Annotated in this window: 59 protein-coding genes (2 of these 59 running past the window's edge); 38 read left to right on the forward strand and 21 right to left on the reverse strand. The window is 56.7% G+C overall.

Annotated features, from left to right (window positions below; all coding sequences use genetic code 11):
- The 3 genes in view from gsiB to gsiD are tightly spaced (at most 5 nt apart) and all read left to right on the forward strand, a layout consistent with a single transcriptional unit that may run on beyond the window.
- Positions 1-948, forward strand: the 3' portion of a protein-coding gene (gene gsiB / locus F0320_RS06500) for a glutathione ABC transporter substrate-binding protein GsiB (RefSeq protein ID WP_126328097.1). It extends 591 nt beyond the left edge of the window; only the last 948 of its 1539 coding nucleotides appear in the window; the start codon falls outside the window, past its left edge; its stop codon occupies positions 946-948.
- Between the two features lie 5 nt (positions 949-953).
- Positions 954-1874: a glutathione ABC transporter permease GsiC gene (gene gsiC, locus F0320_RS06505; protein ID WP_023310911.1), complete on the forward strand. Its 921-nt coding sequence runs from the start codon at positions 954-956 to the stop codon at positions 1872-1874.
- A gap of 1 nt (position 1875) precedes the next feature.
- Positions 1876-2787, forward strand: coding sequence for a glutathione ABC transporter permease GsiD (gene gsiD / locus F0320_RS06510; RefSeq protein ID WP_126328098.1), 912 nt, complete (start codon positions 1876-1878; stop codon positions 2785-2787).
- 63 nt (positions 2788-2850) lie between these two features.
- On the opposite strand, the gene rimO is transcribed toward gsiD, so the two are convergent.
- Entirely contained in the window at positions 2851-4176 is a 1326-nt protein-coding gene (gene rimO, locus F0320_RS06515) for a 30S ribosomal protein S12 methylthiotransferase RimO (RefSeq protein ID WP_047653222.1), read from the reverse strand.
- Between the two features lie 216 nt (positions 4177-4392).
- On the opposite strand from rimO, the gene bssR reads away from it, so the two are divergent.
- Complete coding sequence (bssR, locus tag F0320_RS06520) at positions 4393-4776, forward strand: biofilm formation regulator BssR (RefSeq protein ID WP_047653221.1); 384 nt, start codon at positions 4393-4395, stop codon at positions 4774-4776.
- Between the two features lie 106 nt (positions 4777-4882).
- Complete coding sequence (locus tag F0320_RS06525; RefSeq protein WP_126328099.1) at positions 4883-6001, forward strand: PQQ-dependent sugar dehydrogenase; 1119 nt, start codon at positions 4883-4885, stop codon at positions 5999-6001.
- Here the strand turns inward: F0320_RS06525 and F0320_RS06530 are convergent, their stop codons facing one another.
- Complete coding sequence (locus F0320_RS06530) at positions 6002-6628, reverse strand: glutathione S-transferase family protein (RefSeq protein ID WP_126328100.1); 627 nt, start codon at positions 6626-6628, stop codon at positions 6002-6004. It lies immediately after the preceding gene.
- A gap of 240 nt (positions 6629-6868) precedes the next feature.
- Between F0320_RS06530 and dacC the strand changes: the two genes are divergently transcribed.
- Positions 6869-8074 (forward strand): serine-type D-Ala-D-Ala carboxypeptidase, encoded by a 1206-nt coding sequence (dacC, locus tag F0320_RS06535; protein WP_047653218.1) that lies wholly within the window; start codon positions 6869-6871, stop codon positions 8072-8074.
- Between the two features lie 67 nt (positions 8075-8141).
- On the opposite strand, the gene deoR is transcribed toward dacC, so the two are convergent.
- From deoR to F0320_RS06550, 3 genes are all read right to left on the reverse strand, one after another.
- Positions 8142-8900, reverse strand: coding sequence for a DNA-binding transcriptional repressor DeoR (gene deoR / locus F0320_RS06540; protein ID WP_029739929.1), 759 nt, complete (start codon positions 8898-8900; stop codon positions 8142-8144).
- 67 nt (positions 8901-8967) lie between these two features.
- Entirely contained in the window at positions 8968-9576 is a 609-nt protein-coding gene (ybjG, locus tag F0320_RS06545) for an undecaprenyl-diphosphate phosphatase (protein ID WP_126328101.1), read from the reverse strand.
- A gap of 7 nt (positions 9577-9583) precedes the next feature.
- On the reverse strand, positions 9584-10312 hold the full coding sequence (locus F0320_RS06550; protein WP_039261468.1) for a phosphatase PAP2 family protein: 729 nt from the start codon (positions 10310-10312) through the stop codon (positions 9584-9586).
- Positions 10313-10480: 168 nt separating this feature from the next.
- On the opposite strand from F0320_RS06550, the gene F0320_RS06555 reads away from it, so the two are divergent.
- Positions 10481-11713 (forward strand): MFS transporter, encoded by a 1233-nt coding sequence (locus tag F0320_RS06555; RefSeq protein ID WP_126328102.1) that lies wholly within the window; start codon positions 10481-10483, stop codon positions 11711-11713.
- 90 nt (positions 11714-11803) lie between these two features.
- On the opposite strand, the gene F0320_RS06560 is transcribed toward F0320_RS06555, so the two are convergent.
- Together F0320_RS06560 and F0320_RS06565 are read right to left on the reverse strand one after the other, a co-directional pair.
- Positions 11804-12616, reverse strand: a complete 813-nt coding sequence (locus F0320_RS06560; protein ID WP_126328103.1) for a Cof-type HAD-IIB family hydrolase — start codon at positions 12614-12616, stop codon at positions 11804-11806.
- Positions 12606-13820: an MFS transporter gene (locus F0320_RS06565; protein ID WP_126328104.1), complete on the reverse strand. Its 1215-nt coding sequence runs from the start codon at positions 13818-13820 to the stop codon at positions 12606-12608. The genes F0320_RS06560 and F0320_RS06565 overlap by 11 nt, the downstream gene beginning before the upstream one ends.
- 81 nt (positions 13821-13901) lie before the next feature.
- Here F0320_RS06565 and F0320_RS06570 point away from each other — a divergent pair, with 81 nt between their 5' ends.
- Positions 13902-14453, forward strand: coding sequence for a TetR/AcrR family transcriptional regulator (locus F0320_RS06570; RefSeq protein WP_126328105.1), 552 nt, complete (start codon positions 13902-13904; stop codon positions 14451-14453).
- Between the two features lie 21 nt (positions 14454-14474).
- Here F0320_RS06570 and arsC read toward each other — a convergent pair whose 3' ends face one another.
- The 4 genes from arsC to F0320_RS06590 all read right to left on the reverse strand — a co-directional run bounded on the left by arsC (position 14475) and on the right by F0320_RS06590 (position 18508).
- Entirely contained in the window at positions 14475-14906 is a 432-nt protein-coding gene (arsC, locus tag F0320_RS06575; protein WP_126328106.1) for a glutaredoxin-dependent arsenate reductase, read from the reverse strand.
- A 12-nt stretch (positions 14907-14918) separates the two neighbouring features.
- Positions 14919-16208 (reverse strand): arsenic transporter, encoded by a 1290-nt coding sequence (locus F0320_RS06580; protein ID WP_126328107.1) that lies wholly within the window; start codon positions 16206-16208, stop codon positions 14919-14921.
- A 40-nt stretch (positions 16209-16248) separates the two neighbouring features.
- Entirely contained in the window at positions 16249-16569 is a 321-nt protein-coding gene (locus F0320_RS06585) for a metalloregulator ArsR/SmtB family transcription factor (RefSeq protein WP_126328108.1), read from the reverse strand.
- A 253-nt stretch (positions 16570-16822) separates the two neighbouring features.
- Entirely contained in the window at positions 16823-18508 is a 1686-nt protein-coding gene (locus F0320_RS06590) for an aspartate:alanine antiporter (RefSeq protein ID WP_014169303.1), read from the reverse strand.
- A gap of 273 nt (positions 18509-18781) precedes the next feature.
- Between F0320_RS06590 and F0320_RS06595 the strand changes: the two genes are divergently transcribed.
- Positions 18782-19156, forward strand: a complete 375-nt coding sequence (locus F0320_RS06595) for an inner membrane protein YbjM (protein ID WP_126328109.1) — start codon at positions 18782-18784, stop codon at positions 19154-19156.
- Positions 19157-19185: 29 nt separating this feature from the next.
- On the opposite strand, the gene F0320_RS06600 is transcribed toward F0320_RS06595, so the two are convergent.
- On the reverse strand, positions 19186-19455 hold the full coding sequence (locus tag F0320_RS06600) for a GrxA family glutaredoxin (protein WP_010429050.1): 270 nt from the start codon (positions 19453-19455) through the stop codon (positions 19186-19188).
- A gap of 184 nt (positions 19456-19639) precedes the next feature.
- On the opposite strand from F0320_RS06600, the gene nfsA reads away from it, so the two are divergent.
- The 11 genes from nfsA to F0320_RS06655 all read left to right on the forward strand — a co-directional run bounded on the left by nfsA (position 19640) and on the right by F0320_RS06655 (position 30315).
- The gene (nfsA, locus tag F0320_RS06605) at positions 19640-20362 is read left to right on the forward strand and encodes a nitroreductase NfsA (protein ID WP_047653162.1); all 723 of its coding nucleotides are present in this window, start codon (positions 19640-19642) and stop codon (positions 20360-20362) included.
- Positions 20363-20431: 69 nt separating this feature from the next.
- Positions 20432-21334: a 30S ribosomal protein S6--L-glutamate ligase gene (rimK, locus tag F0320_RS06610; RefSeq protein ID WP_126328110.1), complete on the forward strand. Its 903-nt coding sequence runs from the start codon at positions 20432-20434 to the stop codon at positions 21332-21334.
- Positions 21335-21397: 63 nt separating this feature from the next.
- Positions 21398-21874 (forward strand): YbjN domain-containing protein, encoded by a 477-nt coding sequence (locus F0320_RS06615; protein ID WP_003858385.1) that lies wholly within the window; start codon positions 21398-21400, stop codon positions 21872-21874.
- Positions 21875-22225: 351 nt separating this feature from the next.
- On the forward strand, positions 22226-23338 hold the full coding sequence (gene potF, locus F0320_RS06620) for a spermidine/putrescine ABC transporter substrate-binding protein PotF (protein ID WP_008503444.1): 1113 nt from the start codon (positions 22226-22228) through the stop codon (positions 23336-23338).
- Positions 23339-23435: 97 nt separating this feature from the next.
- Positions 23436-24569, forward strand: a complete 1134-nt coding sequence (potG, locus tag F0320_RS06625; RefSeq protein WP_024907855.1) for a putrescine ABC transporter ATP-binding subunit PotG — start codon at positions 23436-23438, stop codon at positions 24567-24569.
- A gap of 10 nt (positions 24570-24579) precedes the next feature.
- Positions 24580-25533, forward strand: a complete 954-nt coding sequence (potH, locus tag F0320_RS06630; protein ID WP_126328111.1) for a putrescine ABC transporter permease PotH — start codon at positions 24580-24582, stop codon at positions 25531-25533.
- A complete protein-coding gene (potI, locus tag F0320_RS06635; RefSeq protein WP_047653159.1) occupies positions 25530-26375 on the forward strand; it encodes a putrescine ABC transporter permease PotI in 846 nt (281 codons plus the stop codon). The genes potH and potI overlap by 4 nt, the downstream gene beginning before the upstream one ends.
- Positions 26376-26440: 65 nt before the next feature.
- Positions 26441-26914 (forward strand): YbjO family protein, encoded by a 474-nt coding sequence (locus tag F0320_RS06640; protein WP_024907853.1) that lies wholly within the window; start codon positions 26441-26443, stop codon positions 26912-26914.
- A gap of 40 nt (positions 26915-26954) precedes the next feature.
- On the forward strand, positions 26955-28082 hold the full coding sequence (rlmC, locus tag F0320_RS06645; RefSeq protein WP_126328112.1) for a 23S rRNA (uracil(747)-C(5))-methyltransferase RlmC: 1128 nt from the start codon (positions 26955-26957) through the stop codon (positions 28080-28082).
- 72 nt (positions 28083-28154) lie between these two features.
- On the forward strand, positions 28155-28862 hold the full coding sequence (locus tag F0320_RS06650; RefSeq protein WP_033145045.1) for a response regulator transcription factor: 708 nt from the start codon (positions 28155-28157) through the stop codon (positions 28860-28862).
- Positions 28846-30315 (forward strand): sensor histidine kinase, encoded by a 1470-nt coding sequence (locus tag F0320_RS06655; RefSeq protein ID WP_149323885.1) that lies wholly within the window; start codon positions 28846-28848, stop codon positions 30313-30315. Before F0320_RS06650 ends, F0320_RS06655 begins: the two co-directional genes overlap by 17 nt.
- A 67-nt stretch (positions 30316-30382) precedes the next feature.
- Here F0320_RS06655 and artJ read toward each other — a convergent pair whose 3' ends face one another.
- The 6 genes from artJ to F0320_RS06685 all read right to left on the reverse strand — a co-directional run bounded on the left by artJ (position 30383) and on the right by F0320_RS06685 (position 34903).
- On the reverse strand, positions 30383-31114 hold the full coding sequence (gene artJ / locus F0320_RS06660) for an arginine ABC transporter substrate-binding protein ArtJ (RefSeq protein ID WP_047653154.1): 732 nt from the start codon (positions 31112-31114) through the stop codon (positions 30383-30385).
- Positions 31115-31287: 173 nt separating this feature from the next.
- Positions 31288-31956: an arginine ABC transporter permease ArtM gene (gene artM / locus F0320_RS06665; RefSeq protein WP_023310940.1), complete on the reverse strand. Its 669-nt coding sequence runs from the start codon at positions 31954-31956 to the stop codon at positions 31288-31290.
- On the reverse strand, positions 31956-32672 hold the full coding sequence (gene artQ / locus F0320_RS06670) for an arginine ABC transporter permease ArtQ (protein WP_126328114.1): 717 nt from the start codon (positions 32670-32672) through the stop codon (positions 31956-31958). The genes artM and artQ overlap by 1 nt, the downstream gene beginning before the upstream one ends.
- Before the next feature lie 6 nt (positions 32673-32678).
- A complete protein-coding gene (gene artI / locus F0320_RS06675) occupies positions 32679-33410 on the reverse strand; it encodes an arginine ABC transporter substrate-binding protein ArtI (protein ID WP_033145049.1) in 732 nt (243 codons plus the stop codon).
- A gap of 19 nt (positions 33411-33429) precedes the next feature.
- Positions 33430-34158, reverse strand: a complete 729-nt coding sequence (gene artP, locus F0320_RS06680) for an arginine ABC transporter ATP-binding protein ArtP (protein ID WP_047061479.1) — start codon at positions 34156-34158, stop codon at positions 33430-33432.
- Between the two features lie 226 nt (positions 34159-34384).
- Positions 34385-34903: a lipoprotein gene (locus F0320_RS06685; RefSeq protein WP_047653153.1), complete on the reverse strand. Its 519-nt coding sequence runs from the start codon at positions 34901-34903 to the stop codon at positions 34385-34387.
- A 97-nt stretch (positions 34904-35000) separates the two neighbouring features.
- Here F0320_RS06685 and F0320_RS06690 point away from each other — a divergent pair, with 97 nt between their 5' ends.
- The 3 genes from F0320_RS06690 (at position 35001) to F0320_RS06700 (ending at position 37032) form a co-directional block, all read left to right on the forward strand.
- Complete coding sequence (locus F0320_RS06690) at positions 35001-35324, forward strand: heavy metal-binding domain-containing protein (RefSeq protein WP_023310944.1); 324 nt, start codon at positions 35001-35003, stop codon at positions 35322-35324.
- Positions 35321-36151: an N-acetylmuramoyl-L-alanine amidase gene (locus tag F0320_RS06695; protein ID WP_126328115.1), complete on the forward strand. Its 831-nt coding sequence runs from the start codon at positions 35321-35323 to the stop codon at positions 36149-36151. The genes F0320_RS06690 and F0320_RS06695 overlap by 4 nt, the downstream gene beginning before the upstream one ends.
- Before the next feature lie 257 nt (positions 36152-36408).
- Positions 36409-37032: a helix-turn-helix domain-containing protein gene (locus tag F0320_RS06700; RefSeq protein ID WP_047653151.1), complete on the forward strand. Its 624-nt coding sequence runs from the start codon at positions 36409-36411 to the stop codon at positions 37030-37032.
- Between the two features lie 18 nt (positions 37033-37050).
- On the opposite strand, the gene F0320_RS06705 is transcribed toward F0320_RS06700, so the two are convergent.
- Positions 37051-37635, reverse strand: coding sequence for a hypothetical protein (locus F0320_RS06705; protein WP_126328116.1), 585 nt, complete (start codon positions 37633-37635; stop codon positions 37051-37053).
- Complete coding sequence (locus tag F0320_RS06710; RefSeq protein WP_126328117.1) at positions 37635-39209, reverse strand: ExeA family protein; 1575 nt, start codon at positions 39207-39209, stop codon at positions 37635-37637. The genes F0320_RS06705 and F0320_RS06710 overlap by 1 nt, the downstream gene beginning before the upstream one ends.
- Positions 39210-39508: 299 nt before the next feature.
- On the opposite strand from F0320_RS06710, the gene gspC reads away from it, so the two are divergent.
- The 15 genes from gspC to F0320_RS06785 all read left to right on the forward strand — a co-directional run bounded on the left by gspC (position 39509) and on the right by F0320_RS06785 (position 55902).
- Positions 39509-40240 (forward strand): type II secretion system protein GspC, encoded by a 732-nt coding sequence (gene gspC, locus F0320_RS06715; RefSeq protein ID WP_126328782.1) that lies wholly within the window; start codon positions 39509-39511, stop codon positions 40238-40240.
- A 13-nt stretch (positions 40241-40253) separates the two neighbouring features.
- The gene (gspD, locus tag F0320_RS06720) at positions 40254-42179 is read left to right on the forward strand and encodes a type II secretion system secretin GspD (protein ID WP_047653146.1); all 1926 of its coding nucleotides are present in this window, start codon (positions 40254-40256) and stop codon (positions 42177-42179) included.
- 12 nt (positions 42180-42191) lie between these two features.
- Entirely contained in the window at positions 42192-43670 is a 1479-nt protein-coding gene (gene gspE / locus F0320_RS06725) for a type II secretion system ATPase GspE (RefSeq protein ID WP_126328118.1), read from the forward strand.
- Positions 43670-44878 carry a type II secretion system inner membrane protein GspF gene (gene gspF, locus F0320_RS06730; protein WP_126328119.1) on the forward strand — a complete coding sequence of 403 codons (1209 nt, stop codon included), beginning with the start codon at positions 43670-43672 and terminating at the stop codon, positions 44876-44878. The genes gspE and gspF overlap by 1 nt, the downstream gene beginning before the upstream one ends.
- Before the next feature lie 2 nt (positions 44879-44880).
- Positions 44881-45330 (forward strand): type II secretion system major pseudopilin GspG, encoded by a 450-nt coding sequence (gspG, locus tag F0320_RS06735; protein ID WP_126328120.1) that lies wholly within the window; start codon positions 44881-44883, stop codon positions 45328-45330.
- Complete coding sequence (gene gspH / locus F0320_RS06740; protein ID WP_126328121.1) at positions 45330-45815, forward strand: type II secretion system minor pseudopilin GspH; 486 nt, start codon at positions 45330-45332, stop codon at positions 45813-45815. The genes gspG and gspH overlap by 1 nt, the downstream gene beginning before the upstream one ends.
- Positions 45808-46191, forward strand: coding sequence for a type II secretion system minor pseudopilin GspI (gene gspI / locus F0320_RS06745; RefSeq protein ID WP_126328122.1), 384 nt, complete (start codon positions 45808-45810; stop codon positions 46189-46191). The genes gspH and gspI overlap by 8 nt, the downstream gene beginning before the upstream one ends.
- Positions 46184-46864, forward strand: a complete 681-nt coding sequence (gene gspJ / locus F0320_RS06750; RefSeq protein ID WP_126328123.1) for a type II secretion system minor pseudopilin GspJ — start codon at positions 46184-46186, stop codon at positions 46862-46864. The genes gspI and gspJ overlap by 8 nt, the downstream gene beginning before the upstream one ends.
- Positions 46861-47880 (forward strand): type II secretion system minor pseudopilin GspK, encoded by a 1020-nt coding sequence (gene gspK / locus F0320_RS06755; protein ID WP_126328124.1) that lies wholly within the window; start codon positions 46861-46863, stop codon positions 47878-47880. The genes gspJ and gspK overlap by 4 nt, the downstream gene beginning before the upstream one ends.
- Positions 47881-47895: 15 nt before the next feature.
- Complete coding sequence (gspL, locus tag F0320_RS06760; protein ID WP_047653140.1) at positions 47896-49041, forward strand: type II secretion system protein GspL; 1146 nt, start codon at positions 47896-47898, stop codon at positions 49039-49041.
- On the forward strand, positions 49038-49523 hold the full coding sequence (gene gspM, locus F0320_RS06765) for a type II secretion system protein GspM (RefSeq protein ID WP_047653139.1): 486 nt from the start codon (positions 49038-49040) through the stop codon (positions 49521-49523). The genes gspL and gspM overlap by 4 nt, the downstream gene beginning before the upstream one ends.
- A complete protein-coding gene (locus tag F0320_RS06770) occupies positions 49520-50317 on the forward strand; it encodes a prepilin peptidase (protein ID WP_047653138.1) in 798 nt (265 codons plus the stop codon). Before gspM ends, F0320_RS06770 begins: the two co-directional genes overlap by 4 nt.
- 259 nt (positions 50318-50576) lie before the next feature.
- On the forward strand, positions 50577-53345 hold the full coding sequence (locus tag F0320_RS06775) for a glycosyl hydrolase family 18 protein (protein WP_047653137.1): 2769 nt from the start codon (positions 50577-50579) through the stop codon (positions 53343-53345).
- A gap of 133 nt (positions 53346-53478) precedes the next feature.
- Positions 53479-53931 (forward strand): type III secretion system invasion protein IagB, encoded by a 453-nt coding sequence (gene iagB / locus F0320_RS06780; protein ID WP_047653136.1) that lies wholly within the window; start codon positions 53479-53481, stop codon positions 53929-53931.
- 141 nt (positions 53932-54072) lie between these two features.
- Positions 54073-55902: a chitinase gene (locus tag F0320_RS06785; RefSeq protein ID WP_047653135.1), complete on the forward strand. Its 1830-nt coding sequence runs from the start codon at positions 54073-54075 to the stop codon at positions 55900-55902.
- A 77-nt stretch (positions 55903-55979) separates the two neighbouring features.
- Here F0320_RS06785 and F0320_RS06790 read toward each other — a convergent pair whose 3' ends face one another.
- A protein-coding gene (locus tag F0320_RS06790) for an NAD-dependent epimerase/dehydratase family protein (RefSeq protein WP_047653249.1) crosses the window boundary here: on the reverse strand, positions 55980-56027 show its 3' end. The gene runs 966 nt beyond the window's last position; only the last 48 of its 1014 coding nucleotides appear in the window; its start codon lies beyond the right edge, outside the window; its stop codon occupies positions 55980-55982.

Raw genomic sequence — 56027 nt, forward strand, 5'->3', positions numbered from 1 at the left:
TTTGTGAAGGTGAAGAAATTCGCCGGATACTGGCAGCAGGGGCTGCCGAAGCTCGACACCATCACCTGGCGCCCGGTGGTGGACAACAACACCCGCGCGGCGATGCTGCAAACCGGCGAGGCGCAGTTTGCCTTCCCGATCCCATATGAGCAGGCCGCCATTTTGCAGAAAAACAGCAAGCTGGAGCTGGTCGCCAGCCCGTCGATCATGCAGCGCTACATCAGCATGAACGTCACGCAAAAGCCGTTTGATAACCCGAAGGTGCGTGAGGCCATCAACTACGCCATTAACCGTCAGGCGCTGGTGAAGGTCGCCTTTGCCGGCTATGCCACCCCGGCGACCGGCGTGCTGCCGCCGGCGATTGCCTATGCGCAAAGCTATCAGCCGTGGCCGTACGATCCGGCCAAAGCGCGCGAGCTGCTGAAAGAGGCGGGCTTCCCGAACGGCTTCAGCACCACGCTGTGGTCCTCGCATAATCACAGCACCGCCCAGAAGGTGCTGCAGTTTACCCAGCAGCAGCTGGCGCAGGTGGGTATCAAGGTGCAGGTCACCGCAATGGATGCCGGACAGCGTGCGGCAGAAGTGGAGGGGAAAGGGCAGAAAGAGAGCGGCGTGCGGATGTTCTACACCGGCTGGACGGCCTCGACCGGTGAAGCCGACTGGGCGCTGTCGCCGCTGTTTGCCTCGCAGAACTGGCCGCCAACCCTGTTCAATACCGCGTTTTACAGCAACCCGCAGGTGGACAAAGACCTTGCCGATGCCCTGAAAACCACCAAACCGGAAGAGAAGGCGCGCCTCTACAAGGACGCGCAGGATATTATCTGGAAAGAGTCACCGTGGGTGCCGCTGGTGGTGGAGAAACTGGTATCAGCCCATAACAAAGCGTTGACCGGGTTCTACATCATGCCGGACACCGGCTTTAGCTTTGACGATGCGGATTTAAAATAAACTTCATGCTGAATTATGTTTGTAAACGCCTGCTGGGGCTTATTCCGACGCTGCTGATTGTGGCGGTCCTGGTGTTTTTGTTTGTCCATATGCTGCCGGGCGATCCGGCGCGTCTGGTCGCCGGGCCTGAAGCGGATGCCACCGTTATTGACCTGGTGCGTAAGCAGCTTGGCCTCGACCAGCCGCTGTATATGCAGTTTATCCATTATATCTGTAACGTTCTGCAGGGCGATTTTGGTATTTCAATGGTGTCGCGCCGTCCGGTGTCGGAGGAGATTGCCAGCCGCTTTATGCCCACGTTCTGGTTAACGATAGCCAGCATGAGCTGGGCGGTGGTGTTTGGGCTTGGCGCCGGGATTATCGCGGCCGTCTGGCGCAACCGCTGGCCGGACAAGCTCGGCATGGCGCTGGCGGTGACCGGTATCTCCTTCCCGGCGTTCGCGCTGGGGATGCTGCTGATGCAGATCTTCTCCGTCGAACTGGGCTGGCTGCCGACCGTCGGGGCCGATACCTGGAAGCATTACATCCTGCCTTCCATGACGCTGGGGGCTGCCGTTTCGGCGGTGATGGCCCGCTTTACCCGCGCCTCGTTCGTTGACGTGCTGAGCGAAGATTATATTCGCACCGCGCGGGCGAAAGGGGTCAGCGAGAAGTGGGTCATTCTCAAGCACGGATTCCGCAATGCGATGATCCCGGTCGTGACGATGATGGGGCTGCAGTTTGGTTTTCTGCTCGGCGGCTCGATCGTCGTGGAAAAGGTCTTCAACTGGCCGGGGCTGGGACGCCTGCTGGTCGATTCCGTCGAGATGCGCGACTACCCGGTGATTCAGGCGGAAGTCCTGCTTTTCTCGCTGGAATTTATTCTTATCAACTTAGTGGTGGACGTGCTCTACGCTGCCATTAACCCGGCCATCAGGTACAAGTAAGATGCGATTGTTGAACTGGCGACGTCAGGCCGTTTTAAACGCGATGCCGGGGCTAAAACCGGACCACGTCCGCACCCCGTGGTCTGAATTCTGGCGGCGTTTTCGCCGTCAGCCGGTCGCGATGACGGCGGGGCTGTTTGTGCTGCTGCTGATTGCGGTGGCGGTGATAGCGCCGTGGGTTGCGCCGTTTGATGCGGAAAACTATTTTGACTACGACCGTCTGAACGACGGACCGTCGATGCTGCACTGGTTCGGCGTGGACTCCCTCGGGCGCGATATCTTTAGCCGCGTGCTGGTCGGGGCGCAAATCTCGCTTGCCGCCGGGGTGTTCGCGGTGCTGATCGGCGCGGCCATCGGTACCGTGCTGGGCCTCGTTGCCGGATATTACGAAGGCTGGTGGGACCGCATCATCATGCGCATCTGCGACGTGCTGTTTGCCTTTCCCGGCATTTTGCTGGCGATTGCCGTGGTGGCGATCATGGGCAGCGGCATGGCGAACGTCATCATTGCGGTCGCGGTGTTTTCGATTCCGGCGTTCGCGCGCCTGGTGCGTGGTAACACGCTGGTGCTGAAACAGCAGACCTTTATCGAGTCCGCCCGCAGCATGGGGGCCAGCGATACCACCATCCTGTTCAGCCATATTCTGCCGGGTACGGTGTCGTCCATCGTGGTCTATTTTACCATGCGTATCGGCGTGTCGATTATCTCGGCGGCCAGCCTGTCGTTTCTGGGGCTAGGGGCGCAGCCTCCGACGCCGGAGTGGGGCGCGATGCTGAACGAGGCGAGGGCGGATATGGTAATTGCACCACACGTGGCGATCTTCCCGAGTCTGGCAATTTTCCTGACCGTGCTGGCGTTTAATCTGCTGGGGGACGGGCTGCGCGACGCGCTGGATCCGAGGATTAAGGGGTAGGGCAGTGAAATGTGCCGGGTGGCGGCGACGCCTTACCCGGCCTACAAAAGCGGAGCGGGGAGATTAAACCCGGCTACCCCACAGGTCATACTCATCCGCGTTTTCAACCTTCACGCGAATAATATCACCCGGCTTAACGCTGGTTTCGCCGTTCAGGTACACCGCGCCGTCGATTTCTGGGGCGTCCGCCATGCTGCGGCCAATTGCGCCTTCTTCGTCCACTTCGTCAACGATGACCATGATCTCGCGGCCCACTTTTTCCTGCAGACGCTCGGCAGAGATTTGCTGCTGCAGCTGCATGAAGCGGTTCCAGCGCTCTTCTTTCACCTCTTCCGGCACCTGGTCCGCCAGCTCGTTGGCGGTTGCGCCTTCTACCGGGCTGTACTTGAAGCAGCCTACGCGGTCCAGACGCGCTTCTTTAAGGAAGTCGAGCAGCATCTGGAAGTCTTCTTCGGTTTCACCCGGGAAGCCGACGATGAAGGTGGAGCGCAGGGTCAGTTCCGGGCAGATTTCACGCCACTGCTTGATGCGCGCCAACTGACGGTCAACGGAGCCAGGACGCTTCATCAGCTTCAGGATTCGCGGGCTAGCGTGCTGCAGCGGGATATCCAGGTACGGCAGAATTTTGCCTTCCGCCATCAGCGGGATCACGTCGTCAACGTGCGGGTACGGATAGACGTAGTGCAGGCGCGTCCAGATACCGAGCTTAGACAGCTGTTCGCACAGGCCGACCATGCTGGTTTTCACCGGCTCGCCGTTGTGGAAACCGGAGCGGTGTTTAACGTCCACGCCGTAGGCCGAGGTGTCCTGGGAGATGACCAGCAGCTCCTTCACGCCGGCGTCGGCCAGACGTTTAGCTTCCGCCAGCACTTCGCCAATCGGACGGCTCACCAGATCGCCGCGCATGGACGGGATGATGCAGAAGGTGCAGCGATGGTTGCAGCCTTCGGAAATTTTTAAGTACGCGTAGTGGCGCGGCGTCAGCTTCACGCCCTGCTCTGGCACCAGGCTCAGGAACGGGTTGTGCTTGGGTTTTGGCACGTAGTGATGAACATGTTGCAGCACCTGCTCGTAGCTGTGCGGGCCGGTGATCTCCAGCACCTTCGGGTGCACTTCGCGGATCTGGTCTTCTTTCGCGCCCAGACAGCCGGTAACAATCACTTTGCCGTTTTCCGTCAGGGCTTCACCGATGGCTTCCAGTGACTCCTGAACCGCGCTGTCGATAAAACCGCAGGTGTTCACGATCACCATATCGGCGTTGTCGTAGCTTGGCACCACGTCATAGCCCTCGGTGCGCAGTTCGGTCAGGATGCGTTCGGAATCCACGAGGTTTTTCGGGCAGCCCAGGGAGACGAAGCCGATTTTCGGCTGGTGCGTAACATTGCTCATAGGTTAAAAATTCATCAATTATGGAGTTATCAGGGCGGGATTTTACAGCGTATCGCGGGGGATTTATACACTCTTTGCAAGGCGGATGCGCCGGGCAGACGTTGTAACATTGTAAATAATGTTAATCAGTTAATAAAAATTGATCCCAGGCATTAAACTGTACAAAAAATGAACTTATCCTGATTATGCACAATGGCTGACAGAGGAGGAAAGAGCATGACCGTTGACAGACTTAAACGCGATCTGCTTAACAAGCTGATCAACGCCCGAATCGACCTGGCCGCGTACCTGCAGTTGAGGAAGGCAAAAGGGTATATGTCAGTCAGCGAAAGCGAACATCTGCGTGATAACCTGTTTGAACTTTGCAATTTCATGCGTGAAAAAGCACCGACCCTGCAGGCGAAATACGGCGAAAGCGAAGAAATCGCGCTGCGCCGCGCTGCCGAAGTGCTCTCCATTGCAGGGGTGTGTCTGATGAACGGACGCCACGACTGCCCGAACTTTATCGCTGTTAACGCGGAGAAGCTTGAAAACTGCCTGACCACGCTTTCTCTATGCATCATGTGCCTGAACGAGCACAAACAGCTTGAACAGCACTGACCCAGGGGGAGGCAACTCCCCCTTCTGATTAAGCTTTTGTAAAAGTGGTAACGCGCCCGGACGCAGTGGCTAATCTTTATGCCATGTGCCGATAAAGGAGCGCGTTATGCCTCGATCCTCGCTAATTTCCCTGCCTGCGCTGTTCATGCCGTTTTCGCTTCTTGCTGCCCCGGAGGCGGTCAAGGTCGAGGTGCTGCAAAACAAACTCGATCATCCCTGGTCTCTGGCGTTTCTGCCGGATAATAACGGGCTGCTGGTGACCCTGAAGGGCGGTCAGCTCAAACGCTGGCAGGCCGGAAAAGGGCTCTCCGATCCAATTGTCGGCGTGCCGAAGGTCTGGGCAAACGGTCAGGGAGGATTGCTGGACGTGGTCCTCGCCCCGGATTTTGAAAAATCACGCCGCATCTGGCTGAGCTTCGCTGAAGCCGGGAGTGACGGCAAAGCCGGAACGGCGGTGGGCTATGGCCGCCTGAGCGACGACTATTCCCGCATCGAGGGATTCCAGGTGGTGTTCCGCCAGATGCCGAAACTCTCCACCGGGAACCATTTTGGCGGGCGGCTGGTGTTCGACGGCAAAGGCTCGCTCTTTATCGGACTTGGCGAGAACAACCAGCGTCCGACGGCGCAGGACCTGGACAAGCTGCAGGGTAAAGTGGTGCGCCTCACCGAAGACGGAAAAGTGCCGCCGGATAACCCGTTTGTGAATACCCCCGGCGCACGACCCGAAATCTGGTCTTACGGCATTCGTAACCCGCAGGGGATGGCGATGAATCCCTGGAGCGACGCGCTGTGGCTGAACGAGCACGGCCCGCGCGGCGGGGATGAGATCAACATCCCGGAGAAAGGAAAGAACTACGGCTGGCCGCTGGCGACGCACGGTATTAACTATAGCGGTCTGAAAATTCCGGAAGCCAAAGGCGAGCACGTTGAGGGAACCGAAAAACCGCTGTTCGTCTGGAAAGTGTCGCCTGCCGTGAGCGGTATGGCCTTTTACAACAGCGACGTCTTCCCGCAGTGGAAAAACAAGCTGTTTATCGGCGCGCTGAAGGAAAAGGACGTTATCGTGCTGAGCGTGGAGGGCAATAAGGTCACGGAGGACGGACGAATTCTGGGCGACCGGGATAAACGTATTCGCGATGTGCGGGTGGGGCCGGACGGCTATTTATATGTGCTGACCGACGAGACGGACGGGCAGCTGTTAAAAGTCAGCCCGTCCGGTGCGTAATCAGGTGACCGGGATCATCACCACGTTACGGTACGCCGGGCGATCGCTCAGCTGTTTTAGCCAGCGCTCAAGATGAGGGCGCGGCGTCCACTTCAGGCCCATGTTGGTCAGGTTCCAGACGAACGGCGCCACGGCGATATCGCCTGTGCCGAACGCCTCGCCGGAGAACCAGGCGTGCTTCGCCAGCTCGTCATCCATCATCGCAAACAGGTTTTCGCAGGTATCCTGCGCGGCGTGAATCGCGGGATAATCGCGTTCGGCTTCCGGCGTGCGGATAAGTCCCATCAGGATCACGCGGTGGGTCGGGGATAGCGTCTGATTCGCCCAGTCCATCCACTTTTCGCCCTGAGCACGACGGGTCGGGCTTTCCACCCACAGGCGGCCCTGACCGTACTGGGCGGCGAGGTAGCGGACAATGGTGTTGGACTCCCAAAGCGTCGCGTCTGTTTCATCATCGCGCAGAAGCGGCACCAGGCCGTTCGGGTTCATGGCCAGATAGTCGGCCTCTTTGTTCACGCCAAACGACATGCCGGCCATGATTTGGTTGTAGGGTAAATCCAGCTCCTCGAGCGTCCAGAGCACTTTCTTAACGTTGGTCGAGTTGTTCCTGCCCCAAAGCGTAATCATATTTACTCCTGATGAGTTGTGAATCCGGGTCAGCGTTCGCCATGGTGAGATAAACCTAACAATTACGCAACAGAAGACAAAAAAATCGTCTGAATCAAAGCGTATATGAATGTTATTGCATAAACTTTAATAACTTTACCCTCGTTGGGTTTCTTTAACCGTTTTAGTGCGCTATTACTCATCGCTTCTTGCGACACGGTGATGTGACGTAATTTTTGAATGGACACTCGGGTGGCATTTATGACGCGTAAAATGACTTCTCTGCGCAGCCTTGCGACAGGCTCTGCGCTCCTTTTCCTGTTTGCACCAACTCTCTATGCAGCTGAACAGGCTGCGCCCGAAGCGCCGCCTGTGGATGCGCGCGCCTGGATCCTGATGGATTATTCCAGCGGTAAAGTGCTGGCGGAAGGGAATGCGGATGAGAAACTCGATCCGGCAAGCCTGACCAAAATCATGACCAGCTACGTGGTCGGCCAGGCGCTGAAAGCGGGCAAGATCAAGCTGGACGATATGGTCACCATCGGGAAAGATGCCTGGGCGACCGGCAACCCGGCGCTGCGGGGCTCTTCGGTGATGTTCCTGAAGCCGGGGGATCAGGTCTCCGTTTCCGATCTGAACAAAGGGGTAATTATTCAGTCGGGAAATGATGCGTGTATCGCGCTGGCCGATTATGTTGCCGGCAGCCAGGATTCTTTCATTGGCTTGATGAATGGCTACGCGCAGAAACTGGGCTTAACCAACACCACGTTCAAAACGGTTCACGGTCTGGATTCGCCGGGACAGTTCAGTACCGCGCGCGACATGGCGCTGCTGGGGAAAGCGCTGATCCACGACGTGCCGGATGAATACGCCATCCATAAAGAGAAAGAGTTTACCTTCAATAAAATCCGCCAGCCGAACCGCAACCGCCTGCTGTGGAGCAGCAATGTTAACGTGGACGGAATGAAAACCGGCACTACGGCGGGCGCGGGCTATAACCTGGTGGCCTCCGCGACCCAGGGCGACATGCGCCTCATTTCTGTGGTGCTGGGCACCAAAACCGACCGCATTCGCTTTAATGAGTCAGAAAAACTGCTGACCTGGGGCTTCCGCTTCTATGAAACCGTGACGCCGATTAAACCGGATGCCACGTTCGTCAGCCAGCGCGTCTGGTTTGGTGACAAGAGCGAAGTGAACCTGGGCGCGGGTGAGGCGGGCTCGGTGACCATTCCGCGCGGTCAGCTGAAAAACCTGAAGGCCAGCTATACCCTGACCGACCCGCAGCTTACGGCTCCGCTGAAAAAAGGCCAGGTGGTCGGGACGATTGATTTCCAGCTAAACGGGAAGTCGATTGAACAGCGTCCGCTGATTGTAATGGAAGCTGTGGAAGAGGGCGGCTTCTTCAGCCGGATGTGGGATTTCGTGATGATGAAATTCCACGGGTGGTTCGGCAGCTGGTTCAGCTAAACCTTTTGGGTTTTCTCCCTCTCCCTGTGGGAGAGGGGCGGGGTGCGGGCATCAGACCGCATCCCTCTTAATACATTAACTTCACCTGCTGCGCCTTCGCGTGGGCCACGATCTCGTCGTCCGGGCGGCAGTCGCTGACGATGGCATCGAACTGCGCCAGCTCGCCCATTCTTGCCGAACGCACCTTGCCAAACTTGCTGTGATCGACCACCAGCACATGGTACTGCGCCGCGCTTAACGCCCAGTGTTTCACCGGCAGCTCTTCCAGGTTAAAGCAGGTCGCACCCTGACGCACGTTGACGCCCGCGGCGGAATAAAACGCGATATCCGGACATAAATTGCTGAGCGTGTCGTGCAGGTTAAGCGGCTTAAAGATGGCGTTGCTGGCGTGAAACTCGCCGCCGCAGAGGATCACCCGGCACTCGGGTTTCTCCTGAAGCGCCAGAAAGGTGTTCAGGGAGTAGCACACGGCGGTAAAAGGGATGCTGCTGTCGATAGCTTCGATAATCCACGGCGTGGTGGTTCCGCAGTCAAAAAACAGCGTCTGGTGCGGCTGTACCAGTGAGGCCGCAAGCCGGGCGGCTTTGCGCTTCTCTTCCACCAGGCGCGTTTTCTGGTCGCTGATCAGATAATGGCTGGCGCTACGCGGCTCAAGCACAATATATCCGCCCAGCAGCACGACGGGCGCGCTTTCGCTGTTCAGATCCCGACGAATGGTCATCTCTGAGACGCCGAGGAGGTTGGCGGCTTCCTTAAGATGCAGCTTATCGCTGCGCTTCAGCGCCTGTAGCAGCTGAGCAATGCGGTCATCGCGACGTGTTTCCATAGTTCCTCGGGATAAAAAAGTGAACCCCCGCAGGGCGGGGGCTCAAGTGTAACCTGTCAGGTTGGGGTTAGTCACGTATCCAGCCTTTGCGGATCGGGATAGCGAAAATGGCGCGATAGAGCGAAGACAGCGTGCGGTAAAGCGCTTCACCGAAGAGGCTCCACAGGATAGCCGCGCTCACGCAGCCGATCAGCCCGACCAGGAAACCGCCCACCATATCCAGCGGCCAGTGAACGCCCAGGTAAACGCGAGACCAGGCGATAGCCAGGGCCGCCACAATCAGGACCGCACCGGACCACAGGCGATGCCAGAACAGGAAAGCCAGCGCGAAGGTAAAGATCACCGTTCCGTGATCGCTCGGGAACGAGTCATCCGGCGCGTGGTGCAGGAAGGTATAGCCGACGCGATCGACAAACGGACGATCGTGCGGGAACGCATGGCCGAGAATGTAGCTGACCAGGACGCTTACCCCGAGCGCCATCGCGACTTTAATCACCAGCTGGCGCTGCGCCTTCACCTGGCTGCGGGGACCCCACAGCCAGAGAATCGCAGCCAGTGCAGGCACGATACCGATCAGATCTTTTGCCAGGAAGGTGGCAAAATCGATCGTCCACTCAGGCGAGGCTGGCGTGGCGTTGATCAGATAAAACAGCTGATAATTCAGATTCTCTAACATAGCGTTATCACTCTTTAGCAAACCGGGTGGAAATAAGTCCGTAGACAACCACCTGAGAAAACCAGACCCACCACCCGGCCCACAGGTTGTGAGAGAAAAAATGCGCCCCGCGCATGACCTGGCCGTAGCCCATCGCCAGACCTAACACCACGCCCAGCGCGACGAAGCACCAGGCGAGACGCGGACGCTCGCGCCAGAAGGCAAAAAACAGGCCCATCACCATAAAGCCGCTGGAGGCATGACCGCCGGGGAAACAACGCCCCGGACCGCTGTCAGCAGGGACGGCGCTGAACAGGGGATAAGACATAGCCTTACCGCCATATTCCACCAGATCCCACGGGCAGCTGTGATGGCTCACGCTTTTCAGCACGCCTACTACCAGCGCGCCAACGCCCATCAGCAGCGCCGCCGTGACAAGCCTTGCGTTGCGCTTGTAGGCACCGTAAAACAGCGCTACAGCACCTAAGCCGATGGCGATGTACTTTGCCAGGCGGTGGTTTAGCAGATCCAGCAGGTGATCCTTCTGCAGCGGAAAGCTCTGCGTGGCCGCGTCATACCAAAAGCCGGTGATCCATCTGTCGAGCGCTTCACTGCGCGATAGCCATGTAAACACCACGGCAAGGGCAATCAGTACGAAAAGCTGATAACCATAAAAGCGGGTCGGTAAGCGGTAAAGTCGTTTTGTCTTATTTGTCTGTAAGTTAGACAATTCTGAACGGCTGGAGGTGAGTGCCATAATTTGGGGTCGTTGACGAGTAATCGCGCTATCATAAAAGTGTCAACTTAAGGAAACCTTAAACGAAGACGATATGTGCTTTATTTCTGTTTATCCTCGATAAATCACTATCTCGGGCTGCGGCATTTCATTAAACTCGTCGCGATTTTGTCATTATAAAGAGATTGCATGTTAAACCGTTCTTCTTCTGGTTCACGTCTGGGTCGTCAGGCGTTGCTTTTCCCTCTGTGTCTGGTGCTCTACGAATTCTCTACCTATATCGGCAACGATATGATCCAGCCCGGGATGCTGGCCGTTGTGGCGCAGTACAACGCGGGTATTGAGTGGGTGCCGACCTCCATGACCGCCTATCTGGCCGGCGGCATGTTTTTACAGTGGCTGTTAGGCCCGCTGTCGGATCGTATTGGCCGTCGTCCGGTGATGCTGACGGGCGTGGTGTGGTTTATCGTCACCTGTCTCGCCACGCTGCTGGCGCAAAACATTGAACAATTTACCCTGCTGCGCTTCCTGCAAGGGGTGAGCCTGTGCTTTATCGGCGCCGTGGGGTATGCCGCCATTCAGGAGTCGTTTGAAGAGGCTGTGTGTATCAAAATTACCGCGCTGATGGCGAACGTGGCGCTGATCGCCCCCTTACTCGGGCCGCTGGTGGGTGCCGCGTGGGTGCACGTTGCGCCGTGGGAAGGGATGTTTGTGCTCTTTGCGCTTCTCGCCGCCTTCGCGTTCTTTGGCCTGCACCGGGCGATGCCGGAAACGGCCACCCGCATCGGCGAGAAACTCTCGCTGAAAGAGCTGGGTCGGGATTACAAAGAAGTGCTGAAGAACGGCCGCTTTGTGGCGGGCGCGCTGGCGACCGGGTTCGTTAGCCTGCCGCTGCTGGCGTGGATCGCGCAGTCGCCGGTCATTATCATCAGCGGTGAAAAACTCAGCAGCTACGAGTATGGCCTGCTGCAGGTGCCGATCTTTGGCGCGCTGATTATCGGGAATCTGGTGCTGGCACGCCTGACGTCACGACGCACCGTGCGTTCACTGATTATCATGGGCGGCTGGCCGATTGCGGCAGGGCTGATTCTGGCTGCGGTGGCGACCGTCGCGTCAACACACGCTTATCTGTGGATGACGGCGGGGCTGAGCATCTACGCCTTCGGGATTGGCGTGGCCAACGCCGGGCTGGTGCGCCTGACGCTGTTTGCCAGCGAGATGAGTAAAGGCACGGTCTCAGCGGCGATGGGGATGCTGCAGATGCTGATTTTTACCGTCGGTATCGAGGTGAGCAAGCATGCCTATGCGATGGGCGGCAACGGGCTGTTCAGCCTGTTTAACCTCGCCAACGGCCTGCTGTGGGTTGGACTGATGGTGGTGTTCCTGAAAGACAAACGCGTCGGGAACGCCCTGCAACCTTAACCTGTTTATTCCCTCTTCCTGTTGGCGAGCACGGAACAGTCCCCTCTCCCTGTGGGAGAGGGCCAGGGTGAGGGCATCAGACCGCACCGGTCAATTAAACGGTGCCTCCCCGTACAACACTTTCTCAATCACGTTTAAAACGCCTTCATCGTTATTATGCGGCGCCTCAAAACGCGCCGCCGCTTTGATGTGCGGTCTGGCATTCGCCATCGCAAAGCTGAACCCGGACTGGCGCAGCATCTCCACGTCGTTGCCGCTGTCGCCGAAGGCCACCACTTCGCTATCGTCAATGCCCCAGCGCTTTTGCAGGATCCGCAGGCCGTTAGCTTTGTGCACGCCGGGGATAATCAGATCGATACTGCCGTGACCGGTGGTGACGGGCACCATGATGTCACTCAGCTTTTCATGCAGCAGCGCCTGAATACGCGGAATTTCATCGTCAGAAACGTTAAGCCCGAACTTGAAGAAAATATCGTTCAGATTGTCGAAATCGCTGACCATTTCGAGGCGGTGGTAATACTTCGCCGCGATATCCTTAAAGCCCTCGTCATAGCATTTCAGCGTGTACGCGCTGCTTTTGCCACAGGCGATAATCTCAATGCCCGGAACCTCGTTTAACACGTTCGCGACGGTAGAGAAATGGGCTTTCGACAGTTCGCCGTTAAAGACATCTTCACCTTCGCTCACCACCCAGCCGCCGTTTTCGGCGACGAACGCAATTTCATGCGCTATCTCCGGGAAAAAGGAGATCAGCTGGTAATACTGGTTGCCGCTGGCGACCACGAAGCGAATGCCTTGCGCCTTCATGCGGGCGTACTGCTCCAGAAAGCGCGGCCGATTGTAGGTTTTGGCATCGCTCAGAAATGTACCATCCATGTCGACGGCGATCAGTTTAACGCTCATATCCCTTCTCCAGTGTCGTTTGATTCGTTTCCGGCTTTGCCACCGCGCGCGCCACCAGCGCCGCGATGATGACCAACCCTAACACCACCAGCATGGCGCTGCGCAGCCCGTAGTGCTCGCCGAGGAAGCCGAGCAGCGGCGGCCCGACCAGGAAGGCGAGATAGCCCGTGGTCGCCACCACGCTGACGCGCGTCGGGGCATCCGGGCCGGTATCGCTGGCGGCTGAAATGGTCAGCGGGAAGCCGAGCGACGCGCCCAGCCCCCAGAGGATCACCGAGACGCCGGCAATCCAGTCCACATCGACAAAGATGATCATCGCAATACCCAGGCCGCCCAGCAGGGCGCTGGCGCGCACCACCGCCACGCGGCTGTAGCGGTCGATAAACCAGCCGCCGGTGAAGCGGCCAACGGTCATCCCCAGCGTAAACCCGGCGTAAATCAGCGAGCCGGAGGTCGGGCTAAAGCCGTGACCGTCCACCATCAGCAGCGGCAGCCAGTCGTTGGCGGAACCTTCCGCGAACGCCATCGCCAGCACCACCACGCCGATCAGCATCAGCTGGAAGTCGCGGTAGAAGGGCTGTCCTTTTTCGGCCGAGTGCTGTTCGTCCGCGGAGTTTTTACCGGTGCCGTCCGGGATGGCCCGGATGCCGGTAAGAATGGGAATGATGCACACCAGCGCCGCCAGCAGGATATGCAGATTCGCGCTCACGCCAGTGGCCGTCAATGCCATCCCCACGCCCGCACCGGCCAGCGTGCCGAGGCTGTAAAAACCGTGCATCATCGGCAGCACGGTTTTATTCATTTCGCGCTCGACCGCCGCCCCTTCCACGTTGATGGCAACTTCAGCCGAACCGAAGCTGCCGCCGAATACCGTCAGGCCCAGGGCGAACAGCACCGGCGAGGCAAACCACAGCGCCACGCTTAATACTCCCATCCCGAACACGGCAAAGCACATGGTGGTGCGGATCACCGCTCGCGTACCAAAGCGCTTTACCAGCCACGCGGAGCAGAGGATGCCGCTCATGGAACCTATCGACAGGCCGAACAGTACGATGCCCATCTCGGCGGTAGAAACGGACAAAATATCGCGAATAGCGGGGGTGCGCGTGGCCCAGGAGGCCATCAGCAGACCGGGAATAAAGAAGAACATAAACAGCGCCCACAGGCGGAGCTGCAGGGCTTTGCGGGGAGAGGTCAGCGTCATCGGGATAGCACCAGAAGTACAACAATAGCGACAACACTAGCAAGTTTGTGTACATTTGTACACAAACCACGTGAGGAATTTATGAGCAGACCACCGAACGATCCACATCGCCGGGAGAAGATCCTGCAGGCAACGCTCGATACCATCGCCGAACACGGCATCCACGCCGTCACGCACCGTAAAATCGCCACCTGCGCGGGCGTGCCGCTGGGGTCGATGACCTACTATTTCGACGGCATGGAGCCGCTGCTGGAGGAGGCCTTCACGTGGTTTACCCGACAGATGTCGCAAGAGTACCGGGATTTCTTTGCTGGCGTCACCGGTCCGGAAATGGCGTGCGAATCCATCACCACCCTGATCCACAGCTCACAGGTAACCACGCCGCACAACATGGCGCTGATGTATCAGCTCTACGCCTTTATGCACCGCAGCGCGGCGCTGAAAACGGTGATGCAGGACTGGATGAAGATGAGCCAGACCACGCTGGAGCAGTGGTTCGACCCGGTTACCACCCGCGCGCTGGACGCGTTTATCGAAGGGATGACGCTGCACTACGTCACCGACCGGGCGCCGTTAACCCGGGAGGAGATTCGGGCGATGGTGGGGAGAATTGCGGGCGAGGGGAACCCTTAGGTAACACTCGCCCTGCCACTTTTACCTGTGATCGATTTTTTTCCCGCTGGCGTCCACGACGGCTTCGCCATCCTCTTTCGTAAATGCCCCTTTCTGCGCGTCCGGCAGAATGTCGAGGACAACTTCAGATGGGCGGCACAGGCGGGTACCCAGCGGCGTTACCACGATCGGACGGTTAATCAGGATCGGGTGCTGCAGCATAAAATTGATAAGCTGGTCGTCGGTGAAGTTATCGTCGGCAAGGCCCAGCTGTTCATAGGGCTCCACGTTTTTACGCAGCAGGTCCCGCACTGAAATGCCCATATCGGCAATCAGGGTGGTCAGCTCATCGCGCGACGGCGGGTTTTCCAGATAGAGGATAATCTCTGGCTCCGTGCCGCTGTTGCGGATCATCTCCAGCGTGTTGCGCGAGGTGCCGCAGGCGGGGTTGTGGTAAATGGTGATGTGGCTCATATCAGTGGCTCATTACAGTGTGAAGGAGAGACGTAGCGCCAGCGCGGCGAGCGTCACAAACAGGACCGGCAGCGTCATAATGATGCCCGTCCGGAAATAGTAGCCCCAGGTAATCGTCATGTTTTTCTGCGCCAGCACGTGGAGCCAGAGCAGGGTGGCGAGGCTGCCGATAGGCGTGATTTTCGGCCCCAGGTCGCAGCCAATCACGTTGGCGTAAATCATCGCCTCCTTAATCAACCCCGTTGCTGTGCTGCCCTCAATGGAGAGCGCGCCAATCAGCACCGTGGGCATATTGTTCATTATGGATGACAGGAAAGCGGTGATGAACCCGGTACCCAGCGTGGTGGCCCACAGCCCGTGCCCGGCCAGGCTATTCAGTACGCCTGAGAGATATTCCGTCAGCCCGGCATTGCGCAGGCCATACACCACCAGATACATCCCCAGCGAGAAGATAACGATCTGCCACGGCGCGCCGCGCAGCACTTTTCCGGTGTTTATCGCATGTCCGCGTTTTGCGACGGCAAATAAAATCAGCGCGCCGACGGTCGCAATGGCACTGACCGGAATGCCGAGAGGTTCAAGCACAAAGAAACCGACGAGCAGAAGGAGCAGGACGATCCAGCCCGTTCTGAAGGTCGGAAGGTCGTGAATGGCCCGCGCGGGCTCCTGAAGTTTCGCCAGGTCATATTCCGGGGGAATTTCCTTGCGGAAGAACAGATGCAGCATGACCAGCGTTGCGGCAATGGCGGCGATATCTACCGGGATCATCACCGAGGCGTATTCGCTGAACCCCAGCTTAAAGAAGTCTGCCGACACGATGTTGACCAGGTTGGAGACAATCAGCGGCAGGCTGGCGGTATCGGCGATAAAACCTGCTGCCATCACAAACGCCAGCGTGGCCTGTTTGCTGAACCCCAGCGCCAGCAGCATGGCGATAACGATAGGGGTCAGGATCAGCGCCGCGCCGTCATTGGCAAATAGCGCCGCCACGGCTGCACCCAGCAGCACGATATACGTAAACAGCAATCGCCCGCGACCGTTCCCCCAGCGGGCGACGTGCAGCGCCGCCCACTCGAAAAAGCCGGACTCATCCAGCAGCAGGCTGATGATAATGACGGCAATGAACGTCGCCGTAGCGTTCCAGACGATATTCCACACCACCGGAATATCGTTAATGTGAATCACGCCGCTAATCAGCGCCAGTACGGCGCCAATGCTGGCGCTCCAGCCAATACTGAGCCCTCTGGGCTGCCAGATGACCAGTACCAGCGTAAACAGAAAAATAGCCCCTGCCAGAAACATCGCTTACTCCGTTATATCTTTTTTTGTGAATGTATTGTTATCAACACGAGCCTGAAAGTCGGTTTTTCAGCTTCATGCGCGTCTCTTCCCGCAGGCAGTTCCAACTGGTGTCGATAACGGCTGCCGCCCATGCAGGCATGTTGGGAGAGAGACGGTAATGGACCCATTTCCCCTCGCGACGATCGATAACCAGCCCGGACTCGCGCAGCAGCGCCATGTGACGGGAGACTTTCGGCTGCGACTCGGCGGTCGCGGAGCAGAGATCGCAGACGCACAACTCGCCCGCTTCACGGAGCAGCATGACGATGGCGAGCCGCGTTTCGTCGGAGAGGGTTTTGAAGAGCTGGAGCGGGTGGAGCATGGGAGTTCCTGCAGGTGTGATTTTCATATGCGTTTAATCATATATGTTTTAACTGCAAGAGAGAAGGTGAGATTTGAGTAAGGGGAATTTCAGGCAACAAAAAACCCATCAACCTTGAACCAAAACGGCGGGGTTGATGGGCTCCACAAATTGGGGACATCAAAGAAAAGCAGTGGCACTAGTTATGACTGCCCCCTGATAAAAAAGTTCTGCGCGTAACAAAAATATTTTCCGCCACGCGCATTCTTAGGAGTTATCCGAGCCCGGGCCAGATGATGATAATCAGCGTACCCGCCAGCGTCAGCAGTACGTTAGCGATGGCGTACGTGCCCGCATAACCGAGCGCCGGGATGTTGCTGCGCGCGGTATCGCTGATGATTTCCATCGCAGGCGCACAGGTACGCGCGCCCATCATTGCCCCGAAGAGCAGGGCGCGGTTCATGCGCAGCACGTAGGCGCCGAACAGGAAGCAGATCACCACCGGCACCAGGCTGACGATAAGTCCGGAAACCAGCATCTGCCAGCCGACGGCGCCCAGGCTGTGGCCGATGCCGCTGCCCGCGCTTAAGCCCACGCCTGCCATAAAGACCATCAGACCGAACTCTTTCACCATGTTCAGCGCGCCCTGCGGAATGTAGCCGAAGGTCGGGTGGTTTGCTCGCAGGAAGCCCAGCATGATCCCGGCAAACAGCAGCCCGGCGGCGTTACCGATGCCGAAGCTAAAGTTGCTGAACTGGAAGGTGATCATCCCGATCATCAGGCCAACAATAAAGAAGGCGCAGAAGGCCAGCAGGTCGGTGACCTGGCTGTGAATGGAGATAAAGCCGATGCGGTCGGCAACGGTTTTCACGCGGCGGGCGTCGCCGCTGACCTGCAGAACGTCGCCTTTGTTGAGCACAACGTTATCGTCGATCGGCATTTCAATCTGGCTGCGGATCACTCGGTTGAGGAAGCAACCGTGGTCGGTCAGCTTCAGCTGGGCCAGGCGGCGGCCCACGGCGTTATGGTTTTTTACCACGATCTCTTCGGTGACGATGCGCATGTCGAGCAGGTCGCGGTCGAACACCTCTTTGCCGTTACGGAAGCTCGGGTCGAGACGGGCGTGGGCGTCCGGGTAACCCACCAGCGCGATGTCGTCGCCCATCTGCAGCACCGCGTCGCCGTCCGGGTTCGCCAGAATGCCGTTGCGGCGGATACGTTCGATATAGCAGCCCGTCTGGCGGTAGATCCCCAGCTCGCGCAGGTTTTTGCCGTCGGCCCATGCCACCAGCTCTGGCCCGACGCGATAGGCGCGAATCACCGGGAGATAGACTTTACGTTTGGAATCGGTATCCAGGCCGCGCTCGCGCGCGATTTGCTGGGCGCTGGTCTGCAGATCCTGGTGCTGAAGTTTTGGCAGGTAGCGCGCGCCGACGATCAGGCTCACCAGACCGATCAGATAGGTCAGGGCATAGCCCAGACTCAGGTGGTCGAGGGCGGTTGAGAGCTGCGCGCCGGCCATGCCGGAATGGCGCAGGGTATCACCGGCACCCACGAGCACGGGGGTGGAGGTCATGGAGCCTGCCAGCATACCGGCCGTTAACCCGATATCCCAGCCAAACAGTTTACCCAGCCCTAACGCGATCAGCAGCGCGCTGCCGACCATCACCAGCGCCAGCATCAGATAATTTTTGCCGTCGCGGAAGAAAATTGAAAAAAAGTTCGGTCCTGCTTCCACGCCAACACAAAAAATAAACAGCATAAAGCCTAAGTTCAGCGCGTCCGTGTTAATGCTGAAGTGCTGCTGGCCTAATAATAAGGAAACCACTAAAACGCCAATGGAATTACCAAGTTGAACTGAACCCAGGCGCAATTTACCCAGGCAAAGGCCCAGCGCCAGTACCACAAATAATAACAGGATGTAATTCCCATTTAACAAGTCTGCGACGTTTATATTCACGGAGGCTAACTTCTTGTTTACCAGTAAGTTGTTGAATGAAAGGACTATTTAGGCTACTGTTTTCTGAGCCAGGGAACGTGTTCAACCCTCCCTGTTACCTAATTTATTCCCTAAAACATTAGCTGGCCGATAGTTTAATCGTATTAGCTACTGACAGCTACCTATTATCGCATCACCCTGTGCGTACTTTGGCATGGATTGCCGCATTGCTTTATCTGACTGGGCGTCTACCCGACGAAGGTGTATTTGATAGAGATAAGTCAGGAGGATAGTTTGAACATTAAACGAAACTGGGCGGGGGTGATCAGCTGCTTTTTGCTGTTTACCGTCGTGTGCATGTCGCTCGCTTTTAATGTGAAAGGGGCATTCAGGGTTGCCGGACACCCGGAGCTGGGGCTGCTCTTTTTTACCCTGCCGGGAGCGGCAGCCAGTTTTCTTTCCCGTAAAGGGGAGGTGGTCAAGCCGCTTATTGGCGCAATGCTGGCGGCACCGCTGTGTTTGCTGCTGATGCGCATGCTGTATGTATCAACGCGAAGTTTCTGGCAGGAGCTGGCGTGGTTGCTGAGCGGCGTCTTCTGGTGCGCCCTCGGCGCGCTGTGCTATTTGTTTGTGTGCAGCCTGATTAAGCATCAACGGCACCACAAATAAAAACGCCCTCAAGGTGAGGGCGTTTCGCATTACTGGGCGGCAAACAGGCCCAGGTTTTCTTTGGCGTAGGCTTCAAAGTCAGTGCAACCGCCGATGTGTTTCTGATCGAGGAAGATCTGCGGTACGGTTTCAACCGGCTTGCCGACGGTTTTTTCGAGATCCGCTTTGGTGATGCCTTCCGCGTGGATGTCCACGTAGCGGAAGTTGAAGTCATCGCGCTCTTCGGTCAGTTTCTCAGCCAGCTCTTTCGCGCGCACACAGTAAGGGCACCCTGGACGACCAAAAATTACTGCAAACATTTCTCTCTCCTCAAAAAACAAGCCTGACGGCGAATAGGACATATAGTGCCCGATAACCTGTCGCCATTAAAGAAGGTTTCGCCTGTCGCTTTGATACAGTAAGGCTATGTTTCGCCAATTACACCGCGCAAATCATTGCCTATACTGGCTGCCATACGGTTTAAGCAAGACAAAGAGAGACAAGATGACGCCAACCATAGACCTGCTCACATCCCACCGTTCCATTCGCCACTTCACCGACGAGCCGATTACCGAGGCGCAGCGCGAAGCGATTATTAACAGCGCCAGAGCGACCTCCAGCTCCAGCTTCCTGCAGTGCAGCTCGATTATCCGCATCACCGACCCGGCCATGCGTGAACAGCTGGTCACGCTGACCGGCGGGCAGAAGCATGTTGCCCAGGCCGCCGAGTTCTGGGTGTTCTGCGCCGACTTTAACCGCCACCTGCAAATTTGCCCTGAAGCGCAGCTGGGGCTGGCCGAGCAGCTGCTGCTGGGCGTGGTGGATACCGCACTGATGGCGCAAAACGCCTTTACGGCGGCGGAGTCGCTGGGTTTGGGCGGCGTCTACATCGGCGGGCTGCGTAACAACATTGAAAGCGTAACCGAGCTGCTGAAGCTGCCAAAACACGTCCTCCCGCTGTTTGGCCTGTGCCTCGGCTGGCCGGCGGATAACCCGGATCTGAAGCCGCGTATTCCTGCCGCCATGCTGGTGCACGAAAACCACTACCAGCCGGTCGATCGGGACGTCCTGAATCAATATGACGAAGAGCTGGCGAACTACTACCTGACGCGCGACAGCAATAACCGTCGTGATACCTGGACTGACCATATTCGTCGCACCATCATTAAAGAAAACCGCCCGTTTATTCTTGATTACCTGCACAAACAGGGCTGGGCGACGCGATAGTCCATTCCGCCTGCGCCTGCCTGCGTATATGATATGCAGGCTTTTTCCATGTCTTCAGAGAGGTGCAGGGTGAAAATTGCCATATTGTCCCGGGATGGAACGCTCTATTCATGTAAGCGCCTGCGAGAAGCGGCGGCGAAACGCGGGCATCAGGTTGAGATCCTCGATCCGATGTCCTGCTATATGAACATTGACCCGGCTGCCTCGTCGATCCACTACAAAGGCCGCAAGCTGCCGCACTTTGATGCGGTGATCCCACGCATTGGCTCCCAGATCACCTATTACGGCACCGCCGCGCTGCGCCAGTTTGAGATGCTGGGCAGCTATCCGCTCAATGAATCCGTCGCCATTTCGCGCGCCCGCGACAAGCTGCGCTCGCTGCAGCTCCTCGCCCGTCAGGGGATCGATCTCCCGGTCACGGGTATTGCCCATTCACCTGACGACACCAGCGATCTTATCGACATGGTGGGCGGCGCGCCTTTGGTGATTAAGCTGGTGGAAGGCACGCAGGGCATTGGCGTGGTGCTGGCGGAAACGCGCCAGGCGGCGGAGAGCGTGATTGACGCCTTTCGGGGACTGAATGCTCATATTCTGGTGCAGGAGTACATCGAAGAGGCGAAAGGGCGCGATATTCGCTGCTTCGTGGTCGGCAATGAAGTGGTGGCGGCCATCGAGCGTCAGGCGAAAGAGGGCGACTTCCGCTCTAACCTTCACCGCGGCGGCGTGGCGCGGGTAGCCGGTATCAGCGATCGCGAACGGGAAATTGCCGTCAAAGCGGCGCAAACCCTGGGGCTGGACGTGGCGGGCGTAGATCTTCTGCGGGCGACGCGCGGGCCGCTGGTCATGGAGGTGAATGCCTCGCCGGGGCTGGAAGGCGTGGAAAAAACCACAGGTGTCGATATTGCGGGTAAAATGATCGCATGGATCGAGCGTCATGCCACGCCGGGCTACTGTCTGAAAACGGGTGGTTGAATAGATTACCGCGCACTTTTTGCGTACCCTATGCACAGATTATATTGAAGAGGCTGCACAGCGATGGATTTACAGGTCGTACCTACACTGGATACGTTACGTCAATGGCTTGATGATGCCGGAATTACATTCTTCGAATGCGATTCCTGCCAGGCGCTGCATCTGCCTCATATGCAGAATTTCGACGGCATTTTCGATGCCAAAATCGATCTCATTAACGACGTGATCCTTTTCTCCGCGCTGGCCGAAGTGAAGCCCTCCGCGCTGCTGGCGCTGGCTTCCGACCTGTCGGCAATCAATGCCAGTTCTTTGACGGTGAAGGCATTTCTCGACATACAGGATGATAATCTGCCAAAACTGGTCGTTTGCCAGTCTTTATTCTCCGGGGCAGGGCTGTCGTTCAAGCAGTTCGCCTGGTTTATGCGCTTGAGCGAAGAGCAAATTTCCATGGTTATGATGGAAGCCAATGCACACCATCTGCTGTATAGCGCGGAAGATGATGCAGAGAATAATGATGCATCTCCCAATTTTCTTCACTAAGCCTGTCTGACTTTTGCGCAGTCGCTGCCATAGCGGCTGCAGAAGGCCATTTTTTCTGCTGCTTTTAACCTTTCTTTAAAGAATTTTTCACCTCCCTGAAGGCCGTTTCGGCTTATCACGTAGACATAACCTGCATAAAAAATTGATAAAAGGCGTTTTTTCGTCTGGGCTATAGCCGGGGACACGGGCTACAGTTATTCTTGCGATGCTTAAAAAAGCGAGCGGAAGCTGCCGGGTAAAGAGGTTTCTTTTTATTTTGAGCAGAGCGACAAACTATGCATGATTATTGCATATCTTCAGATTGCACAGTTTTAGTTCGTTTGTTAACGAGCTTTCAGAAGGAATAAAGATATGATCGCCTTGAATAAAAAATGGTTATCGGGTCTGGTTGCGGGTGCTCTGATGGCCGTCTCTGCCGGCACGCTCGCTGCGGAACAAAAAACGCTGCACGTTTATAACTGGTCTGACTATATTGCGCCGGATACGGTGGCAAATTTTGAAAAAGAGACCGGCATTAAAGTGGTCTACGACGTGTTCGATTCCAACGAAGTGCTGGAAGGAAAGCTGATGGCGGGCAGCACCGGGTTTGACCTCGTGGTGCCTTCCGCAAGCTTCCTCGAGCGCCAGCTGACGGCAGGCGTCTTCCAGCCGCTGGATAAGAGCAAGTTACCGAACTGGAAAAACCTCGATCCGGAAGTGCTGAAGCTGGTGGCGAAGCATGACCCGGACAACAAATACGCCATGCCTTACCTGTGGGCGACCACCGGTATCGGCTACAACGTGGATAAAGTCAAAGCGGCGCTGGGCCCGGACGTCAAGCTGGACAGCTGGGACGTGGTGCTGAAGCCGGAAAATCTTGAGAAGCTGAAAAGCTGCGGCGTCTCCTTCCTGGATGCGCCGGAAGAGATTTTCGCCACCGTGCTGAACTACCTGGGCAAAGACCCGAACAGCAATAAAGCCGATGATTACACCGGCCCGGCGACCGATCTGCTGCTGAAGCTGCGTCCAAACATTCGTTACTTCCACTCGTCTCAGTACATCAACGACCTGGCGAACGGCGACATCTGCGTCGCGATCGGCTGGGCAGGTGACGTGTGGCAGGCGGCTAACCGCGCGAAAGAGGCGAAAAACGGCGTGAACGTCTCTTACTTCATTCCGAAAGAGGGGGCGCTGGCGTTCTTCGACGTCTTCGCGATGCCGGCTGATGCGAAAAACAAAGACGAAGCCTATCAGTTCCTCAACTACCTGATGCGTCCTGAGGTGATCGCCCACATCAGCGACCACGTTTACTACGCGAACGGTAACAAGGCCTCCGTGCCGCTGGTAAGCGAAGAAATCCGTAACAACCCGGCTATCTATCCGCCAGCGGATGTGTTCGCCAAGCTCTTCACCCTGAAAGTCCAGGATCCAAAAATTGACCGCGTGCGTACCCGCGCGTGGACCAAGGTGAAAAGCGGTAAATAACCCGTTGTTGTAGGCCGGGGAAGCGAAGCGCCCCGGCAACAGGCGCACCGTTCTGGTGCGCCTGCACCATGTTTTGATTTCTGCCGGAGAACACCCCGTGAATGACGCGATCCCCCGCCCGCAGGCGAAAGTCCGTAAAGCGCTGACCCCGCTTCTTGAAATTCGTAACCTCACCAAATCTTTCGATGGCCAGCATGCCGTGGACGACGTCAGCCTGACGATTTATAAAGGCGAGATTTTTGCCCTTCTGGGGGCTTCTGGCTGCGGTAAATCGACCCTGCTGCGTATGCTGGCCGGTTTTGAACAGCCCACCGCCGGGCAAATCATGCTCGATGGTGTGGATCTCTCCAGCGTGCCGCCGTATCAGCGCCCGATTAACATGATGTTCCAGTCCTACGCGCTGTTCCCACACATGACGGTCGAGCAGAACATCGCCTTTGGCCTGAAGCAGGACAAGCTGCCGAAGGCCGAAATTACCGCGCGCGTGGCCGAGATGCTGAGCCTGGTGCACATGCAGGAGTTCGCGAAGCGCAAACCGCACCAGCTCTCCGGCGGCCAGCGCCAGCGCGTGGCCCTGGCCCGCAGTCTGGCAAAACGCCCGAAATTATTGTTGCTCGATGAGCCGATGGGCGCGCTGGATAAAAAACTCCGCGACCGTATGCAGCTCGAAGTGGTGGATATCCTCGAGCGCGTGGGGGTGACCTGCGTGATGGTGACACACGACCAGGAAGAGGCGATGACCATGGCCGGACGTATCGCGATCATGAACCGCGGGAAGTTCGTGCAGATTGGCGAGCCGGAAGAGATTTATGAGCACCCGACCACCCGCTACAGCGCGGAGTTCATCGGCTCGGTCAACGTCTTCGAAGGGCTGCTGAAAGATCGTCAGGAAGATGGCCTGGTCATCGAATCGCCGGGGCTGCAGCATCCGCTTAAGGTCGATCCGGATAACTCGGTGGTGGATAACGTGCCGGTCTACGTCGCGCTGCGTCCGGAGAAAATCATGCTCTGTGAGGATCCGCCTGCCGATGGCTATAACTTTGCCGTCGGCGAAGTGGTGCACATTGCCTATCTGGGCGATCTCTCTATCTACCACGTGCGGCTGAAAAGCGGGCAGATGCTCAGCGCACAGCTACAGAACGAACATCGCTATCGCAAGGGGCAGCCGACCTGGGGCGACGAAGTGCGCCTGTGCTGGGATGCTGACAGTTGCGTAGTGCTGACGGTATAAGGAGCGGCCAATGAGTACACTTGAACCTCCAGCCCGCGCAGGCAAACCGGGCGGTTTTGCCCAGTGGCTGACGCGCATGCAGATGAACCACGGCCGCAAGCTGGTGATCGCCATGCCGTACGTGTGGCTGATCCTGCTGTTCCTGCTGCCGTTTCTGATTGTTTTCAAAATAAGCCTGGCGGAAATGGCGCGGGCTATCCCACCCTATACCAACCTGCTGGACTGGGCCGACGGGCAGCTGACGCTGACGCTTAATCTCGGCAACTTCCTGCAGCTCACCGACGACCCGCTCTATTTCGAAGCCTATCTGCAGTCGCTGCAGGTGGCGGCGATCTCGACGCTCTGCTGTCTGGTGATGGGCTACCCGCTGGCGTGGGCGGTGGCGCACAGCAAGCCGTCGACGCGCAACATCCTGCTGCTGCTGGTGATCCTGCCGTCGTGGACCTCGTTCCTGATCCGCGTTTACGCCTGGATGGGGATCCTGAAAAACAACGGCGTGCTGAATAACTTTCTCATGTGGCTCGGGGTTATCGATCAGCCGCTGACGATCCTGCACACCAACCTCGCGGTCTATATCGGCATTGTATATGCCTATCTGCCGTTTATGGTGCTGCCGATCTACACGGCGCTGACGCGCATTGATTACTCGCTGGTGGAAGCGTCGCTCGATCTCGGCGCGCGTCCGCTGAAGACCTTCTTCAGCGTGATCGTCCCGCTGACCAAAGGCGGCATTATCGCTGGGTCAATGCTGGTCTTTATCCCGGCGGTAGGGGAGTTCGTGATCCCGGAACTGCTCGGCGGCCCGGACAGCATCATGATTGGCCGCGTGCTGTGGCAGGAGTTCTTCAATAACCGCGACTGGCCGGTGGCCTCTGCGGTGGCGATTGTCATGTTGCTGCTGCTGATCGTGCCGATCATGTGGTTCCACAAGCATCAGCAGAAACAGATGGGAGATCACGGATGAACAACTTACCGGTAGTGCGCTCCCCGTGGCGAATAGCGATCCTGGTTATTGGCTTTACCTTCCTGTATGCGCCGATGCTGATGCTGGTGATCTACTCCTTCAACAGCTCTAAGCTGGTGACGGTCTGGGCGGGCTGGTCGACGCGCTGGTACAGCGAGCTGTTCCACGATGATGCGATGATGAGCGCGGTGGGGCTGAGCCTTACCATTGCGGCGCTGGCGGCGACCATGGCGTCCGTGCTGGGGACGATCGCCGCGCTGGTGATGGTGCGTTTCGGCCGTTTTCGCGGTTCGAATGGATTTGCCTTTATGATCACCGCCCCGCTGGTGATGCCGGACGTGATCACCGGTCTGTCGCTGCTGCTGCTGTTCGTGGCCCTGGCGCACGCCATCGGCTGGCCGGCAGACCGCGGTATGCTCACCATCTGGCTGGCGCACGTCACCTTCTGTACCGCGTACGTGGCGGTGGTGATCTCCTCGCGCCTGCGCGAGCTGGATCGCTCCATTGAAGAGGCGGCGATGGATCTTGGCGCGACGCCGCTGAAGGTTTTTTTCATCATTACCCTGCCGATGATTATGCCGGCGGTGATCTCCGGCTGGCTGCTGGCGTTCACGCTCTCCCTTGACGATCTGGTTATCGCCAGCTTTGTCTCCGGGCCGGGCGCGACGACGCTGCCGATGCTGGTCTTCTCCAGCGTGCGCATGGGGGTCAACCCGGAGATTAATGCCCTGGCCTCTATCATCCTCGGCGTGGTCGGAATTGTCGGATTTATCGCCTGGTATTTGATGGCGCGCGCGGAAAAACAGCGCGTGCGCGATATCCAGCGTGCAAGACGCGGCTGAAGGATTTAAAATTTCCAGTGATGTGCCGCGCATGACGCGGCACTGTTTTTCAGGGAAGTAAAACATTGGGATTATTAAAAAAATCACGTATTACGCACGCGCGTCCTAACGTACCTGCACTGGTTCAGGTGGCGGCGCTCGCCATTATTATGATCCGCTGCCTGGACGTGCTGATGATTCTGAACACCCTGGGCGTGCGCGGCATCGGTGAATTCATTCACCGCAGCGTGCAGACGTGGAATCTGACGCTGGTCTTTTTGAGCAGCCTGGTGCTGGTGTTTATCGAGATCTACTGCGCGTTTTCGCTGGTCAAAGGGCGCAACTGGGCGCGCTGGGTCTATCTGCTGACGCAAATTACCGCCGCCAGCTATCTGTGGGCCGCCTCGCTGGGATACGGCTACCCTGAGCTGTTCAGCATTGCCGGGGAATCCAAGCGCGAGATCCTGCGCGCGCTGTTTATGCAAAAATTGCCGGACATGCTGGTTCTGTTCCTGCTGTTTGTTCCCGCCTCCAGTCGGCGGTTCTTCCGCCTGCAATAATGTGTATAATCGCAGCCCTCGTGATTCTTAAGGTTCTCATATGCAGTGCGCACTCTATGACGCCGGACGCTGCCGCTCCTGTCAGTGGATAGAACAGCCGGTCTCTCAACAACTCACCGCCAAAATAGCCGACCTGCAACAGCTGCTGGCAGCACACGCGGTGGGTGAGTGGTGCGCACCCGTCAGCGGCCCGGAGCAGGCCTTTCGTAATAAAGCCAAAATGGTGGTCAGCGGCAGCGTTGAAAAACCGCTGCTGGGGATGCTGCACCGCGACGGCACGCCGGAAGATTTAACCGACTGCCCGCTGTATCCCGCCTCCTTTGGGCCCGTCTTTGCCGCCCTGAAACCGTTTATCGCGCGGGCAGGGTTAACGCCCTACAGCGTGGCCCGCAGGCGCGGCGAGCTGAAATATCTTCTGCTGACCGAAAGCCAACTCGACGGCGGTATGATGCTGCGCTTCGTGCTGCGCTCGGAAGCCAAGCTGGAGCAGCTGCGCGCGGCGCTGCCGTGGCTGCAGGAACAGCTGCCGCAGCTGAAGGTCATTACGGCAAACGTTCAGCCGGTGCATATGGCGATCATGGAAGGGGAGAAAGAGATTTTCTTCACCGACCAGCACGCGCTGGCCGAAAGCTTCAACGGCGTACCGCTGTGGATCCGCCCGCAAAGCTTCTTCCAGACCAACCCGACCGTGGCAAGCAGCCTGTACGCCACCGCCCGCGACTGGGTCCGTGCGTTAAACATCCAGCATATGTGGGATCTCTTCTGCGGCGTGGGCGGCTTTGGCCTGCACTGCGCCACGCCGGAGATGCAGCTCACCGGCATTGAGATCTCTGCCGAAGCGATTGCCTGCGCGAAGCAGTCCGCCGCCGGGCTGGGGTTAACGAATCTGCACTTCCAGGCGCTGGACTCCACGCAGTTTGCGACCGGCCAGGGCAACGTGCCGGAGCTGGTGCTGGTCAACCCGCCGCGTCGCGGCATCGGAAAGGCGCTGTGCGGCTACCTGAGCCAGATGGCGCCCGAGTACATCGTCTATTCCAGCTGTAACGCCCAGACCATGGCGAAAGACATTGCCGGCCTGCCGGGCTACCGCATTGAACGCGTTCAGCTTTTCGATATGTTCCCGCATACCGCCCATTACGAAGTATTGACGCTGCTCGTGAAGTCTTAAACAAAATGTGAACTCTTCCCCCGCTCGAAATCAGGTAAGCTTACGTCATAAGAAATCAATAAAGGCTTACCCATGAAGCAGATCCTGCTGGTGGAAGACGACCACGATATCGCGGCGCTTCTGCGACTCAATTTAGAAGACGAAGGCTACGCCATCACCCACGAGCCCGACGGAGGCAAGGCCTTACTGCGTCTTGAAAAACAGCCGTGGGATGCGGTGATCCTCGACCTGATGCTGCCCAGCGTTGACGGTCTGGAGATTTGCCGCCGTATCCGTCAGATGACGCGCTACCTGCCGGTGATCATCATCAGCGCCCGCAGCAGCGAAACCGACCGCATCACCGGGCTGGAAACCGGCGCCGATGATTATCTGGCTAAGCCGTTCTCGGTGCAGGAACTCATTGCGCGCATCAAAGCGCTGTTCCGCCGCCAGCAGGCGATGGGGCAGGCGCAAACCGACGGTCAAATTCAGGCCCACGGTCTGACCATCGATCCGCTGGCGCGCAGCGTGCTGCTTCACGGCCAGGTGGTGGATCTCACCCCGCGTGAATTCGAGCTGCTGTACTTTTTTGCCCGTCATCCCGGCGAGGTCTTTTCCCGTCTGGCGCTGCTGGAGCAGGTCTGGGGCTACCAGCACGAAGGCTACGAGCACACCGTCAATACCCATATCAACCGCCTGCGCATCAAGATTGAGAAGGACGCCGCTGAGCCGGAGATTATTCGCACCGTCTGGGGCAAGGGTTATAAATTTGCGGAGCCAAATCATGATGCGCCGCTTTAGCCTGAGCCAGCGCCTGACGCTGCTGTTCATCCTGCTGATGATGCTCTGCGCCACCGTCGCCTGCGCGGTACAGCTCTACAGCAGTACGCAGTACGGTAACGCGATGGTGCAGCGACTGTCGGGCGGGCTGGCGCAGCAGATCGTTCAGCGGGAACCGATTCTGGACGGGCAGGGCAGGGTCGACCGAACGGCACTCAAGCCGCTGTTCGATCGGCTGATGACCTTTAATCCGAGCGTTGAGCTGTACGTCGTCTCCCCGGACGGCGATATCCTCGCCGATGCCGCACCGCCGGGCCATATTCAGCGGCAAAAAATCGACCTGGCGCCGGTGCAGAGCTTCCTGAGCGGCGCGCCCATGCCGGTATTGGGCGACGATCCTCGCAGTCAAAATAAAAAGGTCTTTAGCGCCACGCCGCTGCGGCAGGACGGCGAGCTAAAAGGCTACCTGTACATTATTTTGCAGGGCGAGGAGTCCAACGCCCTGGCGGAAATGGCCTGGCACAAGGCGCTGTGGAGCACGGTGCTGTGGTCAATGCTGTGGGTCGCGCTGTTTGGCCTGCTGGCAGGTTTACTGGTCTGGTACTGGGTCACGCGCCCGGTAAAACAGCTGACGGTCGAAGTCGCCGGGCTGGAGCAGGACAGCATAAGCGCTATCAGGCAGCTGGCGGCACAGCCGTCGGACGTGGCGGCAAAGGATGAAGTGGCGATCCTGCGCAACAGTTTTATCGAGCTGGCGCGCAAAATCACCCGCCAGTGGGACCAGCTGGCCGACAGCGATCGCCAGCGCCGGGAATTTATCGCCAATATCTCGCACGACTTACGCACGCCGCTGACCTCGCTGCTGGGCTATCTGGAAACCCTGTCGCTGAAGTCCGCCACGCTGACGCCGCAGGAGCACCAGCAGTATCTCACCACCGCGCTGCGTCAGGGGCAAAAAGTCCGTCATCTTTCGCAGCAGCTGTTCGAGCTGGCGCGCCTTGAGCACGGCGGCATTAAGCCGCAGCGCGAGCGTTTCGCGATGGGGGAGCTGATTTCCGACGTGGCGCAGAAGTTTGAGCTCACCGCCCGCACGCGCGAGGTGAATCTGCATATTGACGTGCCGGGACCGCTGCCGCTGATTAACGCCGACGTGTCGATGATCGAACGCGTGGTAACCAACCTGCTCGATAACGCGATGCGCCATACGCCATCTGGCGGGGAAATTCGTCTGGCGGTCTGGCAGGAGAATGAACGGCTTCAGGTTGAAGTGGCTGACAGCGGAACGGGCGTGGATGCCGCGCTGCGCGACGATCTGTTCCAGCGGCCATCGGCGTTGAATACCCAGGCATCACGGGAGAATCGCGGTGGGTTGGGGCTGTTAATCGTGAAACGTATGCTGGAGCTGCACGGCGGCGGGATCAGGCTGATGGAGTCGGTGAGCGGGGCGCGGTTCAGGTTCTTTGTGCCGTTGTGAGAAATTGCCGGGTGGCCCGGCCTACAGACTACCACCCCCGTAGGCCGAGCCACCCGGCAAAAAAATCTTACTGCGGGAACCACTGCTCGCTGATTTTCTGGTAGGTGCCGTCCGCTTTAATCGCCTTCAGCGCACCGTTTAGTTTTTCCAGCAGGGCCTTGTTATCCGGACGTACCGCGATGCCGAGGCCCGTGCCGAAGTACTGCGGATCGGTCACTTTTTCCGTTGCGGTACCCAGCTGCGGGTTGGTTTTCAGCCATTCGTTCACCACGGCGGTATCGCCGAACACGCCGTCGATACGGCCATTTTTCAGGTCGATAATCGCGTTCTGGTAGCTGTCATAGGCCACGGTTTTCACTTCAGGATGTTTGTCCTGGAGGTATTTCTGGTGCGTGGTGCCGTTTTCCATCCCGATGCGTTTGCCTTTCAGCTGATCGAAAGAGGTATAAGCGCCTTTCTTCGCAATCACCACCGCCGAGTTGGCGTAGTACGGGTCGGTAAACGCAACCTGCTTGCTGCGCTCAGGCGTGATGTCCATCCCGGAGATCACCGCGTCGTATTTTTTGAACTTCAGCGACGGGATCAGGCTGTCGAAGGCATGGTTGGTAAAGGTGCAGTCGGCCTGCATTTGTTTGCACAGCGCTTTCGCCAGGTCAATGTCGAAGCCCACGATCTGGTTGCTGGCATCCAGCGATTCGAACGGCGGATAGGTGGCGGACACGCCAAAATTGATTTTATCAGCTGCGGATACGCCAGCGGCGAAGGTGGCGAGTAATGCGGCCAGAACTAACTTTTTCATTGTAATACTCCCGTCTGTCTTATTGATGCGCCGTGTCTGCGGCATGGATGTACAATGCCAGTTAATGAATTTATATGCAATAAAAATGATTAAGTATTATTTATCTGGCAAAAAAAAGCGGATAACCCATCAGGTTACCCGCTTCATGAATTTAGTTTTATGCACTCGAGTGGTTAATTTCTGCGCTCAAACGCCAGCGCTTTACGCTCGATCAGGCGCATCATCAGCGTCAACAGGCCGTTAACCACCAGATAGACCACGCCTGCCGCACCGAACACCATCACGTCATAGGTGCGCCCGTACAGCAGCTGTCCGTGACCCATTACCTCCATCAGGGTGATGGTGTAGGCCAGAGAGGTACTCTTGAACACCAGCACCACTTCGTTGGAGTAAGAGGAGAGCGCGCGCTTAAAGGCGTATGGCAGCAGGATCGCCAGCGTGTCTTTCTTGCTCATGCCCAGCGCCCCGCAGGACTGCCATTGTCCTTCCGGAATGGCGCGGATCGCCCCGTAGAACAGCTGGGTGGTATAGGCCGCACTGTTCAGCGAAAGGGCAATCAGGGCACACAGCCACGGTTCAGAGAGCAGATGCCAGATAACCGGATACTCCTGCAGCGACGGAAACTGGCCCGGGCCGTAGTAAATCAGGAAGATCTGCACCAGCAGCGGCGTACCGGTAAACAGGGTGATGTAGCCGCGCACAATCCACACCAGCACCGGCGTTTTCAGCGTCAGGATGATGGTGAAGATGAGGGCCAGGATCAGCGCCACGATAATGGACGCCACGGTCAGCGTCAGGCTGGTGTGCAGCCCTTTCATCAGCTCGGGGAAATATTCAAGCATCAGCCTGGTCTCCGTTCAAAGCGCGTCGCACGCAGGTCAATACGCTTGAGGATGTACTGACTGAGCAACGTGATCACCAGGTAGATAGCCGCCGCCACAATGTACCAGGTAAACGGCTCCTGGGTACGGGTGGCGATGCTTTTGGTTTGCAGCATCAGATCGTTAACGCTTATCAGGCTCACCAGCGCGGTATCTTTCAGCAGCACCAGCCACTGGTTGCCGAGGCCCGGCAGGGCATGGCGCCACATCTGCGGCATAACCAGACGGAAGAAGATGGCTGATTTCGACAGGCCTAACGCCTGGCCGGACTCCCACTGCCCCTGCGGCACGGCTTTCAGCGCTCCGCGCAGCGTTTGCGACGCGTACGCGGAGTAGAGCAGGGAGAGGGCAATCACGCCGCACAGGAACGGGCTGACGTCGAAATTTTCAATCTGCATCTGCACCGGGATCTGCGCAAAGCCAAGATTGATCGTGAAGCCGTCCGACAGCGTCAGCAGCAGCTGCGAGGAGCCGAAATAGATAAACAGGACCACCAGAATTTCCGGTAGCCCACGCAGCACGGTCACCAGCGCGGAGCCTGTCCAGGCGATGGGGAACCATTTCGCGGATTCCCACACCGCAAAGAACATCGCCAGCACGAGGCCGATAATCAGTGCGCAAACGGCAAGGCCGACGGTCATCCCGGCGGCGCTTGCTAAAGGAAAAATTTCATTCATCAGGAATTACTTCTGGAACCATTTTTTGTAGATGGTTTCGTAGGTGCCGTCTTTCTTCACTTTTTCCAGCGCAGCGTTGAATTTCTGCTGCAGCTCAGTGTTGCCCTGACGAACGGCAATCCCCAGACCGGTACCGAAGTAATCCTTATCGGTCACTTTGTCGCCCACTGGCGCCAGCTTGTCGTTGGCTTTCAGCCACTCGGTCACAACCGCGGTATCACCAAATACGCCGTCGATACGACCATTTTGCAGATCCAGCTTCGCGTTCTGGTAGCTGTCATACGGAACGGTGGTGATTTCCGGATGTTTATCCATGATGAATTTCTGGTGCGTGGTGCCGTTCTGCACGCCGACTTTTTTGCCTTTCAGCTGATCGACAGAGGTGAATTTACCTTTCTGACCAATGAACAGGGCGGAGTTGTCGTAGTAAGGCGTAGAGAACAGGACCTGCTTTTCACGCTCCGGGGTGATGTCCATACCGGCCATGACGGCGTCGATACGGCGGAACTTCAGGCTTGGGATCAGGCTGTCGAACGCCTGGTTGCTGAAGGTACAGGTCGCGTCGATCTCTTTACACAGGGCGTTAGCCAGGTCAACGTCGAAGCCAACAATTTTGTTATTCGCATCAATGGACTCAAACGGAGGGTAAGAGGCTTCCGTGGCGAAACGAATGGTCTGGGCTGCGGTAGCGGAAAGGGTAACGCCAGCAAGCAGCACGGCAAGTAATACTTTTTTCATTATATTTCCCCTGACACAATCAATGAGATAAATAGTTTTTGAAGGCATCGGTTTGCGGGTTCGCGAAGCAGCTCGCATCACCTTGCTCAACGATATAACCGTTTTCCATATAGACCACACGGCTGGCGGTTTTACGCGCCACTTCCACTTCGTGGGTGACGATAACCTGCGTAATATTGGTTTCCGCCAGCTCGCGAATGATGCTGACGATCTGGGCGGTGATTTCCGGGTCCAGCGCAGCGGTCGGTTCATCAAACAGCAGTACCGCAGGCTCCATCATCAGCGCGCGGGCAATGGCTACGCGCTGCTGCTGACCACCGGAAAGGTGCAGCGGAAAGCGGTCGCTATATGGCTTAAGACGCAGACGATCCAGCAGCTTTTCGGCGCGCGCGATCGCCTGATCCTTGCTTAACCCCAGCACGCGGCACGGCGCTTCAATCAGGTTTTGCAGGACGGTCAGATGCGGCCAGAGATTGTATTGCTGGAAGACCATGCCGACGTTTTGACGCAGTTCGCGAATCGCTTTATCAGACGGCGTTTTTGCGAAGTCAAAATGGTTACCGGCAATCGCCAGCGTACCTGAACGGGGCATTTCAAGCAGATTAAGGACGCGCAGAAGGGAGCTTTTGCCTGCACCGCTTGGGCCAAGCAAAACCAGCGTTTCGCCTTCCGGGCAGTTCAGCGTGATGTCAAACAGCGCCTGGTGTGCGCCGTAGAAGCAGTTAATGCCGTTTAGTTTAATACTCATCGGGGCAGTCTTTACTCATCCAGGCAATCTATAGCAATTGAGGCCGCAGATAGTACCGTTGACAGAATAGTTATGCAATATTTCTGCGTTAAAAGTTAAATATAACCCGTGTTTCCTCTTAAACATAGCACAAAATAGCGAACGGTAAGGTCGGCGAGTATAAATGTCGGCATTCCGCATGAAATGCCGCACATTTTACGGGGGTTACCGGGTTGTATCGGCGGGTTTAGCGATTCTCAATCGACTGGCGAAGCGTGCCTGCCGGGGCATGAACGCTGCCGCCAACGTAGCGCACGTCGTCAACCGCCCAGCACTGTCCTTCACGGATCATCAGCACTTCATCCTGCCAGGTTTGGGTTCCCTGAGTCAGCTTCACGCGCAGCGGAATATTGCGGGCATCCGTGTTCGGTATGGTTGACGCGCTGGCTACTTCAGCACTGTCCGGCAGCGTGGCGCGGCTGGAGAACGGGTCGGATTTCAGCAGGGCGTTATGCTGCGGATCGCGGGTGGCGTCGTTAAGCAGTTTTGCCAGTCCATCGCTCAGATACGGGCGCAGGCCGGTGAGATCGTTGCTGCGGTGCTGAATGCGATAATCATAGAACTGCTGCGCCACGGCGTCCGGGCCGCCCTCAATGCAGGGGCCGCTGCGGGTACCGATATCCTTAAAGGCTGGCGTGACCGTGGTGGTACAGGCGCTGAGCACCAGCGCGCAGGGCACGAAAAGTGTTAAAGCAGAATAGCGCATGTTGATTTCCTTATTTATTAACTATCCTTTCAATCATAGCGTAACGAACCGATAATGCTGTGCCTAAGGCATTGAACGCTAAAGAAGGAGAGAAACCATGCAGTTTTCTACAACGCCAACCCTGGAAGGGCAGACAATAACCGAGTATTGCGGCGTGGTCACCGGTGAAGCGATTCTCGGCGCCAATATCTTCCGTGACTTTTTTGCCGGTATCCGCGATATCGTGGGCGGTCGCTCGGGTGCATACGAAAAAGAGCTGCGCAAAGCGCGTGAAATCGCCTTTAAAGAGCTCGGCGAGCAGGCGGAAGCCCTCGGTGCGGACGCGGTCGTGGGGATTGACATCGACTACGAAACGGTCGGGAAAGATGCCAGCATGCTGATGGTGAGCGTAAGCGGTACGGCGGTGAAAACCCTCCGATGAGGCGTTCGCTTGCCACGCTCCTGCTGGCGCTGCTGCTGGCAGGATGCGTCACGGAAAAAGGGATTATCGACAAAGGCGCCTACGAGCTGGACACGCGCCATCAGGCGCAGGCGGCTTACCCGCGCATCAAGGTGCTGGTGATCCACTACACCGCGGATGACTTTGACAGCTCGCTGGCCACGCTGACGGATAAGAACGTCAGCTCTCACTATTTGATCCCGGCTAACCCCCCGGCACCGGACGGTAAGCCGCGCATCTGGCAGCTGGTGCCTGAAAGCGAACTGGCCTGGCATGCGGGCATCAGCTTCTGGCGCGGCACCAACCGGATTAACGATACGTCTGTCGGCATTGAGCTTGAGAACCGTGGCTGGCAAAAAACGTCGGGCGTTAAGCAATTTACCCCGTTTGAGCCTGCGCAAATTGCGGCGCTGGTGCCGCTCGCCAAAGACATTATCACCCGCTACAACATCAAACCTGAAAATGTGGTGGCCCATTCGGACATCGCCCCGCAGCGCAAAGACGATCCCGGCCCGCTGTTCCCGTGGCGTGAGCTGGCGCTGCAGGGGATTGGCGCATGGCCCGACCCGGCACGAGTGGCGTTTTACCTGAACGGCAAGCCGCGCGATGAGCGCGTGGAGCCGAAGGTGCTGCTCGATCTGCTGGCGCGATACGGCTATGAGGTGACCGATAACATGACGAACGCACAGCAGAAGCGCGTGATCGTCGCGTTTCAGATGCATTTTCGCCCGGCACGCTGGGACGGCGTGGCCGATCGCGAAACGCTGGCTATCGCGGAGGCGCTGCTGGAGCGCTACGGGCAGGGGTAATCCTTCGGGTTACCCGACTCCACTTTTTCACGGTCTTCTTTTGGACTGATTTTAAATCACATTCATCGCGTTGATGATTTATAGTTTTCTCAGTCGAAATTACTCGCAAACGTGGTTGAAAATATATCAGCACGACAAATAAGAAACGCCGATCTGCTAACGTTTTAGCTTTACTTTACATTTGTTAAATGGACTACGCATTTATGCGCTGTGATTGCGCACGTTCACCTTTTCAATTTAATTTAATAGGTATAACTATGTTAAGTATCTATGGTAAAAATAGCCGTCCACAAGCTGAAATCGACGCTATTATCGCGGCAACTGAAGGTCTTGAAGAAAGAACCTTACGCAAATGGCAGCGTATCAGTACCGATAACAACGAAGATATTCATTTTATCGTTAGCGGTGAAGTTGAATTTCGTCGCGAGTCGGATGAGCTGTGTATGTTCACCTTACAGAATAAATGTATTTTTGGTCTCTCCTCTATTTATTACAACTCAACGCATATGTACGGACTGGTTCGTGCCAATACCGTGGTGCGCACCCTTAAAAAAGAGGATTTTTTCCGTCTGATGAGCGAAAAAAATCTGTGGGAAGCCTTGAGTAAAGTCCTCTCCTGGTATGTTTGCCTGCTCAGCAAGCGTGACGAAGTGCTGGTGGCCCGCAGCGCGTACTCGATTGTACGCGAATTCTTGCTGGAAATTAACGAACTGATGGTACACCATCAGCGCGACATCAATATTTACGACTATATTCAGGAATATACCAGCCTGGCCAGGAGTACCATTATTAAAATTCTCGCCGACCTGAAGAAAGGTAATTACATTCAGGTGGACAAAGGTCGTCTAATGCATTTGTCAGCACTGCCGGAGAAATATTAATCGCTTTCCAACTCCTTTTTAAGTAAAAGGGGCGCTATGTTTCAGTGAATTATTTGCCTGCGTTCCTGCCGTGGTTTCATCCTCGGGAGGCGTGGGCATTTTCCCCTGCGAATAATCTTTTTCCTGTTCTTTTAACGCCTTCATTAATAATGCCTTGATCGCCCCGTCATCAAGGTTCTGATGGTTCACCTCTGTCCCTGGCAATGTCTCCCGGGAAATATCATGCGGCATTTCACCGTCGGGCGCCTGCTGCCAGTCGGCATCGCCGCTATCAATGGGCATCTCCTGCAGCGGCGGCATCTCTTTTGTCACAGGTTCTTGCTTTGGTTCAGGCTGCGGGAACGGTTTACTGACATAGACATAATGCATATCCGATAGCGTCGTTTCTGGCTTAACGGCGCTCGCTTTTATTGGCTCAGGTACCGGATGGCGCAGATCCCAGTAGAGATGAGCGTAGAGTCCCGCAGCGATCGTCATCACTATTCCCATCGCCCAGATCAGGGTGGAACAGACCACTTTTTTCAGCGAGGGGCGCCGGTAAGAAAACCAGACCGGTGCGTTCAGGGTATAGCTGCGCTGGGCAGCCAGAGTAATCGTCGACATTATGAATGCTTCTCCTGCGCGGTGGGGGCCGCAGATATATTTGCGGACTGAATAAGTACGCTTGGCGTTGTCCTGGCTTCACGCATTAACTGCATCAATGTATCTTCACCTGCAATCCCGTCCACATGTAGATGCATTTTCTGCTGAAACTCGCGGGTACGCTGCATCAGTTCGGCGGTCCACACCTTTGCGTGGGTTTCGGGCAGATTCAGTGCCAGGCTAAGCTGCCGATCCATCCAGCCCAGATCTTTGACGCTGCTTTCGGCGCTCACGGCATCTTTCCCCTGCGGCGTAAGGCGGTGCAATTGGGTGTAATTGCCCGTTGCATGCTGGTTAAACCAGCTGCGGCTCACCTGCCAGGTGCGATTATTCATCAGCAGATCCAGCGATTTATCATCTACTCTGGCCACCACGGCATAGTTCAGGTGATCGCCGGTTTTGATCTCGCCGATCCACGGGTACCCCTCTTTGGCCAGCTCCTCGACCGGCGCGCTGCCCTCCTTACACATCAGGTTGACCCGCCCGGCATTCTGGCAGTTTGCCTCTTCCATGGTGGCGTCATAACCCCACATGGTATAGAGCTGATGCATCGCATCGGGCTTATTCACCACTTCATTATCAATAACCGGCACCGCTGGGGCGTCGGTTTTTGGCGCCTGCGGTTTCCAGCTCGCCATTACGGGCAGCTCTACCGGCAGTCTGGCGGTAAGGGTGGGCATGAATGTCCAGCCGCAGGCGGCAAACAGTACAGAGGCAAAAAGACCCATAACGGCAAGGCGTTTGCCCTTCGGTTTCGCCGGCAGAACTTCTCCGGCGGCGAGGCGCAGATGGCGCGGCGATACCTGCGCTGAACGCTCGGTCCAGGCGGCTAGCATCGCAAGGTGCGCCAGCTCGTTGAGTTTGCCAGCCTGTCCTTTGGTCAGAACGTGCATCTTGCGCATGCGGGCCCGGGTGAACGGCGTCGCGTCGCTGCCATGCGCTTCACACTGGGCCTGAACATAGCTCAGGGACTCGCGGCAGGTGAGGGGCCGGAGCGTGTGATGCGTATGAAGAGATTCACGCAACCCGGACTGCAGGAGGGGGGCTTCCTGGTCGGCCGATCCCATCAGCACAACCGACAGAGGCACATCCAGCTCCTGCGCGCGGGTTAACAGCATGGACAGTGCGTCATGGCAATTCGCTTTCATCGACTGAATATGCGAAATGACCAGCACTTTACGCGTGGTTTTGCGGGACAACATCTCGTCCTGCCACTGGCGCAGCACAGCATCAATCGCCTGGATCCGGGTTTTGCTCTCATTGGTGGTGGTGTTGAGTTTATAGAGCAGGCCGCTGGCGCTGAGTTTCGGGAAGGCGTTAATGGCGAGCAGCGTGCCGTCATGCTTTTTCAGCGCATCGCAAAACTGCGAGGCAAGATAGCTGTCGTCGCTAAAGAGCGCGGTGACGCCTGTTGTCTGGCACTTCTCTTTCAGCAAACCGAACACATCCTGATGATACGGAACAAAAAAATCACCTGGCATCCGGGTGATAGCCCGGAAAGGCTGGGTAGCGAAATTAAAATGGCGCATATACATAGCGTATTACCGTCTCTTTTATTCATAACAAGGAGCCGGAAAAGTAAAGGATACAGGCGGAAGGGGCAATTTGAATGGAGGGTAAAAATACTCGGTCTGCGCTTCTATCATAGGTTTATTTAGCGATCAATCTTTTTCTAAATTATTGTTAGCGGAAGTGTTAGTGGGCGGGAGCGAGGAAACACATTAGCATTTTCACCACTCACTCATACAGCCCTGTGCTGTGAATTACTGACTGGCAGAAAGGCTCGTTAAAAATGCGGATGTCATTTGTTGCTCAATTGATTATGCCCTGCGTCATGTTTGTGCTGCTTATTTTCTGCGGCCAGCAAGGGTATATGGTTTATAAAGATTATAAGAAAGTGACGAACAGGTTGTCTGATTCAAAAAAGAATACGCAAAAAAAAAGTCACGATGAAACCCAGTTTGTACTTTTTACGCCGGCGGTGATGCCTGCGAAACAGCCAGCGGCGGTGAAAAAGCCGCTTAGTGCGGAAATCGAAGGTATTCTCAGCAGCGATGAAGCCTGGCTGTCCTTTGCGGTGATAAAAACCCCCACCGGACAAAAGAGCTATCGCGAGGGCGAAATGCTCGCCGGTTTTGACAATGCCTATATTGCCGAAATTCATGCCGATAATGTGGTGGTGAATTATGAAGGCGCACCGCAGGTTATTTCACTTAACAAGCCAGACTATTTCAAAGGCGGCGTGGATAGCGCCCCGGTAACCAAATCGAAGAAAGATGCAGGGTTGGATAATCTGCATCTGGATGATTATCTGGTGTTAAAACCGCTAATCGAAAAAGGCCAGCTGGAAGGCTACAACATTAATCCACGCAATGCGTCGTCTTTCTACAGCCATGCTGGCCTGGAAAAAGGGGATGTGGTGGTAAAAGTTGACGATGTGGATATGACTAAAGAGGCGCAGGCAAAAGAGATCGTTGCCCGCTGGTCAAAAATGAAAGAAGCGGATGTCATTATTCGGCGTCACGCTCACCTTGAAAATATTCGGGTCAATGTTCTAAACAATTAATAAGTGTACAGACATGAAGAAATTTCCATGGGCGTGCGTAGCGCTGACCGCATTGTCGTTATATTCAGGTTCGCTGTTCGCGGCGAACTTTAGCGCCAGTTTTAAAAATACCGATGTCCGCGAATTTATCGATACCGTTGGGCGTAACCTCAATAAAACCATTCTGGTCGATCCTTCCGTTCAGGGAACGGTGTCGGTCCGCACCTACAACGTACTGACGGAAGATGAATATTACCAGTTCTTCCTGAGCGTGCTGGATCTCTATGGTCTGTCGGTGATCCCGATGGATAACGGGATGGTGAAAGTCGTGCGCTCTTCGGTGGCCCGCATGTCGGGCGCACCGATTGCCGACAGCAAAAACCCTGGCAAAGGCGACGAAATCATCACCCGCGTGGTGCGGATGGAGAACGTCCCGGTACGTGAGCTGGCCCCCCTGTTGCGTCAGCTGAACGACGCCTCCGGCATCGGCAACGTGGTCCATTTTGAGCCGTCAAACGTGCTGCTGTTAACCGGCAAAGCCTCGGTGGTTAACCGCCTGGTGGATCTGGTGCAGCGTGTGGATCAAAGCGGCGTCCAGCGCCGTGAAATCGTGCCACTGCGTTTTGCCTCGGCCAAAGAGCTTTCTGACATGTTGAACAACCTCAACAACGAAGAGCAGAAAGGGCAAAACGCCCCGCAGCTGGCGACCAAAGTGGTCGCCGACGATGAAACCAACAGCCTGGTGATCAGCGGCAGCCCGGACGCGCGTCAGCGCACCCGAATGCTGATCTCCCAGCTCGATCGCGAGCAGAACAACGAGGGCAACACCCGCGTCTTCTACCTGAAATACGCCAACGCCAGCAAAGTGGTGCCGGTGCTGACGGGCATCGGCGAGCAGCTAAAAGATAAAGCGGGTGGCGGCAAGAGCAAAGCCGCGCCGATGGCAGGCGATTTGAATATTACCGCCGACGAGTCTACCAATTCTCTGGTGATCACCGCCCAGCCAAACGTCATGAATTCACTGGAAAAAGTGATCGACAAGCTGGATATCCGCCGTCCGCAGGTGCTGGTGGAGGCGATCATCGCCGAAGTTCAGGACGGTAACGGTCTGGATCTGGGCGTGCAGTGGACCGGTAAACACGGTGGGGTTCAGTTTGGTTCGACCGGCCTGCCGATCAGCCAGATCAAGAAGTCAAAAGTCATTGGCAGCTATACGGGCCTGGCGACCGGTTTCTTTAACGGCGACTTTGGCGCGCTGATGACGGCGCTGTCCACTAACGGCAAAAACGACATTCTGTCGACACCGAGCGTGGTGACGCTGGATAACAAAGAGGCGTCGTTCAACGTCGGGCAGGATGTTCCGGTCCTCTCCGGTTCACAGACCACCAGCGGCGATAACGTCTTCAACTCTGTTGAGCGTAAGACCGTCGGTACCAAGCTTAAAATCGTTCCGCAAATCAACGACGGCGACATGATCCACCTGAAGATTGAGCAGGAGGTCTCCAGCGTCGACAACAGCGCGACGGAAGACGCCAGCCTCGGCCCAACCTTTAACACGCGCACCATCAACAACGAAGTGATGGTCCACAGCGGGCAGACGGTGGTGCTGGGGGGATTGATGGAAAACGCCACCAAACAGTCGGTCTCGAAAGTCCCGCTGCTGGGCGATATTCCGGTAGTGGGTCAGCTGTTCCGCTATACCTCCCAGGACAGCGCCAAACGTAACCTGATGGTGTTTATCCACACCACCGTACTGCGCGACGACGACAACTACGGCGCGGTGTCGGAAGAGAAATATGAACAGATCCAGGCGCGTCAGCAGCAGCGTATGGAAGAGCACAAGCTGGGCATCGTAGAGAATGCTGATTCACCGATGCTGCCAGCCTATCCGTCCCAGAACCACGCCGCGCCGGTGAGCGCCAGTGCGCCGGTGTCGTCCCGCAACCCGTTTAAAGAGTAAGGCGGAGGCGATATGACCGAGATGAGTAATACGCTCTGTACCAGCGCCTGGGCGAAAGAGAACGGGGTCCTGTTCTATAACAATGAGGTTTATATCCGCGACGATGCGCAGGCGTATGCCCTGCTGGAGATGCGCCGCGTGCTGGGGCGCTCCTATGCCCCGACGATCCTGACGGCGGACGCGTTTGACGAACTGCTGACCAATATCTGGCAGCAGAACAGCGGCGTCTCGCAGCAGCTGGTGGACGACATGGACGCCGATATTGACCTGATGGCGTTAACCGAGGAGATCCCGGACAACGAAGATCTGCTCGATAACGACGAGAACTCGCCGGTGATCCGCCTGATCAACGCCATTATGGGCGAAGCGGTGAAGGAGGGGGCCTCCGATATTCATATCGAGACCTTCGAGCGCACCCTGAGCATTCGTTTTCGCGTTGACGGCGTGCTGCGTCCGGTGCTGCAGCCGGCGCGCAAGCTCGCGCCGCTGCTGGTGTCGCGTATCAAAGTGATGTCCAAACTGGACATCGCCGAAAAACGTCTCCCCCAGGACGGCCGTATCTCCCTGCGCATTGGCCGCAAGGCCATCGACGTGCGTGTCTCTACCATTCCTTCCCAGTATGGCGAGCGGGTGGTAATGCGTTTGCTGGACAAGAGCAACCTTAAGCCGGACATCAACAAGCTCGGTCTGATTGACGAAGAGCTGGTGAAGTTAAAGGGACTGATTGAACGTCCGCACGGCATCATCCTGGTGACCGGCCCGACCGGTTCGGGGAAAAGTACCACCCTGTACGCGCTGCTGTCGGCGCTTAACGGTCATGAACGCAACATTCTGACCGTGGAAGATCCGATCGAGTATGAACTGGAAGGGGTAGGGCAGACCCAGGTCAACCCGCGCGTGGACATGACCTTTGCGCGCGGACTGCGCGCCATTCTGCGCCAGGACCCGGACGTGGTGATGATCGGGGAAATTCGTGACGGTGAAACCGCGCAAATCGCAGTACAGGCATCGCTCACCGGTCACCTGGTGATGTCCACGCTGCACACCAACAGTGCGGCGGGCGCCATTACCCGTCTGCGCGATATGGGGCTGGAGTCATTTTTAATTGGTTCGTCGCTGCTTGGCGTCATTGCCCAGCGTCTGGTGCGTCGGCTGTGTCCGCACTGCCGCACGACCAGTCCGCTGGATGACAATGAGAAAGCGCTGTTCACCTTTATGGAAACGCCGCCGAAAGCGATTTATCGCGCCGCGGGCTGTGAACAGTGTCGCCAGAGCGGCTACCAGGGACGCGCAGGCATCCACGAATTTCTGGTAGTCGACAGCGCCATGCGCCGAGCGATCCATGAAGACAAAGATGAGATGTCCATCGAAACGCAGCTTTTCAAAGAGGCCTACAGCCTGCGTGAAAACGGTCTGCTGAAGGTGATCTCCGGCGTGACCTCGCTGGAAGAGGTGATGCGTGTCACCGCCGAGCGCGGGGGGGATGCGTAATGGCCTGGTATGCATGGTCCGCGACGGACGTCGCGGGGAAAACCCAGCGCGGCACCCTGCAGGCCGAAGGGCCAAAGCAGGTGCGCCAGATGCTGCGCGAACAGAAGCTGATGCCGGTGAACATTGCGCCGACCAGCGATCCGGCGGCGGGAAAAAACGCCCGTAAAGGGGCAAAACTGTCGATTCCGGTGCTGTCGATGTTTACCCGACAGCTCGCGACGCTGGTCAATGCCGCGCTGCCGCTGGAGAGTGCGCTGAAGGCAATTGCGAAGCAGACGGAAGATAAAACCCTGGCGGCGATGGTGACCGAGGTCCGCGACAAGATTGTGGAAGGTCACACGCTGTTCGACGCCTTCAGCCAGTTTCCGCGCAGCTTCGACAAGCTCTACTGCACCCTGGTGATGGCCGGTGAAAAGACCGGCCATCTCGGCGGCGTGCTGGAAAAGCTCGCCGAGTACAACGAGCAGCGCCAGAAGATGAAAAGCAAGCTCACCCAGGCGATGGTCTACCCCATCACCCTGACGGTAGTGGCGATCGCTGTGATCTCCATTCTGCTGGTCGCCGTGGTGCCTCAGGTCATCGACCAGTTCACCCACATGAAACAAGAGTTGCCGGTGACCACCCGCACGCTGATTGCGGTGAGCGACTTTTTACAGGCCTGGGGCATCGTTATCGCCGGCGGCCTGTTCGGGGCGTCGGCGAGCTTTAAATTTTGGATAAAAAAAGAAAAGAACCGATTTGTTTATCATCGGTGGCTGTTGCTAAATTCGCCGCTGAAAAAACTGGTCTGCGCCATCAACAGCGCGCGCTACATCCGCACGCTGAGTATTTTGCAGGCCAGCAGCGTTCCGCTGCTTGAAGGGATGTACATCGCGATGGACGGGATTGAAAACCTCTATGCCCGGCAGGTGCTTGAGCAGGCGGCGGACACCGTGCGCCAGGGGGCATCCCTCTACAACGCGCTGGAACAGGCGAGAATTTTCCCACCCACCATGCTCTACATGGTGGCGTCCGGGGAGGAGAGCGGCGAGCTGGGCTCGTTGATGGATCGTGCGGCGGAAAACCAGGAATCTGCATTACAGCATCGAATTACGTTAACGCTGTCGGTATTTGAGCCGGCACTGGTAGTAACTATGGCGACCGTTGTTTTATTTATCGTCCTTTCAATATTACAACCGCTTCTTCAACTTAATAATATGGTGGGTTAATCATGTCAGTTAAAAAAAATAGCCTGAAGCGTCAGGCGGGTTTTACGCTGCTCGAATTAATGGTAGTGATCGTTATTCTCGGTGTGCTGGCCAGTATGGTTGTGCCTAATTTAATGGGCAATAAAGAAAAAGCCGATATTCAGAAAGCGACCAGCGATATTGTGGCGCTGGAAGGTTCGCTGGATATGTACAAACTCGACAACCATCGCTATCCGACCACCGAGCAGGGGCTGCAGGCGCTGGTGACCAAACCTGAAATTGCGCCTATTCCAAAAGGCTACCGTGACGACGGCTATATTCGTCGCCTGCCGCAGGACCCGTGGGGCAATGACTATATTATGGTCAGCCCGGGTGAGCATGGCGCTGTTGATATTTTCTCAGCCGGTCCGGATGCAGAAGCGAATACTGCCGACGATATCAGCAACTGGTCTTTTGATAAAAAAGATAAGTAATGAATAAGCAACGTGGATTTACCCTGCTGGAAATTATCGTGGCGCTGGTGATATTCGCCCTGAGCGCCATGATGGTGGTCACCACGATTCCATCACGCAGCGGCGCAGATACATTTGGTCAGCAGCTAAAATCCCTCGTTGAATATGGTTCTGACCGTGCGGTAATGGACGGAAATATTGTCGGGCTGGTGATGACCTCGTCAGAATTTGAACTGGTTACGCAGGTTGGCAATAGCGGCGAACGCCATTGGGCACCGCTCAAGGCGGGACGAATCGCCACCCGCGGTGAGTTTCCTGAGGAGATGCATGTCTCCCTCTCATCGCGAACGCTGGCAGCCACGCTGGACGATGAACCGCAAATCCTTTTTTTGCCGGACGGCGAGCTTAGCCGCTTTACGCTCAGCCTTGAAAGCCTGGATAAAAAGCAGCGCTTTCACGTGACGTCACAGGGCTCTGTTCCCGTGATGGTGGAAAACGATGACTAAACGCAAGACCAAAGAGCAGGGGATGACCCTGCTGGAAGTGATGGTGGCGCTGGTGATTTTCTCCACCGCGGCGCTGGCGCTGATGAACTCCGTCACCCTGAACGTGCGCTTTACCCACAGCCTGTCGGAAACGCTGCAGGCCGGCTGGGTGGCGGAAAATCAGCTGGCGCAAGCGCAGCTGGCTCAGACCGATTTCCCGGACGCCGAGCAGGTGGGCACCGAAACCATGGGCGGACAAACCTGGACCTGGCATATCCAGCGGGTGAAAACCGCCGAAAATACCTTTGCCGATGAGGTACGGGTTTACAGCGAAGCAAGTGATGCGCAACCGGTGGTGGCGCTTCAGCTCGCCGAACCGGAGGTGGCTCGTGAGTAAGGTGCAGCGTCAGCAGGGATTTACCCTGCTGGAAATTATGATTGCGCTGGCCATCTTCGCGGTGATCGCCATTCTCGCCTGGCAAATTCTCGACGGGGCGATGCGCACCTCGACGGCCAGCGACGAGGCGGCGACGAAGGTGACGGCGCTTCAGCGCACGTACAACCTGCTCTCGCGTGACTTTTATCAGCTGCAGGCTCGCGCGCCGCGCAACAGCGGCGAGGTGTTCGTTCAGCAGCAGAATGGTCTGGAACTGACAACCCTGAACGGCATCAGCGGTCAGGTGCAGCTGGAGCGGGTGCGCTGGACGTTAAAGGACAAACGCCTGTGGCGCAACGTCTGGGTTGCTATCGACGGTCCCGCGAGCGCGCAGCCGGAAGAAGTGCCGATTCTGAACGATGTGAAAGCGATGACATGGCGCTTCTGGCACGAAGGCTGGCAGGAAAAATGGACCGACATCGGCCATCAGCCTGACGGCGTTGAGCTGAATCTGACCATGGAAAACGGCGAAACCTGGCGCTGGGTTTTTATCACTCCCGGCGATATGCCTGAGATCCAGACCGCGCCAAAAGAGACGAATGCGGACCCGGCGCAGCCTGCAGCGGAGAATGCGGCCCAGCCCGTAACAACCCCGCAGCCCGATACGGTAGTCGATCCAGGAGTGAGTTCATGAGCGGCAAAACAGCGCGAAAAGAGCGTGGCGTGGCGCTGCTGGTGGTGCTGATCCTGCTGGTGATGATGTCCGTCCTGGCGGCGAAAATCAGTCAGCAGTTCTGCCGCCACCTGCAAAAAACGCATTATCAGGTCAGCCAGCAGACGCTGCGCTGGGCCATTGCCCGTCAACAGAAGGTACTGGAAAACGTATTGCAGAAAGCGGCCAGTTCAGAAGGGGCGGGGCTGTCGCCGCGAGGTGACTGGGCCCAGCCGCTGGAAACCCACGGGGATAACTACACCGTGGTGAGTCAGGTGGAGGATGCCCGGACCTGCTTTAACGTCAATAGTCTGTTGGCCGTTGACGCGGCGCCAGCGGCCCCGGCCGACCCAACTGCGCTGCCGGAAAAACCGGTCAAAGAGCAAATTATCGAACAACTGCTGACGGAAAGTGGCGTCGGTACGCTGGCGGCAGAAGAGATTTACCAGCAGCTGGTGGATTATCTTGACGCCGACGACGTGACGGTAAAACAGGGCCAGGAGGCCGATGCCTGGGCGAACGTGACGCCCGCCCGCGGTCCGGCGAATCAAATGATGCGCACCATCAACGAAATCAGACTGCTGCCCGCCTTTCCGCAGGCGGCGTGGCCGAAGGTCAGCAGGCTGCTGTGCGCCTTGCCGGATACGGATGGCACCATAAATGTGAATACCTTAACACGCGAACAGGCTCCGCTGCTGGCGGCGGTTTTTACCGGCGTGTTAAGCACGGACGACGCTGCCCGCCTGATCGATTCACGCCCGGAGGAGGGGTGGGCGTCGCTGGAGGCATTCAGCAAAGTGCTGGAGAGCAACTATCCGCAGACCAAAGATATCCTGGCGCAGATTCAGGACAGGGTTGCGGTCAACAGTCGCTATTTTCGGGTGGATACCACCGGCAATACCGATGATTTAACGCTGCGCGTCGTCAGCCAGCTTCACGTTGACAGTGAGGCTGGCAAGGTCGTGACCTGGCAACGCCGCTACCGAATGGTTGAATAAGATAAGTAGAAGATAATGAAAAAGGTGCTTTTTATTCGTCCCGACACCCGCGAGGACGGCAAAATTTGGTGGTGTGAATCCGGTAACGATCGGGTGGAGTCTCTGACGGGCTGGAGCGCGCTGAGCGAACTTTCCAGCCACCCGCTTTCTCAGCAGGTGTGCCTGTTGCTGCCGGCGAGCGAGACGATCTTTCGTCATTTTACCCTGCCGAAAAAAGGGCTTTCAGCCCAGACGGCGCCGTTCTCGTGGATGGCGGAAGAGACGCTGCTCGGCGAGGTGGAGACGCTGCACTGGACGGTGCTGAACAAAAAGGGGCCGGAGGTGGATGCCGTGGCCATCGACGCTGCACGTCTGCGCCACTGGCTTGCGCTGTTCGCTCAGGCGGGGCTCACGGTGGTCCAGGCGCTGCCGGATGCCTGGCTGCTGCCGGTGAGCGAAGGGGGCACGACGCTGGTGAGCCTGGAGGAGAGTTACTGGCTGCGTTTTTCCCCCGGCAGCGCTGGCGAAGCCGATATGGTTCTTCTGCCTCTGCTGTTGAGTAAATGCCCGGCGGGTGAAGTGTGCTGCTACGGCGATGCGCCGCAGGAAGTACAGGTGGATGAACGGCTGGCGTGGCAGCATCCGCTGGTACTGATCCAGCCCCAGTGGCAGGGCTGTCGTATCAACATGCTGCACGGTGAGTTTTCCGGGCGCAGCGCCAGCGGTCCGCGTTTTCGCCACGCGAAAACGGCCCTCGCGGCGGCGGCGCTGCTTTGCGTCGGCCTGCTGATCGGCCCCCGCGTTGGTATGGCGTGGATGCTCGCTCATCAGCAAAACGAGATCCGCGGGGAGATGACCACCGTAGCGCAGCATTATTTTCCGACCCTGCGCCAGACCAGCAATCTGAAGTACTACGTCGGGCAAAATATCAGCAAGGCGAAGAAAGGGGTCTTCCTGCAGCTCGAAGCGCTGAATCAAATCAGGCAGTCATTATCGTCTCTGGAGATCAACAGCGTGGAATATGACGAAACGCAAAATCAGCTGACGCTGAATGTGAAATCCATGGATAAACAGACCCTGCAGGATTTTGTCGCCCGCAGCGCCGAAACCTTTGACTTTGCGATGCAGCCGATCTCCGGCGAGGCGCCTTATACCGCCATTATTACCGGGAGCTATAAATGAAAACGCAAATAGCCCAGTTAAAAAACCGCTGGCAAAATTATAGTTCACGCGAGCGTCATTTATTTAAACTCTGCGGTGGGGCACTCTGCTGTGCGATGGTGTATTACGGCGCGATGATGCCGCTCGATACGCTGATCAAAAATAACGAGGCCGTGTTATTTAAGCAGAAGCAGACGCTGAACTGGATGCGCCAGGAAATTGATAAAAACCATCTCCAGTCCAGAAGGGTCAATACCCCGAACCCGCGCAGCGTGGTGGAAGAAAGTGCCAAAGTCGTGCACGTCGCGTTGACTGACGTGCGTCAGGAAGGGCAGTCGCTGACCTTTGATGTCGAGCGCGTCAGCGTTTTTGCCCTGCAAAACTGGCTGCGTGAGATGAACGTCTCTTCCGGTATCCATCTGGAGAAACTCGCGCTAACGCCGGTGGATCGTCAGAGTGACGTGAAAGCGCACATTACGCTGAGCTGGGCGAAAAGCGCATGAACCCGCTAATGCTGTTGCAGCAGGCGAATCTGCCGGGTCTGTGCGTCATGAGCGGAGCGCTGGGCGCGATCCTCGGCAGTTTCCTCGGCGTAGTGGCGGAGCGTATTCCGCCGCTGTTAATGGAAGAAGAGGGGGCCGGCAATCTGCTGTTTCCCGCCTCTCACTGCCCGGAATGCCGCCACGCCCTGAGCGCGTGGGAAAATATTCCCATCATTAGCTGGTGTGCGCTGCGCGGCCGCTGCCGCCGCTGCCATAGCGCGATTCCGCTGCGGCTGCTGATGGTGGAAGTCTGTAGCACTCTCTTTTTTGCCGCCAGCGCCGCGCTGGCACCGTCGTTTTCGGCGCTGATCGCGCTGTGGGTGATGTGGAGCCTGCTCCTGCCGCTGGTGGTGATCGATGCGCGCCATATGCTGCTGCCGGACTGCCTGACCCAGCCGCTGCTGTGGACGGGGCTGATGTTCCATGCCCTGTTCCATACGCTACCGCTGACCGATGCTATCTATGGCGCGGTGGCGGGCTATCTCTCACTCTGGCTGGTTTACTGGGCATTCCGACTGCTGACCGGCCGGGAAGGATTAGGCTATGGTGATTTTAAGCTGCTGGCGGCGCTGGGCGCCTGGTGCGGCTGGCAGGCGTTACCCTCTATTGTGCTTATCGCAGCGCTGGGGGGCATTATCGTGCATTGCCTGTTAAAGCCCTTTGAGAATAAAAATAACCTTATTTCCTTTGGCCCCTATATTGCGTTTTCCGGGCTGATTGTATTTATCGCGCAAACTTCGCATTTCATCCTTTAAATAATGTAGTCAAGTTTTTTTTGAAATTTTTTCATTGGGGGAATGAAAGGAGAAAATAAATTCCCCACTGTATTCTTCTCTCCGCAATAAAAGATTTGTTGAAGCTTTTATGAGTGGAGGAAGGTACAGCGCAATAATAAACAGGTCTTTCGCGAACCAGAAACGTTCACGATTAATTTATCAGTAAATAACGTTTGTCCATGTTTAATGGAAAAGCATGGGTATTTAATTTCACAAATCGTATTATCAGGATCAAATAATGAAATTTCTGAAGCCTAAATATCTGGCACTCTTCGTTGCAGCGGCTGCAAGCCCGGTGTTCGCAGCAGTGCCCGGTAAAGCAACTATCACCAGTGGTAATGATAAATTTGCCATTGTTGAAGTTGATCAGTCTGCTTCTGCTTACAACAACCTCGTCAAAATCCATGATGGCGCCGATGTTAAAGTGCAGTGGGATGTCTGGAGCGGCGCGGCGCCGACGTCAGCGAAAGTGCTGCTCGACGGCAAAACCGTCTGGACCGGTGCAGGCAGCATGTCCGGTACGGCAACATTTAAAGTGATGAAAGGCGGTCGCTATCAGGAAACGGTTGAACTCTGCAATGCCAGCGGCTGCAGCACCAGCGCCAGCAAACTGATTATCGTCGCGGATACCGACGGTAGCCATCTGCTGCCACTCAACACCACCATGCAGGAAAATAATAAAACCCTCTCTAAGCACACCGATAAAGTGGTCGGTGCCTATTTCCCTGAGTGGGGTGTTTACGATCGTAATTTCCCGGTGGATAAAATCCCGGCAGCTAACCTCAACCACATTCTGTACGGCTTCATTCCGATCTGCGGCGGCGATGGCATCAACGACAGCCTGAAAACCATCGAAGGCGGTAACAGCTTCGAAGCGCTGAAACGCGCCTGTGCGGGCCGTCAGGACTTCCAGGTAGCGATTCACGACCCGTGGGCCGCACTGCAGAAACCTCAGGCTGGCGTCAGCAACTGGGACGACCCGTACAAAGGCAACTTCGGCCAGCTGATGGCGATGAAGAAAGCCAATCCAGGGCTGAAGGTGCTGCCGTCTATCGGTGGCTGGACCCTCTCCGATCCGTTCTTCAAAATGCACGACCCGGCGATCCGCGCGCGCTTCGTCGCGTCCGTAAAAGATTTCCTGAAAACCTGGAAATTCTTCGACGGCGTAGACATCGACTGGGAATTCCCGGGCGGTGGTGGCGAAAACGCCGCGCTGGGCAACCCGCAGCAGGATAAAGAGACGTATACCGCACTGATGCGCGAACTGCGCGCCATGATGAATGAACTGTCAGCCGAAACCGGCCGTACCTTTGAACTGACCTCAGCAATCGGTTCTGGCAGCGACAAAATTGAAGACGTTGATTACACCACTGCCCAGCAGTACATGGACCACATCTTCCTGATGAGCTACGACTTCTACGGCGGCTGGAGTAACACCGAGCTGGGCCATCAGAATGCGCTGCGTGCGCCGGCGAACAAACCGGATACTAACTACACCACTGAAAACGGCGTCAATGCGCTGCTGGCGCAGGGTGTACAGCCCGGCAAAATTGTCGTGGGGACGGCCATGTACGGTCGCGGCTGGACCGGCGTTCACGGTTACAGCAATAACAACCCGTTCACCGGCACGGCAACGGGCATGGTGAAAGGGACCTGGGAGCCGGGCGTGGTTGACTATCGTCAGATCGTTAACGAGTACAAAGGCAAAGCTGGCTGGGAATACAACTATGATGCCACCGCTGAAGCGCCATATCTGTTTAATAAAACCACCGGCGATCTGATCACCTATGAAGACGCGCGTTCCGCAACGGCGAAAGGTCAGTATGTGCTGGCGAAAAACCTGGGCGGTCTGTTTGCCTGGTCCATCGACTCCGATACCGGAGACATTCTGAACGCGATGAATGAAAGCCTGACGGGCGGCGGCGCTGCGCCGGTTGATCCGGTGGTGACCAACCATGCGCCGGTGGCGACTTCCGCTGACCAGACTGTCACCGGTCCGGTAACCGTGACCCTGGATGGTTCTGCCTCCACCGATCCGGATGGCGATGCCATCACCTACAAGTGGACGCAGATCTCTGGCCCGTCGGTGACCATCACCAACAGCACCAAAGCGAAAGCGACCTTCAACGTTGCCGCTGTCACCAGTAACCAGACTCTGGCGTTCCGCCTGACGGTCACTGACGCGAAAGGGTTGAGCAGCACCGCTGACGTTCAGGTCGTGAACAAAGCGCCGAAAGCAAACCAGGCGCCGGTGGTGAACCAGATGGAAGCCGTGACGCTGGAAGCGGGCCAGAGCTACTCTCTGCACGCGCAGGCGAGCGATCCAGATGGCGACGCGCTGACCTACTCCTGGAGCGTTCCTGCGAATATGCAGGCGACAGGCGCGGATACCGCGAACCTGAACATCACCGCGCCGGACGTGGACACGGAATCCACTTACACGCTGACCGTGGTGGTAAGCGATGGCAAGTCCAGCGTACAGACTAACGTCCAGGTGACGGTAACGCCTAAAGCGGCTGAAACCCCGTCTGACGAAGGTAACACCCCATCCGATGAAGGCAACACGCCGTCTGACGAAGGTAACACCCCATCCGATGAAGGCAACACGCCGTCTGATGAAGGTAACACCCCATCCGATGAAGGCAATACGCCGTCTGACGAAGGTTCTGCCACCAATAGCTGCGATAAGCCTGTTGACGCCAACGCCAGCAAATATGCTGCCTGGAGCGCAAGCAAGGTTTACAACGCGGGCAATACCGTCAGCTTCGACAACCTGGTCTGGAAAGCAAAATACTGGACTCAGGGCAACCAGCCGGGCTTCGGTGTGGATGCATGGGAGCTGGTCAGTCAGGTGAAATTCAACTGGCGCTCCGACGTGGTCTATAACGGCGGCGACACCACGACCTACAACGGTTACACCTACACCGCAAAATGGTGGACGAAGGGTGATAAACCAGGTAGCAGCGATGTATGGGTGAAAAAAGGCCCTGCGGCTGACTGCCAGTAAGTCACGGCCATAACAATGCGGGTAAGAAACTTGCCCGCCCTCACGGTTCACGTCCTGCGACGGACGTGGACCGTAAATCAGGAAACAGAGCAATAAGCGCGTAAGGAGACAATGAAAAAGAGCCGGACTGAAAATGAAAACGTTATTTTTATTGTTGCTGATAATAAGCCATAGCGTCTTTGCCAACTGCTGGGATAAAGCCGCCCGTTATTATCATGTGGATCCTTACCTGCTGTATGCCATTGCTAATGTTGAATCGGGAATGAACCCCAATGCGATTGGACAGAATAATGATGGCACGCGTGATGTCGGCCTGATGCAGATTAACAGTTCACATTTTTCCGAGCTGGAGCGAAAAGGCATTAATGAGTACCGGTTAATTACCGAGCCCTGCACCTCGATTATGGTTGGCGCATCGATATTATCCGGAATGATTAAAGTTTATGGCTATAACTGGGAGGCGGTCGGCGCCTATAACGCGGGTCTGAAAAAAGAGAATTACCCGCAGCGCATGGTCTATGCCCGTAAGGTCTGGAATAAATATCAGAAGTTAAAACGTAGCACCCGTAACCGTTATTATTATTGATTTTTGTTTTTTGAAGAGTACCGAATAGTGTTCTTCATAAAACGAAAACTGCTCCCGGGTTTATTTATTAAATGATTAATAAATAAACCGCGAAAAAATTAACTTTTATAGACCCTTAATATCATTAAGAGGACCATTGACATGAACAAAAGAACATTACTCAGTGTTCTTATTGCGGGCGCATGTGTTGCACCGTTTATGGCTCAGGCAACCCTGCTGCAGGCCAGCAGCGAACCTTACACCCTTAAGGCCAGCGATCTGCAGAAGAAAGAGCAGGAGTTAACCAACTTCCCGCTGATGGCTTCGGTGAAGTCAACCATCCGCACGCTGGACAACAGCCTGGTGGAACAAATTGAGCCTGGTAAATCGACAAACCCGGAAAACGTTAAGCGCGTGGAAGGGATTATCAAGGCCAGCGACTGGGATTATCTCTTCCCACTGCGTGCGCCGGAATATACGTACAGCAACTTCCTGAAAGCGGTCGGTAAATTCCCGGCACTGTGCCAGACCTATACCGATGGTCGTAACAGCGATGCCATCTGCCGTAAGTCTCTGGCAACCATGTTCGCGCACTTCGCGCAGGAAACTGGCGGCCACGAGTCCTGGCGTCCGGAAGCCGAGTGGCGTCAGGCGCTGGTTTACGTGCGTGAGATGGGCTGGAGCGAAGGTCAGAAGGGCGGATATAACGGCGAATGTAACCCGGATGTCTGGCAGGGGCAGACCTGGCCGTGCGGTAAAGACAAAGATGGCGATTTCGTTAGCTATTTTGGCCGCGGTGCGAAACAGCTCTCCTATAACTACAACTACGGCCCGTTCTCTGAAGCGATGTACGGCGACGTCCGCGTACTGCTGGACAAACCTGAGCTGGTGGCGGACACCTGGCTGAACCTTGCTTCCGCGATCTTCTTCTTCGCCTACCCGCAGCCGCCAAAACCAAGCATGCTGCAGGTTATCGACGGCACATGGCAGCCGAACGATCACGATAAGGCGAATGGTCTGGTACCGGGCTTCGGAGTGACCACGCAGATCATCAACGGCGGCGTGGAGTGTGGCGGCCCGACTGAGATCGCCCAGTCTCAAAACCGTATCAAATACTACAAAGAGTTCGCCAACTACCTGAAAGTGCCTGTTCCGTCTAACGAAGTGCTGGGCTGCGCCAACATGAAGCAGTTCGACGAAGGCGGTGCTGGCGCGCTGAAGATCTACTGGGAACAGGACTGGGGATGGAGCGCGGATACCCCGTCAGGCCAGACCTACTCTTGCCAGCTGGTGGGTTACCAGACGCCATTCAGCGCCTTTAAAGAGGGTGACTACACCAAATGCGTGAAGCATTTCTTCAATGTGAACGTGGTGGGTGAAGACGGGACTTCCGACGGCGGTAGCGTCACGCCAGCCCCGACGCCGACCCCTGTCGACCCAACGGACGAAGGCAACACCACGCCGGTGCCAGACGATAACACCCCGGCTCCGGACGATAATACGCCAGCGCCGGTAAACCATGCGCCGGTAGCAAAAATCGCCGGTCCGGTGGGTGCGGTTGAAGCGGGTAAATCAGTTTCTCTGAACGCGTCTGGCTCGACCGACGAAGACGGTAACCACCTGACTTATACCTGGACGGCTCCGAACGGCCAGACCGTAAGCGGCGAAGATAAAGCGATTATTACCTTCAATGCGCCGGAAGTGGCAGCGGCGACGCAGTACCCGATCAACCTTACCGTCAGTGACGGCGAGCTGAGCAGCACCACCAGCTATACGCTGAACGTACAGGCTAAGCAGACCAACGGCGGCCAGACCGGGACTTACCCGACCTGGACCTCCAAAACCAAATGGAAAGCAGGCGATATCGTTAACAACCGCGGCCAGCTGTTCCAGTGCAAACCTTATCCGTACAGCGGCTGGTGCAATAACGCGCCATCCTACTACGAGCCAGGTAAAGGGATTGCATGGCAGGACGCGTGGACTGCGCTGTAATCAGCAAAACAGCAAAATGACAAACGGCAACCTTCGGGTTGCCATTTTTTTCTCATCGTAAAAATGCAGGGCCAGATCTACCGATGAAGCTTCCCGTGATCCCGCAGCCACGCCGCCGTACGCGT

The organism is Enterobacter dykesii (assembly GCF_008364625.2).
In the GTDB taxonomy this organism is placed as follows: domain Bacteria; phylum Pseudomonadota; class Gammaproteobacteria; order Enterobacterales; family Enterobacteriaceae; genus Enterobacter; species Enterobacter dykesii.

Excerpts from the sequence above, each read along its gene's own strand:
- gsiC (WP_023310911.1), top strand. The coding sequence starts at position 954 with ATGCTGAATTATGTTTGTAAACGCCTGCTGGGGCTTATTCCGACGCTG.
- gsiD (WP_126328098.1), top strand. The coding sequence starts at position 1,876 with ATGCGATTGTTGAACTGGCGACGTCAGGCCGTTTTAAACGCGATGCCG.
- rimO (WP_047653222.1), bottom strand. The coding sequence starts at position 4,176 with ATGAGCAATGTTACGCACCAGCCGAAAATCGGCTTCGTCTCCCTGGGC.
- bssR (WP_047653221.1), top strand. The coding sequence starts at position 4,393 with ATGACCGTTGACAGACTTAAACGCGATCTGCTTAACAAGCTGATCAAC.
- F0320_RS06525 (WP_126328099.1), top strand. The coding sequence starts at position 4,883 with ATGCCTCGATCCTCGCTAATTTCCCTGCCTGCGCTGTTCATGCCGTTT.
- F0320_RS06530 (WP_126328100.1), bottom strand. The coding sequence starts at position 6,628 with ATGATTACGCTTTGGGGCAGGAACAACTCGACCAACGTTAAGAAAGTG.
- dacC (WP_047653218.1), top strand. The coding sequence starts at position 6,869 with ATGACGCGTAAAATGACTTCTCTGCGCAGCCTTGCGACAGGCTCTGCG.
- deoR (WP_029739929.1), bottom strand. The coding sequence starts at position 8,900 with ATGGAAACACGTCGCGATGACCGCATTGCTCAGCTGCTACAGGCGCTG.
- ybjG (WP_126328101.1), bottom strand. The coding sequence starts at position 9,576 with ATGTTAGAGAATCTGAATTATCAGCTGTTTTATCTGATCAACGCCACG.
- F0320_RS06550 (WP_039261468.1), bottom strand. The coding sequence starts at position 10,312 with ATGGCACTCACCTCCAGCCGTTCAGAATTGTCTAACTTACAGACAAAT.
- F0320_RS06555 (WP_126328102.1), top strand. The coding sequence starts at position 10,481 with ATGTTAAACCGTTCTTCTTCTGGTTCACGTCTGGGTCGTCAGGCGTTG.
- F0320_RS06560 (WP_126328103.1), bottom strand. The coding sequence starts at position 12,616 with ATGAGCGTTAAACTGATCGCCGTCGACATGGATGGTACATTTCTGAGC.
- F0320_RS06565 (WP_126328104.1), bottom strand. The coding sequence starts at position 13,820 with ATGACGCTGACCTCTCCCCGCAAAGCCCTGCAGCTCCGCCTGTGGGCG.
- F0320_RS06570 (WP_126328105.1), top strand. The coding sequence starts at position 13,902 with ATGAGCAGACCACCGAACGATCCACATCGCCGGGAGAAGATCCTGCAG.
- arsC (WP_126328106.1), bottom strand. The coding sequence starts at position 14,906 with ATGAGCCACATCACCATTTACCACAACCCCGCCTGCGGCACCTCGCGC.
- F0320_RS06580 (WP_126328107.1), bottom strand. The coding sequence starts at position 16,208 with ATGTTTCTGGCAGGGGCTATTTTTCTGTTTACGCTGGTACTGGTCATC.
- F0320_RS06585 (WP_126328108.1), bottom strand. The coding sequence starts at position 16,569 with ATGCTCCACCCGCTCCAGCTCTTCAAAACCCTCTCCGACGAAACGCGG.
- F0320_RS06600 (WP_010429050.1), bottom strand. The coding sequence starts at position 19,455 with ATGTTTGCAGTAATTTTTGGTCGTCCAGGGTGCCCTTACTGTGTGCGC.
- nfsA (WP_047653162.1), top strand. The coding sequence starts at position 19,640 with ATGACGCCAACCATAGACCTGCTCACATCCCACCGTTCCATTCGCCAC.
- F0320_RS06615 (WP_003858385.1), top strand. The coding sequence starts at position 21,398 with ATGGATTTACAGGTCGTACCTACACTGGATACGTTACGTCAATGGCTT.
- potF (WP_008503444.1), top strand. The coding sequence starts at position 22,226 with ATGATCGCCTTGAATAAAAAATGGTTATCGGGTCTGGTTGCGGGTGCT.
- potH (WP_126328111.1), top strand. The coding sequence starts at position 24,580 with ATGAGTACACTTGAACCTCCAGCCCGCGCAGGCAAACCGGGCGGTTTT.
- potI (WP_047653159.1), top strand. The coding sequence starts at position 25,530 with ATGAACAACTTACCGGTAGTGCGCTCCCCGTGGCGAATAGCGATCCTG.
- rlmC (WP_126328112.1), top strand. The coding sequence starts at position 26,955 with ATGCAGTGCGCACTCTATGACGCCGGACGCTGCCGCTCCTGTCAGTGG.
- F0320_RS06650 (WP_033145045.1), top strand. The coding sequence starts at position 28,155 with ATGAAGCAGATCCTGCTGGTGGAAGACGACCACGATATCGCGGCGCTT.
- F0320_RS06655 (WP_149323885.1), top strand. The coding sequence starts at position 28,846 with ATGATGCGCCGCTTTAGCCTGAGCCAGCGCCTGACGCTGCTGTTCATC.
- artJ (WP_047653154.1), bottom strand. The coding sequence starts at position 31,114 with ATGAAAAAGTTAGTTCTGGCCGCATTACTCGCCACCTTCGCCGCTGGC.
- artM (WP_023310940.1), bottom strand. The coding sequence starts at position 31,956 with ATGCTTGAATATTTCCCCGAGCTGATGAAAGGGCTGCACACCAGCCTG.
- artQ (WP_126328114.1), bottom strand. The coding sequence starts at position 32,672 with ATGAATGAAATTTTTCCTTTAGCAAGCGCCGCCGGGATGACCGTCGGC.
- artI (WP_033145049.1), bottom strand. The coding sequence starts at position 33,410 with ATGAAAAAAGTATTACTTGCCGTGCTGCTTGCTGGCGTTACCCTTTCC.
- artP (WP_047061479.1), bottom strand. The coding sequence starts at position 34,158 with ATGAGTATTAAACTAAACGGCATTAACTGCTTCTACGGCGCACACCAG.
- F0320_RS06685 (WP_047653153.1), bottom strand. The coding sequence starts at position 34,903 with ATGCGCTATTCTGCTTTAACACTTTTCGTGCCCTGCGCGCTGGTGCTC.
- F0320_RS06690 (WP_023310944.1), top strand. The coding sequence starts at position 35,001 with ATGCAGTTTTCTACAACGCCAACCCTGGAAGGGCAGACAATAACCGAG.
- F0320_RS06695 (WP_126328115.1), top strand. The coding sequence starts at position 35,321 with ATGAGGCGTTCGCTTGCCACGCTCCTGCTGGCGCTGCTGCTGGCAGGA.
- F0320_RS06700 (WP_047653151.1), top strand. The coding sequence starts at position 36,409 with ATGTTAAGTATCTATGGTAAAAATAGCCGTCCACAAGCTGAAATCGAC.
- F0320_RS06705 (WP_126328116.1), bottom strand. The coding sequence starts at position 37,635 with ATGTCGACGATTACTCTGGCTGCCCAGCGCAGCTATACCCTGAACGCA.
- F0320_RS06710 (WP_126328117.1), bottom strand. The coding sequence starts at position 39,209 with ATGTATATGCGCCATTTTAATTTCGCTACCCAGCCTTTCCGGGCTATC.
- gspC (WP_126328782.1), top strand. The coding sequence starts at position 39,509 with ATGTTTGTGCTGCTTATTTTCTGCGGCCAGCAAGGGTATATGGTTTAT.
- gspD (WP_047653146.1), top strand. The coding sequence starts at position 40,254 with ATGAAGAAATTTCCATGGGCGTGCGTAGCGCTGACCGCATTGTCGTTA.
- gspE (WP_126328118.1), top strand. The coding sequence starts at position 42,192 with ATGACCGAGATGAGTAATACGCTCTGTACCAGCGCCTGGGCGAAAGAG.
- gspF (WP_126328119.1), top strand. The coding sequence starts at position 43,670 with ATGGCCTGGTATGCATGGTCCGCGACGGACGTCGCGGGGAAAACCCAG.
- gspG (WP_126328120.1), top strand. The coding sequence starts at position 44,881 with ATGTCAGTTAAAAAAAATAGCCTGAAGCGTCAGGCGGGTTTTACGCTG.
- gspH (WP_126328121.1), top strand. The coding sequence starts at position 45,330 with ATGAATAAGCAACGTGGATTTACCCTGCTGGAAATTATCGTGGCGCTG.
- gspI (WP_126328122.1), top strand. The coding sequence starts at position 45,808 with ATGACTAAACGCAAGACCAAAGAGCAGGGGATGACCCTGCTGGAAGTG.
- gspK (WP_126328124.1), top strand. The coding sequence starts at position 46,861 with ATGAGCGGCAAAACAGCGCGAAAAGAGCGTGGCGTGGCGCTGCTGGTG.
- gspL (WP_047653140.1), top strand. The coding sequence starts at position 47,896 with ATGAAAAAGGTGCTTTTTATTCGTCCCGACACCCGCGAGGACGGCAAA.
- gspM (WP_047653139.1), top strand. The coding sequence starts at position 49,038 with ATGAAAACGCAAATAGCCCAGTTAAAAAACCGCTGGCAAAATTATAGT.
- F0320_RS06770 (WP_047653138.1), top strand. The coding sequence starts at position 49,520 with ATGAACCCGCTAATGCTGTTGCAGCAGGCGAATCTGCCGGGTCTGTGC.
- F0320_RS06775 (WP_047653137.1), top strand. The coding sequence starts at position 50,577 with ATGAAATTTCTGAAGCCTAAATATCTGGCACTCTTCGTTGCAGCGGCT.
- iagB (WP_047653136.1), top strand. The coding sequence starts at position 53,479 with ATGAAAACGTTATTTTTATTGTTGCTGATAATAAGCCATAGCGTCTTT.
- F0320_RS06785 (WP_047653135.1), top strand. The coding sequence starts at position 54,073 with ATGAACAAAAGAACATTACTCAGTGTTCTTATTGCGGGCGCATGTGTT.